The organism is Pseudomonas sp. Xaverov 83 (assembly GCF_019352905.1).
Classification (GTDB): domain Bacteria; phylum Pseudomonadota; class Gammaproteobacteria; order Pseudomonadales; family Pseudomonadaceae; genus Aquipseudomonas; species Aquipseudomonas yamanorum.
In genome coordinates, this window is the sequence record NZ_JAAAFU010000057.1 from 1 (window position 1) to 57,671 (window position 57,671).

51 protein-coding genes and 2 pseudogenes (1 of these 53 running past the window's edge) are annotated in these 57,671 nt (G+C 60.8%); 33 read left to right on the forward strand and 20 right to left on the reverse strand.

Annotated elements, in window-relative coordinates:
- Positions 1–148: 148 nt before the first annotated feature.
- The 6 genes from K0H47_RS18455 (at position 149) to moaE (ending at position 8,360) form a co-directional block, all read left to right on the forward strand.
- A complete protein-coding gene (locus K0H47_RS18455; RefSeq protein ID WP_063027267.1) occupies positions 149–1,273 on the forward strand; it encodes a polysaccharide deacetylase family protein in 1,125 nt (374 codons plus the stop codon).
- Between the two features lie 349 nt (positions 1,274–1,622).
- A complete protein-coding gene (locus K0H47_RS18460; RefSeq protein WP_010170407.1) occupies positions 1,623–3,017 on the forward strand; it encodes a PhoH family protein in 1,395 nt (464 codons plus the stop codon).
- 316 nt (positions 3,018–3,333) lie between these two features.
- Positions 3,334–7,068, forward strand: a complete 3,735-nt coding sequence (locus tag K0H47_RS18465) for an autotransporter domain-containing protein (RefSeq protein WP_219273381.1) — start codon at positions 3,334–3,336, stop codon at positions 7,066–7,068.
- Between the two features lie 127 nt (positions 7,069–7,195).
- Complete coding sequence (gene moaC, locus K0H47_RS18470) at positions 7,196–7,669, forward strand: cyclic pyranopterin monophosphate synthase MoaC (protein WP_017480021.1); 474 nt, start codon at positions 7,196–7,198, stop codon at positions 7,667–7,669.
- Complete coding sequence (gene moaD, locus K0H47_RS18475; RefSeq protein ID WP_177027062.1) at positions 7,666–7,908, forward strand: molybdopterin converting factor subunit 1; 243 nt, start codon at positions 7,666–7,668, stop codon at positions 7,906–7,908. The genes moaC and moaD overlap by 4 nt, the downstream gene beginning before the upstream one ends.
- 2 nt (positions 7,909–7,910) lie before the next feature.
- Positions 7,911–8,360: a molybdopterin synthase catalytic subunit MoaE gene (gene moaE / locus K0H47_RS18480; protein ID WP_201140089.1), complete on the forward strand. Its 450-nt coding sequence runs from the start codon at positions 7,911–7,913 to the stop codon at positions 8,358–8,360.
- Positions 8,361–8,419: 59 nt separating this feature from the next.
- Here the strand turns inward: moaE and K0H47_RS18485 are convergent, their stop codons facing one another.
- The 3 genes from K0H47_RS18485 to K0H47_RS18495 all read right to left on the reverse strand — a co-directional run bounded on the left by K0H47_RS18485 (position 8,420) and on the right by K0H47_RS18495 (position 11,972).
- Positions 8,420–9,556, reverse strand: coding sequence for an FAD-binding oxidoreductase (locus K0H47_RS18485; protein ID WP_219273382.1), 1,137 nt, complete (start codon positions 9,554–9,556; stop codon positions 8,420–8,422).
- Between the two features lie 175 nt (positions 9,557–9,731).
- Positions 9,732–11,219, reverse strand: a complete 1,488-nt coding sequence (rhlB, locus tag K0H47_RS18490) for an ATP-dependent RNA helicase RhlB (RefSeq protein ID WP_032899430.1) — start codon at positions 11,217–11,219, stop codon at positions 9,732–9,734.
- Between the two features lie 96 nt (positions 11,220–11,315).
- On the reverse strand, positions 11,316–11,972 hold the full coding sequence (locus K0H47_RS18495; protein ID WP_063027277.1) for an alpha/beta hydrolase: 657 nt from the start codon (positions 11,970–11,972) through the stop codon (positions 11,316–11,318).
- A 347-nt stretch (positions 11,973–12,319) separates the two neighbouring features.
- On the opposite strand from K0H47_RS18495, the gene K0H47_RS18500 reads away from it, so the two are divergent.
- The 4 genes from K0H47_RS18500 to K0H47_RS18515 all read left to right on the forward strand — a co-directional run bounded on the left by K0H47_RS18500 (position 12,320) and on the right by K0H47_RS18515 (position 16,488).
- Positions 12,320–13,351, forward strand: a complete 1,032-nt coding sequence (locus K0H47_RS18500; RefSeq protein WP_010170392.1) for an amino acid ABC transporter substrate-binding protein — start codon at positions 12,320–12,322, stop codon at positions 13,349–13,351.
- Positions 13,352–13,423: 72 nt separating this feature from the next.
- Complete coding sequence (locus K0H47_RS18505; protein ID WP_063027279.1) at positions 13,424–14,605, forward strand: amino acid ABC transporter permease; 1,182 nt, start codon at positions 13,424–13,426, stop codon at positions 14,603–14,605.
- 10 nt (positions 14,606–14,615) lie between these two features.
- The gene (locus K0H47_RS18510) at positions 14,616–15,713 is read left to right on the forward strand and encodes an amino acid ABC transporter permease (protein ID WP_003216325.1); all 1,098 of its coding nucleotides are present in this window, start codon (positions 14,616–14,618) and stop codon (positions 15,711–15,713) included.
- Between the two features lie 10 nt (positions 15,714–15,723).
- On the forward strand, positions 15,724–16,488 hold the full coding sequence (locus tag K0H47_RS18515) for an amino acid ABC transporter ATP-binding protein (protein ID WP_003171943.1): 765 nt from the start codon (positions 15,724–15,726) through the stop codon (positions 16,486–16,488).
- Positions 16,489–16,542: 54 nt separating this feature from the next.
- Here the strand turns inward: K0H47_RS18515 and K0H47_RS18520 are convergent, their stop codons facing one another.
- Positions 16,543–17,025 carry a type II toxin-antitoxin system MqsA family antitoxin gene (locus tag K0H47_RS18520; protein ID WP_219273383.1) on the reverse strand — a complete coding sequence of 161 codons (483 nt, stop codon included), beginning with the start codon at positions 17,023–17,025 and terminating at the stop codon, positions 16,543–16,545.
- Positions 17,022–17,331 (reverse strand): annotated as a pseudogene (locus K0H47_RS18525) (type II toxin-antitoxin system MqsR family toxin). The gene K0H47_RS18520 and the pseudogene K0H47_RS18525 overlap by 4 nt, the downstream one beginning before the upstream one ends.
- A 158-nt stretch (positions 17,332–17,489) precedes the next feature.
- On the opposite strand from K0H47_RS18525, the gene K0H47_RS18530 reads away from it, so the two are divergent.
- Complete coding sequence (locus K0H47_RS18530; RefSeq protein WP_063027283.1) at positions 17,490–18,149, forward strand: FadR/GntR family transcriptional regulator; 660 nt, start codon at positions 17,490–17,492, stop codon at positions 18,147–18,149.
- Positions 18,139–19,419 (forward strand): CynX/NimT family MFS transporter, encoded by a 1,281-nt coding sequence (locus tag K0H47_RS18535; RefSeq protein WP_063027285.1) that lies wholly within the window; start codon positions 18,139–18,141, stop codon positions 19,417–19,419. The genes K0H47_RS18530 and K0H47_RS18535 overlap by 11 nt, the downstream gene beginning before the upstream one ends.
- Here the strand turns inward: K0H47_RS18535 and K0H47_RS18540 are convergent.
- The 8 genes from K0H47_RS18540 to K0H47_RS18575 form a co-directional block, all read right to left on the reverse strand.
- Positions 19,416–20,066, reverse strand: a complete 651-nt coding sequence (locus K0H47_RS18540; protein WP_219273384.1) for a DUF1120 domain-containing protein — start codon at positions 20,064–20,066, stop codon at positions 19,416–19,418. The two genes, K0H47_RS18535 and K0H47_RS18540, sit on opposite strands and share 4 nt — an antisense overlap.
- A gap of 15 nt (positions 20,067–20,081) precedes the next feature.
- Positions 20,082–21,209 carry a DUF1120 domain-containing protein gene (locus K0H47_RS18545; protein WP_063027288.1) on the reverse strand — a complete coding sequence of 376 codons (1,128 nt, stop codon included), beginning with the start codon at positions 21,207–21,209 and terminating at the stop codon, positions 20,082–20,084.
- 11 nt (positions 21,210–21,220) lie between these two features.
- On the reverse strand, positions 21,221–23,590 hold the full coding sequence (locus K0H47_RS18550) for a fimbria/pilus outer membrane usher protein (RefSeq protein ID WP_063027290.1): 2,370 nt from the start codon (positions 23,588–23,590) through the stop codon (positions 21,221–21,223).
- A gap of 141 nt (positions 23,591–23,731) precedes the next feature.
- Positions 23,732–24,430 carry a fimbria/pilus chaperone family protein gene (locus tag K0H47_RS18555; RefSeq protein WP_063027292.1) on the reverse strand — a complete coding sequence of 233 codons (699 nt, stop codon included), beginning with the start codon at positions 24,428–24,430 and terminating at the stop codon, positions 23,732–23,734.
- A gap of 28 nt (positions 24,431–24,458) precedes the next feature.
- Positions 24,459–25,085: a DUF1120 domain-containing protein gene (locus K0H47_RS18560; protein ID WP_242488222.1), complete on the reverse strand. Its 627-nt coding sequence runs from the start codon at positions 25,083–25,085 to the stop codon at positions 24,459–24,461.
- A gap of 64 nt (positions 25,086–25,149) precedes the next feature.
- Positions 25,150–25,779: a DUF1120 domain-containing protein gene (locus K0H47_RS18565; RefSeq protein WP_219273385.1), complete on the reverse strand. Its 630-nt coding sequence runs from the start codon at positions 25,777–25,779 to the stop codon at positions 25,150–25,152.
- A 43-nt stretch (positions 25,780–25,822) separates the two neighbouring features.
- Positions 25,823–26,440, reverse strand: a complete 618-nt coding sequence (locus K0H47_RS18570; protein WP_219273386.1) for a DUF1120 domain-containing protein — start codon at positions 26,438–26,440, stop codon at positions 25,823–25,825.
- A gap of 42 nt (positions 26,441–26,482) precedes the next feature.
- Entirely contained in the window at positions 26,483–27,100 is a 618-nt protein-coding gene (locus K0H47_RS18575; protein WP_093205379.1) for a DUF1120 domain-containing protein, read from the reverse strand.
- A 417-nt stretch (positions 27,101–27,517) separates the two neighbouring features.
- Here K0H47_RS18575 and K0H47_RS18580 point away from each other — a divergent pair, with 417 nt between their 5' ends.
- The 8 genes from K0H47_RS18580 (at position 27,518) to dacB (ending at position 36,159) form a co-directional block, all read left to right on the forward strand.
- Positions 27,518–28,339, forward strand: coding sequence for a response regulator (locus K0H47_RS18580; protein WP_063027299.1), 822 nt, complete (start codon positions 27,518–27,520; stop codon positions 28,337–28,339).
- Positions 28,340–28,540: 201 nt separating this feature from the next.
- Entirely contained in the window at positions 28,541–29,176 is a 636-nt protein-coding gene (locus K0H47_RS18585; protein ID WP_063027300.1) for a response regulator transcription factor, read from the forward strand.
- A 100-nt stretch (positions 29,177–29,276) separates the two neighbouring features.
- Positions 29,277–29,747 carry a nuclear transport factor 2 family protein gene (locus K0H47_RS18590; protein ID WP_010170354.1) on the forward strand — a complete coding sequence of 157 codons (471 nt, stop codon included), beginning with the start codon at positions 29,277–29,279 and terminating at the stop codon, positions 29,745–29,747.
- A gap of 36 nt (positions 29,748–29,783) precedes the next feature.
- Complete coding sequence (locus K0H47_RS18595) at positions 29,784–30,059, forward strand: GIY-YIG nuclease family protein (RefSeq protein WP_063027301.1); 276 nt, start codon at positions 29,784–29,786, stop codon at positions 30,057–30,059.
- Positions 30,060–30,134: 75 nt separating this feature from the next.
- Positions 30,135–31,070: a glutathione S-transferase N-terminal domain-containing protein gene (locus K0H47_RS18600; RefSeq protein ID WP_219273387.1), complete on the forward strand. Its 936-nt coding sequence runs from the start codon at positions 30,135–30,137 to the stop codon at positions 31,068–31,070.
- A 109-nt stretch (positions 31,071–31,179) separates the two neighbouring features.
- On the forward strand, positions 31,180–33,606 hold the full coding sequence (locus K0H47_RS18605) for a TonB-dependent receptor (RefSeq protein WP_219273388.1): 2,427 nt from the start codon (positions 31,180–31,182) through the stop codon (positions 33,604–33,606).
- Positions 33,606–34,640, forward strand: coding sequence for a YncE family protein (locus K0H47_RS18610; protein ID WP_219273389.1), 1,035 nt, complete (start codon positions 33,606–33,608; stop codon positions 34,638–34,640). Before K0H47_RS18605 ends, K0H47_RS18610 begins: the two co-directional genes overlap by 1 nt.
- A gap of 58 nt (positions 34,641–34,698) precedes the next feature.
- Complete coding sequence (gene dacB / locus K0H47_RS18615) at positions 34,699–36,159, forward strand: D-alanyl-D-alanine carboxypeptidase/D-alanyl-D-alanine-endopeptidase (RefSeq protein ID WP_219273390.1); 1,461 nt, start codon at positions 34,699–34,701, stop codon at positions 36,157–36,159.
- A 135-nt stretch (positions 36,160–36,294) separates the two neighbouring features.
- Here dacB and K0H47_RS18620 read toward each other — a convergent pair whose 3' ends face one another.
- A complete protein-coding gene (locus K0H47_RS18620; RefSeq protein WP_201140081.1) occupies positions 36,295–37,170 on the reverse strand; it encodes a helix-turn-helix domain-containing protein in 876 nt (291 codons plus the stop codon).
- 137 nt (positions 37,171–37,307) lie between these two features.
- On the opposite strand from K0H47_RS18620, the gene K0H47_RS18625 reads away from it, so the two are divergent.
- Complete coding sequence (locus K0H47_RS18625) at positions 37,308–38,219, forward strand: DMT family transporter (RefSeq protein ID WP_219273391.1); 912 nt, start codon at positions 37,308–37,310, stop codon at positions 38,217–38,219.
- 139 nt (positions 38,220–38,358) lie between these two features.
- On the opposite strand, the gene norR is transcribed toward K0H47_RS18625, so the two are convergent.
- A complete protein-coding gene (gene norR / locus K0H47_RS18630; protein WP_219273392.1) occupies positions 38,359–39,903 on the reverse strand; it encodes a nitric oxide reductase transcriptional regulator NorR in 1,545 nt (514 codons plus the stop codon).
- A 147-nt stretch (positions 39,904–40,050) separates the two neighbouring features.
- Between norR and hmpA the strand changes: the two genes are divergently transcribed.
- From hmpA to queC, 8 genes are all read left to right on the forward strand, one after another.
- Positions 40,051–41,232, forward strand: coding sequence for an NO-inducible flavohemoprotein (hmpA, locus tag K0H47_RS18635; protein ID WP_063027315.1), 1,182 nt, complete (start codon positions 40,051–40,053; stop codon positions 41,230–41,232).
- Between the two features lie 245 nt (positions 41,233–41,477).
- Positions 41,478–41,984 carry a disulfide bond formation protein B gene (locus tag K0H47_RS18640; RefSeq protein ID WP_093205410.1) on the forward strand — a complete coding sequence of 169 codons (507 nt, stop codon included), beginning with the start codon at positions 41,478–41,480 and terminating at the stop codon, positions 41,982–41,984.
- Between the two features lie 799 nt (positions 41,985–42,783).
- On the forward strand, positions 42,784–43,725 hold the full coding sequence (gene cyoA / locus K0H47_RS18645; RefSeq protein WP_008435619.1) for a ubiquinol oxidase subunit II: 942 nt from the start codon (positions 42,784–42,786) through the stop codon (positions 43,723–43,725).
- A gap of 3 nt (positions 43,726–43,728) precedes the next feature.
- Positions 43,729–45,747 carry a cytochrome o ubiquinol oxidase subunit I gene (gene cyoB, locus K0H47_RS18650; protein ID WP_003216371.1) on the forward strand — a complete coding sequence of 673 codons (2,019 nt, stop codon included), beginning with the start codon at positions 43,729–43,731 and terminating at the stop codon, positions 45,745–45,747.
- A 3-nt stretch (positions 45,748–45,750) separates the two neighbouring features.
- Positions 45,751–46,377 carry a cytochrome o ubiquinol oxidase subunit III gene (locus K0H47_RS18655; RefSeq protein WP_008435616.1) on the forward strand — a complete coding sequence of 209 codons (627 nt, stop codon included), beginning with the start codon at positions 45,751–45,753 and terminating at the stop codon, positions 46,375–46,377.
- Positions 46,377–46,712: a cytochrome o ubiquinol oxidase subunit IV gene (cyoD, locus tag K0H47_RS18660; RefSeq protein ID WP_003216374.1), complete on the forward strand. Its 336-nt coding sequence runs from the start codon at positions 46,377–46,379 to the stop codon at positions 46,710–46,712. Before K0H47_RS18655 ends, cyoD begins: the two co-directional genes overlap by 1 nt.
- Before the next feature lie 11 nt (positions 46,713–46,723).
- A complete protein-coding gene (cyoE, locus tag K0H47_RS18665) occupies positions 46,724–47,611 on the forward strand; it encodes a heme o synthase (protein WP_017480052.1) in 888 nt (295 codons plus the stop codon).
- Between the two features lie 102 nt (positions 47,612–47,713).
- Positions 47,714–48,406, forward strand: coding sequence for a 7-cyano-7-deazaguanine synthase QueC (queC, locus tag K0H47_RS18670; RefSeq protein WP_063027319.1), 693 nt, complete (start codon positions 47,714–47,716; stop codon positions 48,404–48,406).
- Positions 48,407–48,457: 51 nt separating this feature from the next.
- Here queC and K0H47_RS18675 read toward each other — a convergent pair.
- Positions 48,458–48,808: pseudogene (locus tag K0H47_RS18675) on the reverse strand (VUT family protein); the annotation flags it as partial.
- Between the two features lie 322 nt (positions 48,809–49,130).
- Here K0H47_RS18675 and K0H47_RS18680 point away from each other — a divergent pair.
- From K0H47_RS18680 to K0H47_RS18690, 3 genes are read left to right on the forward strand one after another with little or no spacing between them, the layout of a single operon-like run.
- Positions 49,131–49,667: a sugar dehydrogenase complex small subunit gene (locus K0H47_RS18680; protein WP_201264134.1), complete on the forward strand. Its 537-nt coding sequence runs from the start codon at positions 49,131–49,133 to the stop codon at positions 49,665–49,667.
- Between the two features lie 14 nt (positions 49,668–49,681).
- Positions 49,682–51,271 (forward strand): GMC family oxidoreductase, encoded by a 1,590-nt coding sequence (locus K0H47_RS18685; RefSeq protein WP_167662841.1) that lies wholly within the window; start codon positions 49,682–49,684, stop codon positions 51,269–51,271.
- Positions 51,272–51,274: 3 nt separating this feature from the next.
- Complete coding sequence (locus K0H47_RS18690; protein WP_219273393.1) at positions 51,275–52,717, forward strand: cytochrome c; 1,443 nt, start codon at positions 51,275–51,277, stop codon at positions 52,715–52,717.
- Positions 52,718–52,890: 173 nt separating this feature from the next.
- Here the strand turns inward: K0H47_RS18690 and K0H47_RS18695 are convergent, their stop codons facing one another.
- The 4 genes from K0H47_RS18695 to K0H47_RS18710 all read right to left on the reverse strand — a co-directional run bounded on the left by K0H47_RS18695 (position 52,891) and on the right by K0H47_RS18710 (position 55,957).
- On the reverse strand, positions 52,891–53,589 hold the full coding sequence (locus K0H47_RS18695) for a hypothetical protein (RefSeq protein WP_063027330.1): 699 nt from the start codon (positions 53,587–53,589) through the stop codon (positions 52,891–52,893).
- Positions 53,590–53,662: 73 nt separating this feature from the next.
- Complete coding sequence (locus K0H47_RS18700; RefSeq protein ID WP_219273394.1) at positions 53,663–54,160, reverse strand: hypothetical protein; 498 nt, start codon at positions 54,158–54,160, stop codon at positions 53,663–53,665.
- A gap of 69 nt (positions 54,161–54,229) precedes the next feature.
- Positions 54,230–54,715 (reverse strand): N-acetyltransferase, encoded by a 486-nt coding sequence (locus K0H47_RS18705; protein ID WP_177071144.1) that lies wholly within the window; start codon positions 54,713–54,715, stop codon positions 54,230–54,232.
- A gap of 39 nt (positions 54,716–54,754) precedes the next feature.
- Positions 54,755–55,957, reverse strand: a complete 1,203-nt coding sequence (locus tag K0H47_RS18710) for a pyridoxal phosphate-dependent aminotransferase (RefSeq protein WP_219273395.1) — start codon at positions 55,955–55,957, stop codon at positions 54,755–54,757.
- 223 nt (positions 55,958–56,180) lie between these two features.
- On the opposite strand from K0H47_RS18710, the gene K0H47_RS18715 reads away from it, so the two are divergent.
- Positions 56,181–57,671 carry the 5' portion of a c-type cytochrome gene (locus K0H47_RS18715; RefSeq protein WP_219273396.1) on the forward strand. Its footprint extends 534 nt past the window's final position, so the window shows 1,491 of its 2,025 coding nt (coding positions 1–1,491); the start codon lies at positions 56,181–56,183; its stop codon lies off the right edge, out of view.

The following is a 57,671-nucleotide window of genomic DNA, read 5'->3' on the forward strand; positions in this document are numbered from 1 at the left end:
GCGTTTTGCTTACTTTTGCGCTTTTCAAAAGTGAGCCGCTGTAAGAGCGGAACCATAAGCGGCCGTTACCGCAGCAACGGATATGCACACCAACCAATCCAATGTGATCGGCTATAGTGCCCGACGACTCTGGAAAGGGAGACCCTTCGTGCGAATTGCGCTTTTACTGTCAGCCTGGCTCATCTGCCTGGGCGCCCAAGCCGCCCCTGTGGACGTCGCGACCCTGGACCGCGGCACCTGGCCCGAACGCCTCAGCAATCCCGCCCTGTTCGACGTCGCCTCACGCGCAGAAATCCTGATGTTCGCCCACACCCTGCTGGCCAGCGAAGCCCTCGACGAGCCCGCCCTCAAGCAGCGCCTGGGCCTGAAGATCATCAACCTGGCCTCCATCGACGACCTGCGCCGCCAACTGTGGCAACGGCTATTGGAAAACTACACCTTCGCCCAACAAAGCTGCGAACAGGACGCTTCCTTCTGCTACCTGGTGGAAAACATGGACGACCTGCGCGAACAAGCCGCCAAATTCGAAGTGAGCGACAACTCCTTCTATATAGGCTGGGCCGGCCCCAGCCGTGCATTCCACGAACGCTACCTGGATGAACAGTTGCGCAAGGCCGCCCTGTTCCCCCAGATCAGCAGCGAAATCGCCCGCTTCGGCGACCACGAACGCAATGGCGACGAGCTCAACGACCGGATGTTCCTGCTGACCTTTGACAGCGGCCCGTCCCCGGTCAGCGGCAATACCGACTGGCTCACCGACTACCTGCGCAAACAGAAAATGCACAGCCTCTTCTTCGTGCTGGGCAACAGCCTGCAAACTCGCGTCGAGAAAAGCTCGGCCGCCGACGTGCAGGCGCTGTACCAAGGCCAGTGCGTTGGTACCCAGGGCTGGCAATACCGCTCCCATAGCCACTGGGTCGACTGGCAGTCGTCCATCACCCGCAGCGCCTCTTTGGCCCAGAACCTGATGCCGGAAAACTACCTGCCGCTGTTCCGGCCACCCTACGGTCAGCGCCGGTCCGACAGCCAGGGCTTCTTCCAGTCACAGGGGCTGCAAGTGGCCTTGTGGGACATCGACTCGGAAGACGAACCCGGCAAGCTCAAGGCCGATGAATCGGCCAACCGGGTGCTCACGCTGATGCTGTTGTGGCGGCGCGGAGTGATCGTATTCCACGACACCCAGGACAAGGCGCGCATCGCATTACCCTGGCTTTTACACGCCACGGCAGAAAGTGGACTCGGCTGGCAGGATTGCCGCGAAGCGTTTCGCTGAAAAAGCACAAAGAGCCCGGCCCTGTTGGGGCTGAGGTTTTTTAGGGGAGAATTTGGGAGATATTTCGATACAGGCGGACTTCCGACTTTAACGGTGCAATGCCGGCTCGCCTAGTGCTATTCGTCATCCTGAAAAATAAACTTCAAAAAAGCGTCAAAGTGCTTTTTCCTGTCATGTGTTTTGCGGTATTACGAAGACAGACAGCCGAAACCTGCAACACAGGTGGCGTCTTCCAAGACACCTCTTGTGTGCACCGCACTTGACGCCCCTCAAGTGCGTTCGACGGTCGAATCGAGGCGCAGCACTGTCGTGGTATTGCGTCGACTGGCTCCCACAAAGGTGACCGAGTATGGATGATCATGGACGTAACCCTTCTTCCGACCAGCCAATCCTTTATGTGCTTGATACCAACGTACTGATTCACGATCCAAACGCACTGCTTAACTTCGAAGAACACCACGTCGCCATCCCGATGATCGTGCTTGAGGAGCTCGACAAACTCAAAAGCGGGCACCACAGCGTTGCCGCCGAATGCCGCCAGGCCATCCGCCTGATCGACAAGACCCTCGGCGAAGCCTCCCCCGACGATGTCGAGGTGGGCGTACCGATCCAGCGTGGCAAAAGCGGGCCCAAGGGCTTGCTGTCGATTCTGATGAGCAAGCGCAGCGAGCCCAACAGCCTGCTGCCGGAAAATCTGAACGACAACAAAATCATCAACCAATTGATCGACCTGCACGCACGCGACAAGGACCTGCGCCTGGTGCTAGTGACCAAAGACATCAATATGCGCCTCAAGGCACGAGCGTGTGGGATCGCTGCCGAGGACTACAGTACCGACCAACTGGTCGATGACGTGTCGATGCTGTCCCGTGGTTATCACACCATGACCGGCTCGTTCTGGGACCGCGTCAGCAAGGTCGAAACCCGTCAGGACCATGGCCGCACCTGGCACCAGGTACAGCTGATCGACAACCTGCCGGCTGTGCACATCAACGAATTCATCATCGACGAACAGGGCTTTGTGGGCTGGATCAAAGAGATTCAGGTCGACAAGCTGCTGATCCTCGACCTGCATCAGGAACCCCTGTTGCACCAGGAAGCCTGGGGCCTGAAACCGCGTGATATCTACCAGAGCCTGGCGCTGTATGCCTTGCTTGATCCGGACATCCACCTGGTCAACCTGACCGGCGCCGCAGGTTCGGGGAAAACCATCCTCGCCCTGGCTGCCGCCATCGAACAGACCATGGTGACCAAGCGTTATCGCCGCATCATTGCCACCCGCAGCGTGCAAGGCCTGGACCAGGAAATCGGTTTCCTGCCCGGCACCGAAGCGGAAAAAATGGAGCCGTGGCTGGGGGCGATCACCGACAACCTCGAAGCCTTGCACATGGATGACGAAAACACCCATGGCAGCGTCGACTACATCCTCAGCAAAGTGCCGTTGCAGTTCAAATCCCTCAACTACATTCGAGGTCGCAGCTTCCAGCAAAGCCTGATTTTGATCGATGAATGCCAGAACCTTACGCCGCACCAGATGAAAACCATCATCACCCGTGCCGGCGCCGGTTCCAAAGTGGTGTGCCTGGGTAACCTGGCACAGATCGACACCCCTTACCTGTCCGCGACCAGCTCCGGGCTGACCTACTTGACGGAACGCTTCAAGGACTTCCCGAACGGCGTGCATATCGCCCTGCAAGGTGTCCCTCGCTCGATTCTGGCTGAATACGCAGAGTCGCATCTGTAAACACAAATGTCTTAACTAGTGGCTAAATGCCACGAATCACCCCGGATTTCTCACGAAGTCCGGGGTTTTTGCTGTGCATGAAATTTGTTTTCCTTGACCTGCCTTTAGGTGCTTGTGGCGATTGTAATTATTTTGTTACATTTTTTGGCCGGCACAAAAAACAGAATAAAAACGACGCTCGGCTCCGTCGGACAACCGCCTCATCAATTCGACGACGCATTGGAGACCCTCTTACTGGTTTCAGCGTGACCCTGCCTATTACAAAAAGCCCGATACATCGCTCATTGACGACGCACTTATCTAAAGGGAAAGGAACATGGACGTAGCAGGTAATGGCTCTACTTTGCCTCAGCGCAAAGGCACGGCAGGTTTCAAATCGATACCCCTCACACCCATCGCACTCGGATTGGCGCTATGGCTGGGCCAGGGTCCCATGGCCCGGGCGGATGACAGCAACCCTTACACGGCTCAGGTGCTGGAGTCGGCCTTCAGGAACGCGGTTGCTTCGTTTGGCCCCAACACCGATGTCTACAAGAACCTGCGGTTTGCCTACGCGGACATCGTTGACCTCGCGGCCAAGGACTTTGCCGCGCAGTCCGACAAGTTCGATTCGGCCCTCAAGCAATACTACGAACTGCAGCCGGAAAACCTGACGATTGGTGCGATGCTCGGCGACACCAAACGGCCGCTGGACTATGCCTCGCGCCTGGACTATTACCGCAGCCGGTTGTTCAGCAACAGCGGCCGTTACACCACCGATATCCTGGATTTTTCCAAGGCCATCATCGCCCATCTGCCCGCCGCCAAGCCCTATGTCTATGTAGAACCGGGCGTCAGCAGCAACCTCAACGGGCAACTGAATGCCGGTCAATCCTGGGCGGGCGCTACACGTGACTGGAGCGCCAATGCGCAAACATGGAAGACCCCGGAAGCCCAGGTCAACTCCGGCCTGGACCGCACCAATGCGTATTACGCCTATGCCTTGGGCATGACCGGCAAGGGCGTGAATGTCGGTGTGCTGGACTCGGGCATCCTCACCGAGCATTTCGAGTTCCAGGGCAAGAACGCCCAGGGCCAGGATCGGGTGCAGGCGGTGACGTCCACCGGTGAGTACTACGCCACCCATCCGCGCTATCTCCACGACACCCCGGATGGCGAGTTTCAAAAGGGCGAGCACTTCAGTATTTCCGGCGAGTACGACCCGACCATCAACGACGGTCATGGCACGGAAATGTCCGGTGTATTGGGCGCCAGTCGCAACGGCACGGGCATGCATGGCATTGCCTTTGACGCGAACATCTTTGTGGCCAATACCGGCGGCACCGATGACAACCGTTTCCAGGGTTCCAATGACCTCGACTACAACGCCTTCATGGCCAGCTACAACGCCCTGGCTGCAAAGAATGTGTCGATCGTCAACCAGAGCTGGGGACAAAACTCTCGCAACGACGTAGAGAACCACTTCGGCAATGTCGGCGACAGTGCGGCGGACAACTTGCGCGACATGACCGCCGCTTATCGCCCGTTTTGGGACAAGGCCCACGCCGGGCAGAAAACCTGGATGGACGCGATGGCCGACGCAGCGCGGCAAAACACGTTTATTCAGATCATCTCGGCAGGTAACGACAGCCACGGGGCCAACCCGGACACCAACGCCAACCTGCCGTTTTTCAAGCCCGACATCGAAGCCAAATTCCTTTCGATCACCGGTTACGACGAGACCAGCGCCCAGGTGTACAACCGCTGCGGCACCTCGAAGTGGTGGTGCGTGATGGGCGTTTCGGGGATTCCATCCACTGGGCCCGAAGGTGAAATTATCCCCAATGCCAACGGCACATCCGCCGCCGCGCCGAGCGTTTCCGGTGCCCTGGCCCTGGTGATCCAACGCTTCCCCTACATGACCGCCAGCCAGGCCCGCGATGTGTTGCTCACCACCTCCAGCTTGCAGGCGCCGGACGGTCCGGACACGCCAGTGGGGGACCAGACCGGTGGCCGCACCTACGACAACCTGCAACCGGTGCACGATGCTGCGCCGGGTACGCCGCAAGTGCCCGGCGTGGTCAGCGGCTGGGGTTTGCCCAACCTGCAAAAAGCCATGCAGGGGCCGGGGCAGTTCCTCGGCTCGGTGGCGGTGGCATTGCCCACCGGTACTCGGGATATCTGGGCTAACCCGATTTCCGACGAGGCAATCCGCGCCCGTCGCTTGGAAGATTCCACCGAACAGGCGACCTGGACCGCCACCAGACAGCAAAAAGGCTGGCTCAACGGCTTGCCCGCTAATGCGTCGGCGGACGATCAGTTTCAATACGAAATCGGCAGCGCGCGGGAGCAGGCGACATTGGCACGTGGCAAGGATCTGCTCACCGGCAGCACCTACGTCGGCAGCCTGGCCAAGTCCGGAGACGGTGAACTGGTGCTGGAAGGCCAGAACACCTATTCGGGCAGCACCTGGGTACGCGGCGGCAAGCTGTCGGTGGACGGCGCGTTGACCTCGGCTGTGACGGTGGATGGCAGCGCGGTGGGCACGGTGAACGCAGATAACGGTGTGACCACCACCCAGGGCGGCACGCTGGCCGGCAACGGCACGGTGGGCGCTTTGATCGTCAACAACGGTGGCCGCGTGGCGCCGGGGCATTCGATCGGCACGCTGCACACGGGCGACGTGACCTTCAACTCGGGCTCGGTGTACGCCGTAGAAGTGGGCCCGAACGGGCGAAGCGATCAGATTCAGAGCAGCGGCGCCGCTACCCTCAATGGCGGTGTGGTCACCGTTTCTCTGGAGAACAGCCCCAATCTGCTGTCCGCCACCGAAGCCCGCAGCTTGCTGGGCCAGCAGTACAGCATCCTCAGCGCCAGCCAAGGCATCAATGGCCAGTTTGCGGCGATCTCGCCCAATTACCTGTTTATCGGCACCCAGCTGAATTATCAGCCGAACCTGCTGAGCCTTGCGGTGGAGCGCAACCAGACGACCTTTGCCAGCGTCGCGCAAACCCGCAACGAACGCGCCGTGGCCACGGCAGTGGAGACCTTGGGCAACGGCAGCCCCGTGTATGAAAGCCTGCTGGCGTCAGACTCGGCGGCCCAGGCGCGGGACGCGTTCAAGCAACTCTCGGGGCAACTGCACTCGGATGTGGCGGCGGCGCAAATGGCCGACAGTCGTTACATTCGCGAAGCCGTCAACGGCCGTCTGCAACAGGCTCAGGCACTGGATTCCAGTGCACAGATCCAGGCCAGCGACAACGGCGGCTGGGTGCAACTGCTGGGCGGTCGCGATAACGTCAGCGGTGACAACAATGCCAGTGGCTACTCCTCGTCCACCAGCGGTGTACTGCTCGGTCTGGACACCGAGGTCGGCGACGGCTGGCGTTTGGGCGCAGCGACCGGCTACACCCAGAGTCACCTCAATGGCGACGCCTCGGCATCGGCAGACAGCGATAACTATCACCTGTCGGTCTACGGCGGTAAACGCTTCGAGGCCGTCGCTCTGCGCTTGGGCGGCGCCACCACCTGGCACCGTATAGACAGCTCGCGGCGAGTGGCTTACGCCAACCAGTCGGACTACGACAAGGCCGACTACAGTGCTCGCACCGATCAGGTGTTCGGCGAAATCGGCTACACCCAATGGGCGTTTGTCGAGCCCTTTGCCAACCTGACTTACCTGAACTACCAAAGCAATTCGTTCAAAGAGAAAGGCGGCGCCGCGGCCTTGCATGCCAGCAAGCAAAGCCAGGACGCCACGCTCTCGACATTGGGGCTGCGTGCGCATACCCAATTGCCGGTCAGCTCGACCTCGGCCGTGACGTTGCGTGGTGAACTGGGCTGGGAGCATCAGTTGGGCGATACCGACCGTGAGGCCTCGCTCAAGTTTGCCGGCAGCGACACTGCGTTTGCCGTCAACAGCGTGCCGGTGGCCCGTGATGGGGCCGTCATCAAGGCCAGTGCAGAGATGGCCTTGACCAAGGACACGCTGGTGTCCTTGAGCTACAGCGGTCTGCTGTCCAACCGGGGCAATAACAACGGGATCAATGCCGGATTTACCTTCCGCTTCTGACTCCGCGTCGTTGCCTGTGAGGGGGCGCACTGAGGGATCAGTGCGCCCCTTTATTCATGGGATAAACAGCCCTGCGCAAAATTGACTCACAGGTTTACAATTGCCGCTCCTGATCAGGAGTATCCCTGTGCTGACTCATCTCGATTCCCAAGGTCGCGCCCACATGGTCGACGTCACTGAAAAAGCCGTGACGTTCCGTGAAGCCGTGGCCGAAGCGCGGGTGCGTATGCTGCCCGAGACCTTGAAAATGATTGTCGACGGCGCCCACCCCAAGGGCGACGTGTTCGCCGTGGCCCGCATCGCCGGGATCCAGGCCGCGAAAAAAACCAGTGACCTGATTCCCTTGTGCCACCCGCTGATGCTCACCGGGGTCAAGGTTGAACTCAGCGCCGATGGCCTGGACGCGGTGCACATCATCGCCCGCTGCAAACTCTCCGGCCAGACCGGCGTGGAGATGGAAGCGTTGACCGCGGCCAGCGTCGCCGCCCTGACGATCTACGACATGTGCAAGGCCGTGGACCGCGGCATGACCATCGAAACCATTCGGCTGCTGGAAAAACTCGGCGGCAAGAGCGGGCATTTCAAGGCGGACCAGGCATGAGCATCAACGTACTGTTTTTTGCGCGCTACAGCGAAGCGATTGGCCTGGACTCCCTGGAGATGGAAGGCGACTTCGCAACGGTGGACGCTGTACGCCAGGCATTGGCCGGTGACCCAGAATTCGCGGTGCTCAACGAGACTCGCCTGATGTGCGCTCGTAACCAGGAACTGTGCGACCTTGATGAGCCGCTGCAGGCTGGCGACGAAGTGGCATTCTTCCCGCCAGTGACCGGAGGCTGACCATGGCGATTCGGGTGCAGGCCGAGGCGTTTGATCCCGGTGCCGAGGTCAATGCGATGCATGCGGCCAATGCGGGCGTGGGGGCGGTGGTGAGTTTTGTCGGCTATGTGCGCGACTTCAATGATGGCCTGGATGTGGCGGGGATGTTCCTCGAACACTACCCTGGCATGACTGAAAAAGCCCTCGGCAAAATTGCCGTAGAGGCGGAGCAACGCTGGCCACTGCTCAAGCTGGAAGTGCTGCATCGCATCGGCGCCCTGGAGCCGGGTGAACCGATCGTGTTCGTGGCGGCGGCCAGTGCCCATCGTCAGGCGGCGTTCGATGCCTGCGCGTTCGTGATGGACTACCTGAAGACGCGGGCGCCGTTCTGGAAGAAGGAGAACACCAGTGAAGGGCCGCGCTGGGTGGAAGGGCGCGACAGCGATCACACTGCCGCTGATCGCTGGAAATAACGACACGTGTGGTGAGGGAGCTTGCTGTGGCGAGGGAGCAAGCTCCCTCGCCACAGGGGTTAGGTCGAGGCTTGCAGCCGGTGGGGCGACAGCATCGCTTCGCTCAACCCGAACGCCGCCAATTCATCCGGCAACGGCTTCCCGCGCACCAGCGCCGCACTGGCTTGGCCCATCGCCGGAGACGTCTGGATCCCGTAGCCGCCCTGAGCCGCAATCCAGAACAGGCCCTCCACTTGTGGATCGAACCCGCAGACCAGATCACCATCGCTGACGAAACTGCGCAACCCGGCCCAGGTCCGCGCAGGCCGGCGGATGCTCAGGGTGGTGGCTTCTTCGATGTGATAGATGCCCGTGGCAATGTCCAGCTCTTCCGGTTGCACATCGTGGGGCTCTACCGGGTCGGCATTGGCCGGTGAGCCGAGGAACATGCCGGCGTCGGGTTTCATATAGAACGAGCCGTCGAGGGCGGCCAGCTCCGGCCATGCATGGATGTTCAGCTCGGCAGGCGGGGCGAAGACGAACGCGCTGCGGCGTTTGGGTTGCAGGCCGATTTTCTGTGCACCGGCCAACTCGCCGATGTGATCGGCCCAGGCGCCGGCGGCGTTGATGATTACCGGGGTGCTGAAGTGCTGTTGCGCGGTGCGCACCTGCCACAGTCCCTGAGCGTCACGGGTCAGTTTCTGCACATCGTTGTCGGTATGGATTTCACCGCCATTGCGCCGAATGCCACGCAAGTAGCCCTGATAGAGCGCATCGGTATCGATGTCGCAGACTGTCGGGTCGTAGATCCCGCCATGGACTTTTTCCCGGCGCAGGATCGGCATCATGGCCATCGACTCCTCGACGTCGAGCAGTCGCGTTTCCGACACCAGGGCTTTGGCGCTCAGGTAGTGGCGCTGCAGCTCATCGGGATCGCCGATCAAGTCCACCAGCAATTCACCGCGAGGGGTGAGCAGCGGGTGTTCGGCAAAGCCTGCTGGCGGGTTATCGAAGAAGGCGCGGCTGCCCAGCGTCAGTGCGCGAACCTGGGGCGTGCCATAGGCGGCGATGTACAGGGCGGCGGAGCGGCCGGTGGAGTGGTAACCCGGCATCGACTCGCGTTCCAGCACGATGACGCGGGCATGGTGTGACAGCCAGTAGCCGGCGGATGCGCCAGCGATGCCACCGCCGATGATGAGGTAGTCGGCCTGGTTCATGTGTTCCTCCTGGAATTTGAAAGCGCTGAAACCAAATGTGGGAGCGGGCTTGCGTGGGAGCCGGGCTTGCCCGCGATGCAGGCACCTCGGTATGTCAGTTACACCGAGGTGATGCTATCGCAGGCAAGCCAGCTCCCAAACAGGCTCGCTCCCACATTTTTTAGCGCATTCCGGCTTAAGGGCGTTTGCGCTCTACAGGGCGCAACAAATGCGTCGGCGGCGTTTCGCAGCTGATCTTGCGGCCCAGCAAGGTTTCGATCGACGGCAACTGATACGAATCGTCTTCACCGGCAAAACTGATGGACACGCCCGCAGCGCCCGCACGGCCGGTACGGCCAATCCGGTGCACGTAGTCGTCCGGCACTTCCGGCAGGGTGAAGTTGATCACGTGGCTGATGCCGTCGATGTGAATCCCGCGCCCGGCCACGTCGGTGGCCACCAGCACGCGAATCTTGCCTTCGCGGAAACCTTCCAGGGTCTTGATGCGCTTGTGCTGCGGCACGTCGCCGGACAGTTGCGCGGCATTCACGCCATCACGTACCAGGCGTTCTTCGATGCGGCGCACTTCGTCCTTGCGGTTGGCAAACACCATGACCCGCTCCCAACCGTTGTCGTTGACCAGGTTGTAGAGCAGCTTGTATTTGTCGGCACCGGCCACGGCATAGATGTGCTGTTCGACGTTCTCGCTGGCAACGTTGAGCGCCTCGATCTCGACGATGGACGGGTCGGTGGTCCATTGCTTGGCGAGGTTCATCACGTCTTCGGTGAAGGTCGCGGAGAACAGCAGGGTCTGGCGTTCGTTTTTCGGCGGGGTCTGGCGAATGATCTGACGCACTTGTGGGATGAAACCCATGTCGAGCATGCGGTCGGCTTCGTCCAGCACCATCACTTCGACCATGTCCAGGTGCACGTCGCCCCGCTGGTTGAAGTCCAGCAAGCGGCCCGGTGTGGCCACCAGGATGTCGCAGTGGCGCGCTTCCAGGTGCTTGAGCTGCTTGTCGAAGTCCATGCCACCGACAAACGTCATCACGTTGAGGCCGGTGTATTTGGTCAGGTCGGCGGCGTCCTTGGCGATCTGTACCACCAGCTCCCGGGTCGGGGCGATGATCAGTGCGCGCGGCTCACCCATATAGCGCTCTTTCGGCGGCGGGGTTTGCAGCAACTGGGTGATGATCGAGATCAGGAAGGCGGCGGTCTTGCCGGTACCGGTCTGGGCGCGACCGATGGCGTCTTTGCCGGCGAGGGTGAAGCCCAGCACTTGCGCCTGGATCGGCGTGCAATACGGGAAACCCAGGTCCTGGATGGCGTGCATCAGTTCCGGGGCGAGCTTGAAATCATGAAAGCGGGTTTTGCCTTCCTGGGGTTCGACAGCGAAGTCTTCCAGTTTCCAGGGAATAACCACAGGTTTGGGCGCGCGTTCACGGCGCGGCTTTTCCTGGCGTGGCTCCTGGCGTGGTTGGTCGGCGGCTGGTTCTTCAGCGACGTTAACCGTGGCGGGTGTGGTCACCGGCTCTTTTTTTGGCGAGGCTACAGGTGCGGTCCGGCCAGGCTGCTGGCCGTCATTGCGGCTGCCTTGAACATGGGCGGGGGCACTGGAACCTGGCGCGAGCTGCTCAGCCTCGCTTTTACCGAACATCTTCTTGAGTGCTTTGAGCACGGTCATCTCATCAATTGGTTAAGGAATGTACGCCGGCCAGTGTAATGCAAGAATCGGGCGCGGCGTAGTGCGTTGGTCATGCGGCTACACAATGGGTGGTTTTCAGCCCAGACGGGCGGCCAACCAATCACCGATATCCTGTATCTCCTGGGGTAACACTTCGTGGCCCATTGGGTATTCCTGCCATGTGGCGGTGACACCGCGCGACTTCAAATGCTCATAGGCGCTGCGACCCATGGCGTTCTGCACCACGTCATCGTATTGGCCGTGCAGGCACAGCACCGGAATCCGTTGCTGGCTGGCCGACAATTCAAGTTCGTCGCCAAAGGTGGGAGCGTAGGTGGAGAGGGCAATTACGCCACCCAATGCGCCCTGCCATTTCAGGAAGGCGGTGTGGAACACCACGGCGCCACCCTGGGAAAAACCGGCGAGGAAAATCCGCGAGGCGTCTATCCCGCTGCTTTTTTGTTCCTTGATCAGGTCAGTGACCATTTTTGCCGAGGCTTCCAGTTCCTCAACGCTGATCGAGCGTGCCGGGCTCATGGCCTTGATGTCGTACCAGCTCGGCATCTCGTAGCCGCCATTGATGGTCACCGGACGTGTCGGCGCCTGGGGCAGGACAAAGCGCGTCGACAGGAGTTTTTCCTGCAGGGCTTCAGCCACCGGCAGGAAGTCGTAGCGATCGGCACCCAGGCCATGCAACCAGATTACGCAGGCGTCTGCGGGCTTGGCGGGCTGAAGAATCAAGGGTTCGGTCATGTCTGCTCCATATGTGTGCGTGCGCTCCGATTGAGTGCGTCGGAACGGTGCGCGACGGGTTGATCTGTTAAGAGAATGTCGCAAGGTTGAATCTTTTGCTCTTGACCATGGGCCGAAACCACTCAGCCACCAGTCTGGTACGGGGCTTGCTATGTGAAACCCGATGTCAAGGCTCACCCCAGGCGGTAACACTATCAGTGACTGACGCCCGGGGGATAGCAACTGGACTTAAAGCAAAAACCTCATGCTGTTTGACCCCAAAAAAAGCCAACACGGGTCGATGTCGCCTCATAAGGGTGCGGTGGGGTTCTAGCTCCGACACAACAAGAGCAAAACTGGAGGTTTGAATGAAGGTATTGAAATCCACCCTGGCTATCGTGACCGCGGCTGCCGTATTGGGTGTCAGTGGTTTCGCCCAGGCTGGCGCCACTCTGGATGCCGTGCAAAAGAAAGGCTTTGTGCAATGTGGCGTGAGCGACGGTCTGCCAGGCTTCTCGGTGCCGGACGCCAGCGGCAAGATCCTCGGGATCGACGCTGACGTATGCCGTGCTGTTGCCGCTGCCGTATTCGGCGACGCAACCAAGGTCAAATTCAGCCAGTTGAATGCCAAGGAGCGTTTCACCGCGCTTCAGTCTGGCGAAGTCGACATCCTGTCGCGTAACACCACCATGACCAGCTCCCGCGATGCCGGCATGGGCCTGAAATTCCCGGGTTTCATCACCTACTACGACGGTGTTGGCTTCCTGGTGAACAACAAGCTGGGCGTTAAAAGTGCCAAGGAACTGGACGGTGCAACCATCTGCATCCAGGCCGGTACCACCACTGAGCTGAACGTTTCCGACTACTTCCGCGCCAACAACCTGAAGTACACCCCGATCACGTTCGACACCTCCGATGAAAGCGCCAAGTCGCTGGAATCCGGTCGTTGCGACGTACTGACCTCCGATAAGTCCCAGCTCTACGCACAGCGCAGCAAGCTGGCTTCGCCGAAAGACTACGTGGTTCTGCCGGAAACCATTTCCAAAGAACCACTGGGCCCTGTCGTGCGTAACGGCGACGACGAGTGGCTGGCCATCGTGCGCTGGGTTGGCTACGCCATGCTCAACGCTGAAGAAGCCGGTATCACCTCCAAAAACGTCGAAGCTGAAGCCAAGTCCACCAAGAACCCGGACGTTGCCCGTCTGCTGGGTGCTGACGGCGAATACGGCAAAGACCTGAAAGTGAAGAAAGACTGGGTCGTACAGATCGTCAAGCAGGTCGGTAACTACGGCGAAGTGTTCGAGAAAAACCTCGGCAAGAGCACTCCTCTGGAAATCGATCGTGGCCTGAACGCACTGTGGACCAACGGTGGCATTCAATACGCACCACCTGTGCGCTGATCGCTGATGGTTCTATCACCCGGTGGGCCAACCGCCGGGTGATGTTCTGTTCCATTATTTCTGGGGCACTTAATGCAAAATCAAATCGGCGCACCAAAACAGAAGCTCAGCTTCAGTGATCCAAAAGTGCGTGCGTGGCTATTCCAGATCATCACGATTGTGGCGGTGGTCTCGTTGGGCTGGTACCTGTTCAACAACACGCAAACCAACCTTCAACACCGGGGCATTACCTCGGGTTTCGACTTTCTTGAGCGCAGTGCCGGCTTCGGCATCGCTCAGCACCTGATCGACTACACCGAATCGGACAGCTATGCCCGGGTCTTTGTGATCGGTCTGCTCAACACTCTGCTGGTGACCGTAATCGGTGTGGTCCTGGCGACCATCCTCGGGTTCATCATCGGTGTGGCGCGCTTGTCGCCCAACTGGATGATCAACAAGCTGGCGACCGTGTATGTGGAGGTATTCCGCAACATTCCGCCGCTGCTGCAAATCCTGTTCTGGTACTTCGCGGTATTCCTGACGATGCCGGGGCCGCGTAACAGCCACAACTTTGGCGACACCTTCTTTGTCAGCAGCCGTGGCCTGAACATGCCCGCCGCGTTGGTGGCGGACGGTTTCTGGCCGTTTGTGATCAGCGTGGTGGTGGCGATCATCGCCATTGTGTTGATGGCCCGTTGGGCCAACAAACGCTTTGAAGCCACCGGGGTTCCGTTCCACAAGTTCTGGGCCGGCCTGGCCCTGTTGGTGGTGATCCCTACGCTGTGCGCACTGGTTTTCGGCGCGCCGCTGCACTGGGAAATGCCCAAGCTGCAAGGCTTCAACTTCGTCGGCGGCTGGGTGCTGATTCCCGAGTTGCTGGCGCTGACCCTGGCCCTGACCGTGTATACCGCGGCGTTTATCGCCGAGATCGTGCGTTCAGGCATCAAGTCCGTCAGCCATGGCCAGACCGAAGCGGCGCGTTCCCTCGGGCTGCGCAACGGTCCGACCCTGCGCAAAGTGATCATCCCGCAAGCCCTGCGCGTGATCATCCCGCCGCTGACCAGCCAATACCTGAACCTGGCGAAAAACTCGTCACTGGCCGCCGGTATCGGTTACCCGGAAATGGTTTCGCTGTTTGCCGGCACGGTGCTCAACCAGACCGGCCAGGCCATCGAGGTTATTGCCATCACCATGAGCGTGTACCTGGCGATCAGCATCAGCATTTCCCTGCTGATGAACTGGTACAACAAGCGCATTGCGCTGATCGAGCGGTGAGGAAACCTGCATGAGTACGCATACTTTCAAACCTGATATGCCGCCACCGAACAAAGTGTTCGGGCCGATGGCATGGATGCGCGCCAACCTGTTTTCCAGCTGGCTCAACACCCTGCTGACATTGTTGGCGTTCTACCTGATCTACCTGGTTGTGCCGCCGATCCTGCACTGGGCGATCCTCGATGCAAACTGGGTGGGTACCACCCGCGCCGACTGCACCAAGGAGGGCGCTTGCTGGGTGTTTATCCAACAGCGCTTCGGGCAGTTCATGTACGGCTACTATCCCGGCGACCTGCGCTGGCGCGTCGACCTGACCGTGTGGCTGGCCATCGTGGGTGTGGCGCCGTTGTTCATCTCGCGCTTCACGCGCAAGGCGGTCTACGGCCTGAGCTTTTTGGTGGTGTACCCGATCGTTGCCTACTTCCTGCTGCACGGCGGGATCTTCGGCATGACCAACGTGGCCACCAGCCAATGGGGCGGCTTGATGCTGACCCTGGTGATCGCCACCGTCGGCATTGCCGGGGCCTTGCCCCTGGGCATCGTGCTGGCGCTGGGTCGGCGTTCGAACATGCCGGCGATTCGTGTGGTCTGCGTGACCTTCATCGAGTTCTGGCGCGGCGTGCCGTTGATCACGGTGCTGTTCATGTCGTCGGTAATGTTGCCGCTGTTCCTGCCGGAAGGCATGGGCATCGACAAATTGCTGCGGGCGTTGATCGGCGTGATCCTGTTCCAGTCGGCCTACGTGGCCGAAGTGGTGCGCGGTGGCTTGCAGGCGATTCCCAAGGGCCAATACGAGGCCGCGGCCGCGATGGGCCTGGGTTACTGGCGCAGCATGGGCCTGGTGATTTTGCCTCAGGCGCTGAAGATGGTGATCCCGGGCATCGTCAATACGTTTATCGCGTTGTTCAAGGACACCAGCCTTGTGATCATCATCGGCCTGTTCGACCTGCTCAACAGCGTCAAGCAAGCCGCCGCCGACCCGAAATGGTTGGGCATGGCCACTGAAGGCTACGTATTCGCAGCCCTGGTGTTCTGGATTTTCTGTTTTGGTATGTCCCGCTATTCCATTCATTTGGAACACAAGCTGGACACAGGCCACAAGCGTTAGGAGTGTTGTGATGAGTGAAGCGATCAAACAGCCTGTGAGCCCTGAAGGCATTATTCAGATGCAGGGCGTCAACAAGTGGTACGGCCAGTTCCACGTGTTGAAAGACATCAACCTGAACGTCAAGCAGGGCGAGCGTATCGTACTGTGCGGCCCGTCGGGTTCCGGCAAGTCCACCACCATCCGCTGCCTCAACCGTCTGGAAGAGCACCAGCAGGGCCGCATCGTGGTCGATGGCGTGGAACTGACCAACGACCTCAAGCAGATCGAAGCGATCCGTCGTGAAGTCGGCATGGTGTTCCAGCACTTCAACTTGTTCCCGCACCTGACCATCCTGCAGAACTGCACGTTGGCACCGATGTGGGTGCGCAAGATGCCCAAGCGCAAGGCTGAAGAAATTGCCATGCACTACCTTGAGCGCGTGCGTATTCCGGAACAGGCCCACAAGTTTCCGGGGCAGTTGTCCGGCGGCCAGCAACAGCGCGTGGCGATTGCCCGTGCGCTGTGCATGAAGCCAAAAATCATGCTGTTCGATGAACCGACGTCGGCGCTCGATCCAGAGATGGTGAAAGAGGTGCTGGACACCATGATCGGCCTGGCGGAAGACGGCATGACCATGCTCTGCGTCACCCACGAAATGGGCTTTGCACGCACCGTGGCCAACCGCGTGATCTTCATGGACAAGGGCGAGATCGTTGAACAGGCGGCGCCGAATGACTTCTTCGACAACCCGCAGAATGATCGGACCAAGCTGTTCTTGAGCCAGATTCTGCATTGATGGGTGTTTGAATAAATAAACCCGGCCTGGTGCCGGGTTTATTTTTGCCATCAATCAAGTTGTCGTCAGGATCTCGTGCTCTTTATGTACCGTATGCACGGAATTGCGAAGATCTGCGCCTTCACTCAGGATTTTTGCTTCGACCAGCAAGTGGGGGTGACGCTCAAGCAAACGCATCAGGACTACCAGGGATTTGGGGGGCAATACCTCACCGCGCTCGTAACGAGATAAGGCGTTGTGGCCGCCACCCGATAGCAGTTGTACCGTTTCTTTTTGTGAAAGGTGCAGTTTGCGGCGTATGCGCTTTATCTCGGTGCCGACCATCTGCCTGAAACTGTGAACGATTTCATCGCAGTGGTCTGAATAGCGTTCCGCGTCTTCGGGGTCCAGGATCACCTCTCCACATGCCTGGCACTCCCATCCAGACAGATAGTCTATACGGCGATGCAAACCTTTGACTTCCGATGTTTCGCTACGTCCTGAAAAGTGATGCATTCCGTCATGCCTGCCGCAGCTGAAGCATTGCTCTGTTTTCATGGATTTTTCTCCTTGAAGGAGATCACCGGAGGTTTACCATCCGTGCGGTAGGTCACCTTGATGTAGATCTCCAGATCATGTGAGTGGATGTGATACACATTGCCAAACTCGATGGTCGTCATGAGTGGTCATCGACTTGTACAACATCGTGTTTTTCAACTCGAAAATGACCGCCTGCATTTGTTCGATGCTTAAATCAAGATCCTCGCCGCAACGGCGTGCGCTTTGAGTAAATGCTTTCTTTCCAAGCCGCCTGACATCCGCCTTTATCACCGCCAGATCGTAATGAGGTGTGTACTTTTCCATAAGACACCTGAGTCCAATAATTACCCTCTGAGGGTAATTTTACCAATCGAAAATACTGCTCCTTTGCCTCATCAGAACCCTAGTGCGTTGCCTTTGTAGGCAACTCCGAATAGGCTGTAGGAAAATTCATCCTATGATTGGATGAAAGGACGAAACCCATGACAGACATCGCCCCCCTGATCAAACGCTCCCTCGTCGATCAAGCCCTGGACCAGTTGCGCCAGCGCATTACCCAAGGCGTATGGGCCATCGGCGAGCGCCTGCCCACCGAGCCCGAGTTGTCTGCCGAGCTGGGGATCAGCCGCAACACCGTGCGCGAAGCCATGCGCGTATTGGCGTTTTCCGGATTGATCGAGATCCGCCAGGGTGACGGCAGCTACCTGCGCTCCATGACCGACCCTCTGGGCGCGATGAAAGCCATGTCCCACTGCACTTTGGCCCAGGCCCAGGAGACGCGGCAGATTCTTGAAGTCGAGGCAGTCGGCTTGGCCGCGTTGCGCCGCACTGATGAAGACCTGGTCGCTTTGCGTGCGGCGCTCAAAGCCAGCGGCGACCATTACCAAGGTGATCTTGAGCACTACATCAGCTGCGACCTGGTGTTCCACAAACGCCTGGTGGACGCCGCCCACAACCCGGCCTTGAGCGAGCTGTACCAGTACTTCTCCAGCATCGTCGGCGCGCAACTGCGCCAGACCCTGAACATCCAGCCGCGCCGGCAAGCGGTGTTCGACCTGCACGGCGCCTTGCTCGATGCCGTGGAACAACAGGACCCGGAACGCGCCAAGGCCCTGTCCCGGCAGTTGATCAATGAACCTTGAACCCGAGACCACCATGCCCCGTTCAGAAAATGCCCTTGAAGAATTGCTGATCGACGCCGAAGCCGATGACGATGAGGTCCAGCACAGCCCGCCGGTGGTGAGCCGTCCGTGGCTGTTGCTGCTGGGCCTGATCCTGGTGGCGCTGAACCTGCGCCCCGCGTTGTCGAGCATGGCGCCGCTGCTCGCTGAGGTCTCCCATAGCCTGGGGCTTTCGGCCGCCAAGGCCGGGTTGCTGACGACGCTACCGGTGTTGTGCCTGGGACTGTTCGCACCGTTGGCTCCGATCCTGGCCCGGCGTTTTGGCGCCGAGCGGGTGGTGCTGGGCATTCTGCTGACCCTGGCCGGCGGCATCATCCTGCGCAGCTCATTGGGTGAGGTCGGGCTGTTCGCCGGGAGCCTGCTGGCGGGCGCGAGTATCGGCATCATCGGGGTGCTGTTGCCCGGTATCGTCAAACGCGATTTCGCCAAACAGGCCGGCACCATGACCGGCGTGTACACCATGGCCCTGTGCCTGGGTGCAGCGCTGGCGGCGGGTTCTACCGTGCCGCTGAGTCATTACTTCGGCGACAGCTGGAACATCGGCCTGGGGTTCTGGATTCTTCCGGCGTTGGTTGCGGCGTTGTTCTGGTTGCCACAAGTTGGCCAGAAACACGGCGCGCACCAGGTGGCCTATCGCGTGAAGGGCTTGTTGCGTGATCCGCTGGCCTGGCAGGTGACCTTGTACATGGGCCTGCAATCCTCTCTGGCCTACATTGTGTTTGGCTGGTTGCCGTCGATCCTGATCGGCCGTGGCCTGACCGCCACCCAGGCGGGCCTGGTGCTTTCCGGTTCGGTGATTGTGCAGTTGGCCAGTTCCCTGGCCGCGCCCTGGTTGGCCACCCGCGGCAAGGACCAGCGGCTGGCCATCGTGGTGGTGATGGTGCTGACCCTGGGCGGCCTGTTCGGTTGCCTGTATGCACCGTTGGACGGCTTGTGGGGCTGGGCGATTCTGCTGGGACTGGGCCAGGGCGGCACCTTCAGCCTGGCGCTGACCTTGATCGTGCTGCGTTCACGGGACGCCCATGTAGCCGCCAACCTGTCGAGCATGGCCCAGGGGATCGGCTACACCCTGGCGTCCATGGGGCCGTTCGCGGTCGGGCTGGTGCATGACTGGACCGGCGGCTGGAACGCCACCGGCTGGATTTTCGCGGTGATCGGCCTGGGCGCGATCATCGCGGGGTTGGGCGCCGGGCGTGCGCGGTATGTCGCCGTGACCAGCGAGAAGGTCTAGAGGTACAGCACTTCCATAGTGCTGGAACCATCGATATGCACGTCGCTGCTGAGGTCGAGATTGTTCTTGGCAGCGATCACCGTATCGACCCTGACCACGCTGCTCAGGGTCTGGAAGGCCGTCGGTCCGCTGGTGCTGCCGACGGTGTCGGTAAAGCCGAGAAAGCTGCGCGAACCGATGTCGATCGGGTTGCTGTTGGCGGTGCGCCAGGCGATCCCGCCGCTGGTGGACTCGGTGCCGTAAACCTCCGGCAGGCTGTCGATCACGGTCTGCTTGGGGTCGAAGGTTAGTGAGTACAAGCCGATCTTGTTGCCACTCGGGTCCAGCCCCAGCCCGTAATAGATTTCGCTGTTGACGTTGGCGGTGCCGTCGCGGTTGTCGCTCATGCGCAGGGCATAACGGGTCGCGGCCTCGCAGTTGATGGTGACGCTCAGGTAGCGCACCGGCAGGCGTTTGCCGCGATCAATGTTCAACTCCTGTTGGGAAATCTTGCCGTAGTCGATCAGCCCGTTGCTCGACAGCGCTGGTGTGCAGGCGCTGGGGGTGAGCAGGCCGGTGATGCCGAGTTCGACACTGGAGGCCGCCTTGGCGCCGGCGCTGAGGGTCAGCAGGGCAAGTGTTGCGAGAGAAAGCTGGCGTAGGTTCATGACCATACTCCTTGATCAGAGGTAGATGATTTCAATCGTGCCCGAACCGTCGAGCAGTACTTCCGTCCGCAGGTCCAGGCTGTTCATGGGCGACAGAACGGCGCGCACGCTGACCTGCCCGCTCAGGTTCTGGATCGCGGTGGGGCCGGCATTGCTGCCGGGTATAGCGGTAAAGCCGAGCAAACTGCTGCTGCCGATGGGAATGGGGTAGGCGCTGGAGCTGCTCCAGGCCGCGCCACCGGTGGTGGAGTCGGTGCGGTACACCTGGGGCAGGGCGTCGGCGCGCAGGTCGAAGGGGTCGAAGTAGAGAAAGTAGCGTCCGATCTTATTGCGGCTGTCATCGACGCCCAGGCCGTAGGCGGTTTCATCGGTGCCGCCGGTGGCCGAGCCTTTACGGTTGTCGTGCATGCGCAAGGCAAAGTGAGTCGGACCGTCGCAGCCGATACTCAGCAGCAGGCTGCGGGAGGCCAGGCCGGTTTCCTTGTCGGCGTTCAGGCTCTTGGCCCACATACGGCCAAAGTCGATGATGCCGCCGTTGGACAGAGTGGTTTCACAGGCCGCCGGGGCGAAACCGGCTTGCACCGACAGCTCCCGGGCGCGGCCGGTGGCGACGGCGTCGATCAACCCGGTGGCTTCCCAGGTCACCGCGTCGCGTACTTGCGTGGCGTCGGCCTGCGCCCAGGCATTGACCTGCAGTTGCGCCGAAAAGCTGCTGCCGGTGGTCGGCGCGCCGTCGCGCAACGGCACGATGGCCTGGTCGGGTCGCCAGTCGAGCGTCCTGCCCCTGGCGCTGGGCGCCTGGCCTTGCCCACCGGTCAACCCCAGTTCAACCGCCTGGCCGTCGAGTACCGCATCGCTGATGTGCACGCGGTAGCTGCCACGCTCGGTAAAGCGGTAGCGCTCGGCGGTCGCGGCCAGGGCCCGGTAGAACACGTGCATATCGGTGGGTGTCGGGCAGTTCAGGTTGAGGCTCAGGCGGCGCTCCCCCAGCACAATTTCTGCGCCGGGGTTGCGCTGCACGGCACGATTCATCACGCCGAAATCCAGGCGCGACTGGCTTAGGGTCAGTTGGCATTCATCGGCGTGCGCCCGGGCCTGGACGATGGCGCCCAGGGCCAATCCCAGCAGTAACATTCGCTTCATCACACTCTTCCTCATGGCGTCACACAACGCGCCGGGGCGGTTTCGAAATACACCTGCGGGTCGGCTTTTTCCGCGAGTTCAACGTGCAGTTCACAGCGGCTCATGCCGGGTGCCTTGACCCACAGGCGACGGGGATCCAGCACGTTCGGCAAGAACACCTGGCTGCCTTCCTGCACCAGGGTCACGAACTCGCCATCGGCGGTACTCACGGTGGCGCCACGGGGCAGTGGCGTACCGTGGTCGGTGGTCACCGTGAGCAAGGCGCGACGGGTCAGGGCCACGCCGAACTCCACGCGATCCACCGCACCGCGTCCGGCGCTGATGACGGCCAGGCCGTTGCTGATATCGGCATTGCGCGGCAGCGACTGGGTTTGTACTTCCACGGGGCTGCGCCCGTAGGCGGACACTTGCGGTACCACCGCCTGGCCCTGGAAGTCGGTCCACACCGGGCCGCTGGGCGTGGTGAGCTTGACCCCGGCCATCTCGCCGACAGACACCAGCGCAAAGGTGTCGCGCACCGGGTAAGGCGAGAAGGTCACGCCACCGCTGTGGGCCACCACCGCACCGCGCAGACCGCCCTGGTAGCTGGAGCGTTCGGCGTCCGAGCGGCTGTAGTTCATGTCCAGTTGTGCATAGCGCGGCAGATAGGACACGCCGAGGGTGGATTCCACTTGTTGGTCGCGGCTGTCGTGCTCGGCGCTGACTCGATAACTGAGTTGATCGTTGACCTGCTCGTTCACCCCCAGGCCGATGCGGTGCTCGCCACCGGAGTTGCGCACCCAGGAGCGCCCGCGGCGGTTCTCGCCCAGTGGCACGCTCAGGTTCAGATACACAGCGTTTTCGTTATTCTGCCGGCCGCTGACCTGCCATTCGGCACTGGCCGACAGCGACACACCGCGCACGCTGGTGCCCCATGAGGCCAGGGCGCGGCTGCTGTTTTCGCCGTTGAACGTGGTGGTGCGCGACAGGCCGGCATTGAAGGCGCCCAGCCACGGATGGGCCCAGCCCAGGGCCAGGCTCTGCTGGTCGCGATAGCGGGTGCGTCGGCCTTCGTCGTCCCGTGAATCGTAGTAGGCGGCGTCTTCCAGCTCCCGGTAGCCCATGGTGCGGTGGGAGGCGCCGGCGGTGATCGACCATTGCAGGCCCAGGCGCTGGGACAGGCTCAGGTCGGTCTGTACGCCACGTTCGCCCAAGCGTTGGGCATCGGCTATCTGAGTCGACAGTTGTACCTGGCCGTCTGTCCATGGCAACAGGCCGAGGCTGGCACCCGTGGCACGGTAGTCTTCGGCGGCAAGCACGCCGGCCCCCAGGCTCAGGCGCGGGTTCAAGGCGCCGCTCCAGCCGCCGCTGATCACCCATGGGTCGTCGCCCCGTGTATCGCCGATATTGCGCACCCGGCCTGTCCCCAACGAGTAACCCGGCGCTGGCAGGCCGATGCCGAGCATCGCCGCCGGTACGGTGAAGCGCCGTTCTTCGCCGGTGCTTTCCTTGACCGTCACTTCAACGTCTGAGCGCGTGTTCAGGCGCCGTACATCCGTGAGGGAAAACGGCCCGGCCGGCACCACCGTGGAGTGAATCAGCGCGCCGTTCTGGCGCACCTCCACCTGGGCCGGGCTGTTGGCGATGCCGCTGATGGTCGAGCCCTGTTCCTGGTCCTGCAGGGCTTGTTCGGTAAACAGCTGCATGCCGGTGATCTGTGCGGATGACAGCACCGGGTTGTAGAGGTTGATCTGCCCGGCCTGCAACACCGCCTGCTGCTCGGCGAAGGTGCGCTGGGCATAGGCTTCCAGGTGGGTACTGCGGGACCGGGCGTCTTGCCAGGTCTGTACCTGGCGGCTGCGCACGATCCAGTCGCCCGCGTTGAACCCCACTTCGGTATTGGCCGAGCCGAAGCGACTGGCGTCGTCGCCATAGCGGTTGTACAAACCGGTGAGGTCGTAGTTGAGCAAGCCGGCGAATCCTCCGGTTTCATAACCGGACAGCTCACGTTGGCGTGGGCGCAGGGCATCGGTGGGCACCATCAGGCTCACGCTCAGGCTGGCGGGGTCTTGCTCCACCACGGTTTGCGGGTATTCGCCAAGGAAGTCATGGCAGGTGCTGTCGCCCAGCGGCGCCGGTATCACCAGGTCGGCGGCATCCAGCAACGGGCGGTCAAAGCACAGCGCGCCCTGGCTGTCGAACCGCACATCAAGGCGGCCACGGCGCTGGCCGTTCACCGTCAGGCTCACGGCGTGGCGGCCGCTGGTATAGCGCGGTGCGTCCAACAACAGGTAGGCCAGTTCCGGGTCGATACCGCGCTGGTGCAGGGTTTGCGCGTCGAAGGCATCGGCCCAGGCATCGGCCGACAGCAACGCCATGGTCAGTGGCAGCGCGGCCCGCATCCGGGCGGTGCGTAAAGGACAGTCGGGCACGGCTTCGCCAGCCGGGTCAGTGGTTACTGTGTTCACGTAAAGGCACTCAGGTTATGGAAGCCGGCAACGGTTGGCGGGCTCCCCGGTGACAGTCACAGGGCTGTCACTTCGTTATTCAGCGTTTGCGGCGGTTATCGGTGCTTCATAGGCGGCGACGGCGAAGCCGTAGACGGTGGCCGGTTGCAGGCGTACCCCCGTGGCGGTGTGGGGCGTGCTGAGCCGCAGGGTTTCGCCGGGCAACACATAAGTGCGCGGCAGCACCAGGCTCTGCTTGCCGGGCAGCAGTTGCAGCTCCTGGGCCAGGCGCACCACGTAAGGCGTGGGGTTGGCGACGTTCAGGTGGCCAGCGTTCAGCGACCAGGTCAGTCCGGTCCAGGGTGTGCGATTCGGCGCCAGGCCTTTGGGATGAATGATCACCGGCAGGTTCTGGCGCACGGTCACGCCCACCCGCGCATGGCCTGCCTGGGCGGCATCACGGTCCTTGGGCATGCCTTCGAAGATCACCCGTTTCAGGCGTTGGGTTGTCAGGGGCGTGGGGTTGCGCAGGATAAAGCGCACCAGCTGGCTTTTGTCGGCCTCGACACGGGACAGGGGCGGGGTGACGAACAGCAACGATTCGGTGTCTTCCGGAATGTCTTCGAGGGTGACGTGCAGCAGGGCCAGTTTGCCGTCGGTATTGGTCACCGACACCGAGGCTTCGCCGTCGGCTTCATTGACGATCACCACTGAGGTGTCGGGCACCATGCCGTCGGCGAACACCGGGGTGCTCAGCAGCCAGCCGAGGGCCAGCAAGGTTGGATAGGTCTTCATGACGCACTTCCTAAAATGATCACAGGGCTTAGAGGTAACGCAGATCCAGAACCAATGAGCCATCGAGGGGAACGTCTTGCCTGAGGGTCAGACGGTTCGCCGGGTGGATGGTGGTCTGTGCGCGGATCCGGGTGGTCAGGGTGACGATGGGTTCCGGAAACGGTCGGCCGGGACGGGCAAACCCCATCAGGGACTTGGGGTGGATCGCGGGTTGGGGGGACCAGAGACCGCCCTGGGGATTTGACACAAGTGACTGCATGACCTGGCCGTCCCCTTGCGCCGCTTCGAACGCCAGGTCGACATAACCCAATTGCTCCGCGGGCGCGTTGGGGTTTCTCCCCAGGCCGTAGGTAGTGTCCGGTGCGGCGGACGAATCTTCGCGGCTGTCCAGGCCAATCAGGCCAAACAACAAGGGGCCGTTGCAGTGGATCTCGACCTCCAGCCATTGGCTGTCCAAGGGGGTGGGTTCGTCCTGGTTCAGGGTATAGGCAGGGATGGTGCCGTGGTCGATGATGCCGCTGCCGGAGAGCGCGATGGTGCAGGAACTGGGAGTGACCAGGCCTGAGAGGGTCATCTCGGTGGCGGTGCTGGCAAACACGCTAGAGCCGGTGTTGAGCAATAACAGCGCCGCGCACAGGCGTAGGGTTCTGTTCATCATTCGGTCTTCAATGTGTTCGGTGCAAGTAAGGCGCCTCGCCGCGAACGGCGAGGCCGCGGGTTTACAGGTACTTCACTTCCAGCGTGGCCGAGCCGTCGATCGGGTGCTCATCGCTCAGGTCCAGGCTGTCGGCCCGGGCGATTTGCCCGTAGATCACCACATCGGAGATGACTTGCTGGATCGGCACCGGCAACCAGGCTCCCGAGGTTTTACTGCCGAAAGCCGCCAACGCGCTGGGTGGCAGGATTGCGTCCGCCGAGTCGGTCCAGGTCGTGCCGTTATCCATCGATTCCAGTACGGTGACGGCTGCGCTGTCGGCGACCGCGTTATTCAGCATCAGGTCGTAGGCGCCCAGCTTCTGCGTACCGTTGATCAACCCCAGGCCATAGTTGCCGCCGCTGGAGTTGGAGCCGGCGCGGTTATCGGTGCCCTTGACGGCGAACAGGGTGCCGCCATCGCAGGTGATGGTCAGTTGCAGGGTGGTGCGTGGCAGTTGTTTGGGGGCCGTGAGGTTCAGGTCTTTGGCGGAGATCTTGCCGTAGTCCACCACCCCTCCGCCGGACAGGCCAGGGGTGCAGGCATTGGGGGTAATCACCCCTTTGACGGTCAGGTCGACGGTGGACGCCGCCAGGGCAGAAGCGCTGGTGCTGATCAGCAGCGCGGTGGCCAGGGCATTGAGCGTAAATTTCATGGGGCACACGTTTCCTTTTGAGTGGGGCCAGTTGAATAAAGGGTTACAGGTACTTCAGTTGTACGGTGGCGTGGCCGTCCAGCGGCACTTCATCGCGCACGGTCAAGCGGTCGGTGCCGTCGACCATGGTGTACACGCGCAGGTCAGCGCTGAATTGCCGTATCGCAATCGGGGTATTTGCACCGCCGTTGGTGGCAACAGAGGTCTGGGTGTAGTGGCCCAGGTAAATCGACGGATGCCAGGTTGCGCCGCCATCGATCGAGTTGATGGTCTTGACGGTGACGCCGTCCGCGACCGGGTTGAACAGGGCGAACGCGGTGGCGCCAAGTTTTTCGCCACTGTCCGTCAGGCCCAGGCCATGCCAGTAGTCGTTAATGGCCGAAGTACCTGCGCGGTTATCGATCGTGCTCAGCGCGAGAAACGTTGGCGCTTCACACAGGACTTCCATTTGCATGGTCTCTGGCAGCAGTGAGGTCGGGCTGTCGGTGTTGAGTTCCTTGGCCGGCATTTTTCCGTAATCCACCACGCCTCCGCCGGAGAGCATGGGTTCACAGGCATTCGGCGTGATGGTGCCCGTGACAGCGAAGTCGGCACTGCTGGCGGCCAGCACGGTGGCGGCCAGCAGCAAAGTGGCGAGAAAGACAGCGGGTGAGGAATTCATGGGCGAGCGGCACCTTTGGTTGCAGGGTCGATGGCGTAGGGGTTAGAGGTACGTCACTTCAATGGTGGCCGAGCCGTCGAGATTGACTTCGTTGCTCAGGTCCAGGCCGTCGGTGCGGTTGATGTAGCCGCTGTAGCTGATATCCGTCACCAGTTCCTGGGTCGGGCGAGGCGTGCTGACGTCTGCCAGGGTGGCCACGGAGAGCATCAGGCCGTTTTCAAAGGAGCTGTATTTCTCCCAGGTGGTGCCGTTGTCGAAGGAGGCGATGCTTTGCACGACTTCGCCGTCGGCCAGGGGGGCGCTCATGGTCAAGCTGTACGAGCCCAGCTTTTGGGTCCCGTTGATCCGCCCCAGCCCGAAACCGCTGGCATTTCCCGAGCCCGCACGGTTATCGGTCGCCTTCAGGGCGAAGACCACGGGCGCATCGCAGGTCACGGTCATTTGCAAATTGACCTTCGGCAGCGGGGTGATCTGGGTGGCGTTCAAGTCCTTGGCCGACATCTTGCCGTGGTCGATGACCCCGCCACTGGACAGGCTCGGCGTGCAGGCATTCGGGGTGATGATGCCCTTGACGGTCAGGTCCACGGTGCTGGCGGCGAAGGCGGGGGCGGTGCCGGTGATCAGCAGGGCGCTGGCGACGGCGATCAGGTGCTTGTTCATGGTTGTGTTGTCTCAGTGTTGGGTCAACGGACGGGTACACGTCACCGCAGCGCAGAAAGAGGCGCGGTTGGGCGTCGGGTCAGTTCGGATAGTTGGCCGCCAGGTGAAGTGGCGGGCTGCCCTCTTGGGGTGGGGCGCAATTTAGCGCCGGGGGGTGGAGGGGGAAATACAAGAATTACGACAATCCGCTATCGCTCTAGCTCGCCTGCGTCAAGTCGGAATAGGTGGGCGGAGCTGTAGGAAAAACTGTCTTTTCGTAGTTCTTGTATCGCAAGAGTGGTATTCATGTGGATAGCTTGATTCGGTAATGGGTGCCAGAAGGATGGGTTAAGGATCACCGTCGAGCGCACCCTCACCTGACGATAGGCCAGGGCCGCCCGACGGCCCTGGCAGGTCGGCACCGATATCGAGGTGGCCATGACGCCAAGCGTGTTTGCTGACGACGGTCCCAAGCAGCAAACGGTGCCATGGCGCAGTCCTCCTGCTCACTGGAAGCACCTGAGCGTACTGATCGTCGAAGACCATCAGGCCTATCGCGCCTTGATGGGCTGGTTCCTGCAAAAATTCGAAATCGATCACGAGTTGGTGTGCAACGGGCAGGCCGCGTTGACCGCCATCGCCCTGCGGCATTTCGACCTGGTGATCAGCGATTGCCGCATGCCGGTGCTGGATGGCTACAGCATGGCTCGTGAGATCAGGCGGCGAGAGGCCGTACACAGCCGCCCGCGTGTACCGATCATTGCCTTGACCGCCAAACTTTCCCCGGATGATGCCCGCCGCTGCCTTGAGGCCGGCATGGATGCCTGGCTGCTCAAGCCGCTGACCCTGGAACAATTGCGTACGGTGCTTGAGCAGTGGTTGCCACAGCCGCCGGGCGCGAATGCGTACCCGCCTGCTACAGCTTTGCCCAGGGCGAACTGGCCAACCCGCGCCGAGCTGGTCAAGACCTTTGGCGATGAGCAGGTGGTGAACCAAATGTTGCGCACCCTGGTGCTGGAGGCCGAGGCTGATTACGCAGGACTGGTAGAGGCCTGCCGCATCGTCGACCGGCACGGGTTGGTCGACTGCCTGCATCGCCTGGCGGGAAGTCTCGCGTTTTTTGGTGAGACCGACCTGGATCGCTGCGCGGGGGAGTTGATCGAGCAGGTGCGCGAGCACGGCATTCGGTGCAACTCGCGGGCATTGCAGCAGTTTGACCAGGACTTGGTGATGTATCTGCGCTATTTGACCGATTTATGACACTTCCAGCGATTTTTGTAGGGGGTATTACCTCTGTCTGTGGGCATGGTTTGTAGGGTGTTTCCTTTTTTGTTGTAGGTAAAAAATCACCCACTTAAGAACACGGGACGCCATTGGAAACCGTGCCTGAGTGGGCGGTTGTTGCTGGGGTCGGACAGGGTTATTTTGCGCAAATCAATTTGCCATCATTCATGGATTTCTATGCTTCGCGTAATTATTGCTGACGATCATCCCATTGTTCGGATCGGGCAGAAGGTGGTGATCGAGGCCAATGGCAGGTGCAAGGTGGTCGGTGAGGCCAATGGCCCGGATGAGCTGCTGCGGGTGCTGGGCAGCACCCCGTGTGATGTGCTGGTGACGGACTTCGCCATGCCGGGCGGGCAGCAGGCTGACGGCTATGTGTTGTTGGGCTTGTTGCAACGCCAATACCCCGGGGTGCCGGTGATCCTGGTGACGATGTTCGCCAATATCGCCACCCTGCGTGCCTCGTTCGCCGAGGGCGCCCGAGGCATTGTCGCCAAGAGTGCGTCGGCCAAGGAGTTGCCCACGGCCATCAAGGAAGTCTGCGAGGGCAAGACCTTCGTCAGCGAGTCCCTGCGGACCCAGTTGGTGCAGGCGGGCACGGGCGATCAATCACAACCCCCGCAACTGTCCGGCAAGGAGCGCGAAGTGGTGCGCATGCTGGCCAGCGGCATGACCGTCAGCCAGATTGCCGCGCGGGTTAATCGCAGCATCTCCACCATCAGCAAACAGAAAAGCACCGCCATGAACCGGCTGTGTATCTCCACCGATGTGGATTTGTTCGCCTATGCTCGCAGCAGCGGAATGGTGCCCTGAAGGGATGGGATGAGGTATTCCTGGCGTTGATGCCAGTAGTGTTCCCGGGCCTTGGGGATTATCGTACCGACCATCCAAACCCCTTTTGCGGAAACTGCCCATGAGCGACGCCCATAACGCCCTGATCACCGAGTTCTACAGCGCCTTCCAGCGCCTGGATGCCGAGGCCATGAGCGCCTGCTACACCGACGACGTGGTGTTCAGCGACCCTGCGTTCGGTGAACTGCGTGGCCGTGATGCCGGCGACATGTGGCGCATGCTGACCACCCGGGCCAAGGATTTTTCCCTGACCTTCGACAGCGTGCGCAGCGATGAAATCACCGGCAGCGCCCATTGGGTGGCGACCTACCTGTTCAGCGCCACGGGCAACACTGTGGTCAACGACATCCGGGCGCGCTTTGTGTTTCGCGACGGCAAGATCTGCGAGCACCACGACCACTTCGACCTGTGGCGCTGGTCGCGCCAGGCATTGGGCACCAAAGGGCTGTTGCTGGGCTGGACGCCGCTGGTGAAAAACGCCGTGCGGGCCCAGGCCCTGAAAGGGTTGAAGGCGTTCCAGGCCAGTCGTTGATAAGATTGGCGCTCCTTTGGTTTACCGAATTGATCCGTGACGACTCCTTCTGAAGCCAAGCCGTGGTTTGTCTACCTGGTGCGCGCCGCCAATGGCTCGCTCTACTGCGGCATCAGCAATGACCCGGTGCGCCGTTTTGCCATGCACCAGAGCGGCAAGGGCGCGCGGTTCTTTCTCTCAAGCCCTGCCGTGGCGCTGGTGTACACCGAGGCATGCATCAGCAAGGCCGAGGCGTTGCGCCAGGAACGGCTGATCAAGAAACTCAAGAAAAGCGCCAAGGAGTGCCTGGCGGCGATCGGCCCATCAATTTGACTGATAGGTTCCCATGCGCGCCTTTGCCGGGTTTGCAGGCTAAGCTGGACGCTCACTCATAGAGCGGAGCCTGGCATGACTGAGTTGATCCTGCACCACTACCCGCAATCCCCGTTTGCCGAAAAAGCCCGCCTGTTGCTGGGCTTCAAAGGGCTGTCCTGGCGTTCGGTGCACATCTCGCCGGTGATGCCCAAGCCAGACTTGACCGCCCTCACCGGTGGCTATCGCAAGACCCCGGTGTTGCAGGTGGGTGCCGATATCTACTGCGACACCGCGCTGATCGCGCGCCGCCTGGAGCAGGAAAAGTCCGCGCCGGCACTGTTTCCCCAAGGCCTGGAACTGGTCAGCCAAAGCTTCGCCGCCTGGGCTGATTCGACGGTGTTTTCCCATGCCGTGAGCCTGGTGTTCCAACCGGAGTCCCTGGCGGTCAAGTTCGCCAAAGTACCGCCGGAAATGCTCCAGGTGCTGGTGGCCGACCGCAGCAAATTGTTCAGCGGCGGCACGGCCATCCGTGTGCAGCTGGATCAGGCCAAGCATCAATGGCCGGTGATCATCGGTCGTATCAATCAGCAGTTGCAGCACCAGCAGGGCGACTTCCTGTTTGGCGAGCCGTCGATTGCCGACTTCGCCCTGGCGCACCCGTTGTGGTTCCTCATGGGATCGCCGGTGACCTCGCCGCTGGTGGAAACCTATCCTGCCGTGGCCGCCTGGCTGGCCCGGGTGTTGGGTTTCGGTCATGGCACGTCGAGCCAGATGAGCGCCGAGCAAGCCCTGGAAGTCGCGCGCAATGCCACGCCCGCCAACCTGCCGGAAGAAATTTTCGAAGACCCGAATGGCTTCAAGCCTGGCCAGCAGGTGACCGTCAGCGCCACCGATTACGGCACCGATCCGGTGGCTGGCGAGTTGCTGTTTGCCGGCCGCGAAGCGCTGATTCTGCGGCGCACCGATGAACGCGCCGGCACTGTGCATGTGCACGTTCCGCGCTTCGGATTTCGGATCCAACCGGCGTGACTGAAATTATTTTCAAATCAGTGTGAGGTAAACCTGTCGGCCATCCGTGTAGTGCTTGAAACTGCGATTAATTCGCATTAACAGCGTTTTTACACACGGGTTCTCAAGCATGAAGTCCAGGGCAACGTCGGCGGGTTCGGTTAAACATTGGCTGGGAGCCTCGGTATTGGCGGTTTCGGGGCTGGCGCTGCTGCCCCTGGGCGTAGCGCAGGCGGCTGAGGCGCAGCAGCAGAGCACGCTGTTCAACTTTGCCTTGGCCGCCAAGCCGCTGCCCCAGGCCTTGAGCGACTTCACCCGGGTGACCGGCATCAGCGTGGTCTACACCGACGAAGCGCCCTACGCCATCAAGGCCCCGGCCATCACCGGGCAGATGAGCGCGGCCCAGGCCATGCAACGGCTGCTGGGCAACTCCGGCTTCACTTTCCGCCAGATCGACGCCCGCACCCTTGCCCTTGAGCCACTGCCGACCGACGGCGCGCTGAACCTCGGCGCCACTACCATCAGCGGTGCCGCCCTGGCCTCGGATACCACCAGCTATCAGCCGCCGCCTACCAGTTCGGTGATGCGTTCCCACGGCCTGCTGCTGGAAACCCCACAAACCGTCAACGTCGTGCCGGCCCAGGTGATTCGCGATCAACAGCCGCGCAACCTCGACGACGCCCTGGCTAACGTCAGCGGTATTACCCAGGCCAACACGTTGGGCAGCACCCAGGACGCGGTGATGTTGCGTGGTTTTGGTGACAACCGAAACGGTTCGATCATGCAGGACGGCATGCCGCTGGTGCAGGGCCGCGCGATGAACTCCACCGCCGAGCGCGTCGAAGTGCTCAAGGGCCCGTCGTCGTTGCTGTATGGCATCCAGGATCCGGGTGGCGTGGTCAACATCGTCAGCAAGAAACCCGAGCTGACTCAATCCACTTCGCTGACGGTGCGTGGCTCGACTTTTGGTGACGGCAAGAACGGTAGCGGCGGCAACCTGGATACCACGGGGCCGATCGGTGACAGCGGGTTGGCGTATCGCTTGATCGTCGATCATGAAGACGAAGATTACTGGCGCAACTACGGCACACACCGCGAGAGCCTGATCGCACCGTCGCTGGCCTGGTACGGCGAAAAGACCAAGCTGTTGTTTGCCTATGAGCACCGGGAGTTTCTCTCGCCGTTTGATCGGGGGACTGCGATTGATCCCAAGACCAACCACCCGCTGGATATTCCGTCCACTCGCCGCCTGGACGAGCCCTTCAATAACATGGAAGGCCGCTCCGACCTGTACCGCTTCGAGGCCGACCATGACCTGAATGACGACTGGAAAGCCCACTTCGGCTACAGCTGGAACCGCGAGACCTACGATGCCAGCCAGGTGCGTGTGGTGAAGGTCAACACCAACGGCACCCTGACCCGCAGCATGGACGGCACCCAGGGCGCATTGACCACGGATCGCTTCGCCACCGCCAGCCTTGAAGGCAAGGTCAACGTCGCCGGCATGCAGCACGACCTGACCTTCGGCCTGGATGACGAGTACCGCAAGATCTACCGGGCCGACCTGATCCGCCAGTCGCCCCGTGGCACGTTCAACTACAACGATCCGGTCTATGGCAATGAAGTAGTGGGCACCACCGTCAGCGCGCCGGACAGCAACCAGATGGACCTGCTGCGTAGCGACTCGTTGTTCCTGCAGGATGCGATCCACCTCACCGACCAGTGGATTCTGGTAGGCGGCGCGCGTTATCAGATGTACGACCAATACGCCGGCAAGGGCGTCCCGTTCACCGCCAACACCGACGGCAATGGCCAGAAATGGGTGCCACGCGTCGGCCTGGTGTACCGCTACACCGACGAGCTGTCGTTCTATGGCAGCTACACCGAGTCGTTCAAACCCAACTCCACGATCGCGCCGCTGGCCAATAAAACGAGACTGGATGGCAGCCTTGAGCCGGAGCAATCGAAGTCCTGGGAATTGGGGACCAAACTCGATATATCGGGCCGCATCACCGCCAGCGCCGCCCTGTTCAACATCGAAAAACGCAACGTGCTGGTGCAGGTGGGCGATGGCCTGACTTCGGTGTACAGCGTCGCCGGCAAGGTGCGCTCCCGTGGTCTGGAACTGGATGCCAGCGGCCAACTGACCGACAAGTGGAGCGTGATCGGCAGCTATGCCTACACCGATGCCGAGGTTACTGAGGACCCCGAATACAAAGGTAATCGCCTGCAAAACGTTGCGAAGAACACTGGCTCGCTGTCGGCGGTGTATGACTTCGGCAGCCTCTTGGGCGGCGACCAACTGCGGGTCGGCGCCGGTGCACGGTATGTCGGCGAGCGTTCGGGCGATGCGGCCAACAGTTTCGACTTGCCGGGTTACACAGTGGCCGACGCCTTCGCCACCTACGACACCAAGGTCGACGGTCAGAAGGTCAAGTTCCAGCTCAACGTGAAGAACCTGTTTGACCGTACCTATTACACCTCGGCCGTGAACACCCAGTTTGTCTCCATCGGCGACGCCCGTCAGGTGTCCGTCTCCAGCACCCTGGAGTTCTGATGAAACACTGGTTACTGGCAGCACTGCTGATCAGCGGCGCGGCATCGGCTGATGACTCGACCTACCATCGCGAACACCGGGTGACATTGCCCGGCTCCGGCCACAGTTGGGGTTTTGTCGGGCTGGACCCGACCCGGCCGTATCTGTTCCTGGCTCGCCGGGAAAACGGCCTGAGCGTGTTTGATGTGAAACAGCAGCGCCTGGTCGAGACGGTGGCGCAGTCCGAAGGCGCCAACGGCGTGGTGTTCGTGCCTGAGGTAGACCGGGTATTCGTGCTCAACACCGACGGCAGTCTGAGTGTGGTGCAGTTATCCACACTCACATTCCTGAAGCGCATCCCGGTGGCGCAAAGCAACCTCAACAGTGCAGTGTACGAGCCATCGACGGGCAAGGTGATTATCATCAGTGGGCGTCGGGCGGATCGTTCGACGCTGTTTGAATTCGACCCGAAACAGGAACGAATCACCGGCGCCCATGAACTGGCGGTGAAGAAAATCGACCCGCTGCTGATCAAGGGCGACGGCAGCTTCTTCCTGCCGATGCGCGATGAAGGCAAGGTCGCCCGTTATTCGGCGAGCACCTTTGCGTTGCTCGACACCTGGCAGTTTGCCGATTGCCCCAAGCCCAGCGCATTGGCCCAGGACGTGGTGCGCCAGCGACTGTTTGTGGCGTGTCGCGGTGAAGTGCCGGTGTTGATCGTTGCCGACCGGAAAACCGGTGAAGTAAAGGCGAAGCTGCCGATCACCCGCGACGTCAACGCCCTGGCCTACGACGAGCAGCACCGGCGCTTGCTGATCCCCAGTGGCGTCGATGCCAACCTGACGCTGGTGGATCAAACGGATGCCGACCACTACGCCGTACGCGCCAGCGTCAGCACCTTGCCGATGGCCTACAACATGGCGTTCGACCCGGCGAGCCAGCGGGTATTCCTGCCGGCCATGGACTTTACCCAGCCGGCGCCGAGCAAGGCCGAGCCCAAACCGGACCCGCTGTTTCATGCCAATACGTTTTCCGTAACGACCTACGGGCCTTGATTGACCGGGAGGAATTCCACAAGCTGCGCACTCTCGAAATTCAAGGACTACCAGGTTTATGCGGTTGGGACGATGGACACACGCCGGCGGGCTGCTGCTGGGCTTGAGCTTGTTGCTGGGCGGTTGCGCCACGGCACCGAAAACTTCCACCAGCGCCACCCTCGACCAGTTGCTGGCCGACCCGGCGTTGCACGGTGCCAGTGTGTCGCTGATGGTGCGCGACGCCCGCAGCGGCAGCACGCTCTACCAACACAACCCACGCACACGGCTGACGCCGGCCTCCAGTCTCAAGTTGCTGACCACCGCAGCGGCGATGGATGTGCTGGGGCCGCAGTATCGGTTTTCCACGCAACTGTTGAGCGACGGCATCCGCCAGGGCGCGGTGCTTAACGGCAATCTCTACTTGCGCGGCCTGGGCGACCCGACGATCCAGTGGGCGGATTACCAGGCACTGGCCGCCAGCCTGGCGCAGCAGGGCATCCGGCAAGTGCAGGGTGACCTGGTGTTCGATGACACGTTCTTCGACGCCGAGCGTCTGGGCACCGATTGGTCCCAGGACGATGAAAGCACCTACTACGGCGCGCAGATTTCGGCGCTGACGGTGTCGCCCAATGACGACTTCGATGCGGGCTCCCTGCTGGTCACAGCCAAGGCGCCGGTCGTGGCGGGGCGCCCGGTGACGGTGGATATCAGCCCGGCGACCGACTACGTGCAGATCGGCAACCGTGCCGTCAGCGGCCCGGGCAACAGCTATGGGATCAATCGCCAGCACGGCACCAACCTGCTGCGCCTCAGTGGCGCATTGGCCCCGGGCAAGCAGAGTCGGCAATTGGTCAGTGTCTGGGAGCCGACGCAACTGGTGGCCAATCTGTTTGGGCAGGCGTTGGCGCAGCAGGGGATTGTCGTGCAGGGGCGTCGGATGATCGGGGGTGTGACGCCGACCACGGCGACAGTGCTCGCGATGCATGAGTCGGCGCCGCTGCAGGACTTGATCACGCCGTTGCTCAAGCTTTCCAACAACAACATGTCCGAGGCATTGCTCAAGAGCATGGGGCGCAAGACCGTGAATGCCGGTACGGCGCCTGCCGGTGTAGCGACGGTGGCTGGGTTCCTGAAGCGTCAAGGGATTGATACGGCAACGTTGAATCAGGTGGACGGTTCGGGGTTGTCCCGACGTAACCTGGTGTCGTCGCAGAACCTGACGGACGTGCTGCTGGCCGCCAGCAAACAGCCTTGGTTCAACGCCTGGTACAACGCGTTGCCGGTTGCCGGTAACCCGGACCGCCTGGTGGGCGGGAGCTTGCGCTATCGCCTGCGAGGCACAGCGGCGGAAAACAACCTGCACGGCAAGACCGGCTCCATGAGCGGCGTGTCGTCGTTGACCGGGTATGTCACCGATGCCAAGGGGCGCAAGTTGGTGTTTTCGATGGTGACCAACAATTACGTGGTCGCAGGCGCGCGGGTCAAGGCGCTGGAAAACCGTCTGGCCACGGCACTGGCCAACAGCACGGACTATTGAACACCGAAGATCAAATGTGGGAGCGGGCTTGCTCGCGAATGCGGTGGATCAGTCAGTACATGTGTTGACTGCCACACCGCCTTCGCGAGCAAGCCCGCTCCCACATTGGACCTGTGCAGTCAGGCGGATTGCATTTCAAGGCAGGAATGCCTGCCGGTATTCCCCGGGCGTCGCACCCATCGCCTGGCGGAACCGGTTGGTAAAGTGGCTGGCGCTGGAAAACCCGCACGCCAGCGCAATCTCGCCCAAGGGCAATGCCCCGCCACGCAACAACTCCCGGGCGCGGGCCAGGCGCCGCGCCAGCAGGTACTGGTGGGGCGGCAGGCCAAAGCTCTCGCGAAACATCCGCGCGAAGTGGTACTCCGACAAGGCGCACAACCCTGCCAACTGCCCCAGGCTGATCGGCTCGGCCAGTTGCTGGTCGATGTGCTCCACCAGTTGCCGACGCTGGTGGGCGGCCAGCCCGCCTTTCAAACGCAAACCCTCACGCATCCCCACCTGACTGAGCAAGGTATGGCTGAGCATTTCATGGGCCAGGCTACTGGTCAGCAGGCGCTCGCCGGGCTCTTTCCAGTTCAGGCTGATCAACTGGTGAAAGCGCCGGGCCTGCTGCGCGTCGTCGAGGAAGGTGCTCTCACGCAACTGCAACTCGCGGGGCTCACGGTCCAGCAAGGTCACGCAGCCCAAGGCGAATTGCTCCGGGCTGAAATACACGTGGGCCAGGCGGATTTCGCCGTTGATCACCCAGGCCGACTGATGCTCCGCCGGCAGGATGCACAGCTTGTCCGGGCCGCCCTTGGTGCCGGGCTGGTCGCGGCGAAAGGTGCCGGTGCCGCCGCCGATGTAGCAGGACAGGGTGTGATGGTCGGGGGCTTCGTAATCCTGGGCGTCGTGATGGTTGCTCCACAAGGCTGCAGACAAGCCGTCACCGAGCTCGGCGCACAGCTCGAGGCGAGCGTTGGGCGAGCGGTTGAGGGATTGAAAGACTTGCAGGGTTTCCAGTGGCGGCATATTCGTACTCTCTGACAGCTTGCATCCTACTCCCAGCGGCGATTCCTGTGATCCCGGCAGCCGACAAAAGCGCAAGAATGTGCAAGAGGCTGGGTGCCGCCCGGGGTGAAACTGTGGCTCAACCCTCGGAGCCCGCCATGAACCTTTTCCTGTATTTACTCACCGTACTGATCTGGGGCACCACGTGGATTGCCCTGAAATGGCAGCTGGGCGTGGTAGCGATTCCGGTGTCCATCGTCTATCGCTTCGGCCTGGCGGCGCTGGCGCTGTTCGTGATGCTGCTGCTCAGCCGCAAGCTGCAGGTGATGAACCGCCGTGGGCATTTGATCTGCCTGGCCCAGGGGCTGTGCCTGTTTTGCGTCAACTTCATGTGCTTTCTCACCGCCAGCCAGTGGATTCCCAGCGGGCTGGTGGCGGTGGTGTTCTCCACCGCGACCTTGTGGAACGCACTGAACGCCCGGGTGTTTTTCGGCCAGAAAGTCGCACGCAATGTGTTGATGGGCGGCGGCCTCGGGTTGCTGGGCCTGGGGCTGTTGTTCTGGCCGGAACTGGTGGGGCACACCGCCAGCCCGCAAACCTTGCTCGGCCTGGGTTTGGCGCTGCTCGGCACGATGTGTTTCTCGGCGGGCAACATGCTGTCGAGCCTGCAACAGAAGGCCGGCCTCAAGCCGCTGACCACCAATGCCTGGGGCATGGCCTATGGTGCGTCGATGCTGGCGATGTACTGCGCGGTGCAGGGTATTCCGTTCGACATGGAATGGAACAGCCGCTACATCGGTTCGTTGTTGTACCTGGTGATCCCGGGTTCGGTGATCGGTTTTACTGCCTACCTGACCCTGGTCGGGCGCATGGGGCCGGAGCGGGCGGCGTATTGCACCGTGCTCTTCCCGGTGGTGGCGTTGAACGTCTCGGCGTTTGCCGAAGGCTATCAGTGGACAGCGCCCGCGTTGGCGGGGCTGGTACTGGTGATGCTGGGGAATGTGTTGGTGTTTCGTAAGCCCAAGGCCAGCGCGCCGATCAATTCAATCTACAAGGCGAAGCAGGTCTAGTGTGGAAGCTGTGGAGCCCAGGCAAGGCTGCGATGCAGGCGCTGCGGTTTTGCAGGTGCATTGCGGTGATGCCATCGCAGCCTCGCTAAAGCTCGACAGATCCCACATTTAATCTCCTTTACCTGAGAATCACCGTTCGCTACTTCAGGCCCAGGCGCTTGGCCATCCGTCCCAGGTTGGCCCGGTCCAGGCCCAGCTCACGGGCGGCGCTGGCCCAGTTGTGCTGGTGGCGTTCCAGGCAGGCACTGATGACCTGGCGCTGGTAGTTCTCGGTGGCCAGGCGCAGGTCGCCGGTGACGTTCGGCGCTGGCTCGGGCTGCGCTTCGAGCGGTGGCGCGGTGGCATTCGGCAAGTCCAGGTCTGCTGCGCTGAGGCTGAGAATCTTCGGCCGTTCCCGGCAGTTGCCCAGGGCTTTCAGGGCGCTGCGGCCGATCAAGTGTTCCAGTTCGCGCACATTCCCCGGCCACGTATAAGCCAGCAGTGCCGCCTGGGCATCGCTGGTCAGGCGCAGGCTGCCCAGGCCCATGCGTGAGCGGTTCTGTTCAAGGAAAAAACCCGCCAGTAACAGCACATCGCGGCCGCGCTCCCGCAGCGCCGGGACTTGCAGCGGGTACACACTCAAGCGGTGATAGAAGTCGGCACGATAGCGGCCGCTGCGTACTTCTTCGGCCAAATCCCGGTTAGTGGCAGCGATCAGGCGCACATCCACCTGATGCTCCTTGTCAGACCCCAGGCGCTGCAACTGACCACTTTGCAGCACCCGCAGCAGCTTGGCCTGCACGGTGAGGGATAATTCGCCCACTTCATCCAGGAACAGCGTGCCGCCATTCGCCAGCTCGAACTTGCCCCGGCGTTCGTTCAGCGCACCGGTAAACGCCCCGCGCACATGGCCGAACAGCTCGCTTTCCACCAGGGTTTCCGGCAGGGCGGCGCAGTTGAGGCTGATCAGCGGTTTCTCGGCGCGGGATGAGGCGGCGTGGATCGCCTGGGCCACCAGCTCTTTGCCGACGCCGGTCTCGCCGGTGATCAGTACGGTTAAATCGCTGCCGCCCACCAGGTTGATTTCTTCCACCAGGCGTTTGTGGGTCTTGCTCTGGCCGATCATCTCCTTGTGCTGCTGGCCGCTGGCCTGGCGGTAGATTTCGGCCCGCTGGTGTTCGTCTTCGGCCCGCAGGGCCAGGCGTTCGATGCGTTCGGCAACATTCACCGTTGCGGCAGCAAGGCTGGCGAAGGCTTGCAGGGCGTCCAGCTCCACCCGTTCGAAGCGCTCGGTGTCCAGGGCGTCGAGGGTCAGCAGGCCCCAGGGCTGGTCGTCTACGAACAGCGGGCAGCCCATGCAGTCATGAACTTCAAGGTGTCCATGCAGGCCATCCACCAAACCGTCATAGGGGTCGGGCAGTTCGCTGTCGCTGTCAAAGCGGGTGGGGCCGGGGCTGCTGAGCAGCACACCAAAGCGCGGATGCTCGCTGACCTTGAAGCGCCGGCCGAGGGTGTCGGTGCTCAAACCATCCACCGCCAGCGGCACCAGCCATTCGCCGTCGAGGCGCAGCAGGGCGGCGGCGTCGCAGGGCAGCAGGGCGCGCATGGCCTGGAGCAGGCGCCGGTAGCGCTCGCCTTCGGGCAGTTCGCGGGACAGGTCGGCGACCAGGGGCAGCAGGGTGGTGAGCAGCGGCTTCGCAGTCATAATGACTCCTTGTAGTCATAGTGACTATAAAGTGTAGGAGGTCATACTGACTACATCTAATTCAAGCTTCTGATTTATAAGGTTTTATTAGTTGGCATGAATACTGAGTAACAAAGGGTAATCAGTAAGAAGACTCAGGAGTCTGCCATGCTTAGTGCCCAAGACCGTGCCATCGTCAAATCCACCGTGCCCCTGCTGGAAAGTGGCGGCGAAGCCCTGATCACCCATTTCTACCGGATGATGCTGTCCGAGTACCCCGAAGTTCGCCCGCTGTTCAACCAGGCCCACCAGGCCAGCGGCGACCAGCCCCGGGCGTTGGCCAACGGCGTGCTGATGTACGCCCGCCACATCGACCAGTTGGACCAGTTGGGCGACCTGGTGGCGAAGATCATCAACAAGCACGTGGCCCTGCAGATCCTGCCGGAGCATTACCCAATTGTCGGTACCTGCCTGCTGCGAGCGATTTCCGAAGTGCTGGGCAGTGAAATCGCCACCCCTGAAGTGATGAGCGCCTGGGGCGCTGCCTATGGCCAATTGGCCGACATCCTGATCGGTGCCGAAGCGGCTATCTATAAAGAGAAGGAAGAAGCGCCGGGCGGCTGGCGTGGTGCGCGGCCTTTCACCTTGGTCAAGCGGGTGGAGGAGAGCGCGGAAATCATCTCGTTCTACTTCGCGCCTGTGGATAAAGGCCCGATCCTGGCGGCTGAGCCCGGGCAATACATTGGCATGAAGCTGGTGCTGGAGGGCGAGGAAGTGCGCCGCAACTATTCCCTGTCGGCGCGTGGCGACTCGGGCCAGTACCGCATCAGCGTCAAGCGCGAAGCCGGTGGCCGGGTGTCGAACTACCTGCATGACCAGTTCCAGGTGGGCGCAACCATCGATCTGTTTCCGCCATCGGGGGAGTTCACGTTGGCGGCCAGCGACAAGCCCCTGGTGCTGATCAGTGGCGGTGTCGGCATCACGCCAACCCTGCCGATGCTGGAAGCGGCCCTGGCCACCGAGCGCCCGATCCACTTTATCCACTGCGCGCGTAACGGCGGGGTGCATGCGTTCCGTGAGTGGGTGGATGGCCTGGCCGCGCAGCATCCGCAGCTCAAGCGTTTTTATTGCTACGCCGAAGATGATGGCGTGAGCCCGGCGGCGGACAAGGTTGGCATGCTGAGCCAGGAGCAACTGGCGGCGTGGTTGCCCCAGGAGCGGGACGTGGATGCGTATTTCCTGGGGCCTAAAGGCTTCATGGCGGCGGTCAAGCGTCACTTGAAGGCCTTGGGCGTGCCGGAGAAGCAGAGCCGGTATGAGTTCTTTGGGCCGGCGTCGGCCTTGGAATAACTTACTCGGTCAAAAATGTGGGAGCGGGCTTGCTCGCGAAGGCGGTGTATCAGAAGCACATTCAGTGACTGACACTCCACCTTCGCGAGCAAGCCCGCTCCCACATTTTGATCTCCATTTTCCCTGATTAATCTCCTGTTAATGCCTCCTGTTTAAACCTCCTCACGCCAACAGCTCAACTTTCACCGTCCACGTGTAAACTTGCGGCCATTGGCACAACCAACATTGGCTAAAGGGAAACGGGGATGATCGACGAATTGCGTTTGGGCAGGGAGCGACGCTTTCTGGTACTGCTGGGCATTATTTGCCTGGCGCTGATCGGCGGGGCGCTGTACATGCAGGTGGTGCTGGGCGAGGCGCCGTGCCCGCTGTGCATCCTGCAACGTTATGCCTTGCTGCTGATCGCGATCTTCGCCTTCATCGGTGCCGCCATGCGCACCCCCCGCAGCGTCACGGTGTTTGAAGCACTGGTGACACTCAGCGCCCTCGGGGGTGTCGCTGCCGCCGGCTATCACGTGTACATCCAGTTCTTTCCGAAGGTCAGCTGCGGCATCGATGTGCTGCAACCGATTGTCGATGGCTTGCCGCTGGCATCAGTGTTTCCCCTCGGCTTCCAGGTCGACGGTTTCTGCGAGACGCCTTACCCGCCCGTTCTCGGCCTGTCCCTGGCCCAATGGGCGCTGGTGGCCTTTGTGCTGACGGTGATCCTGGTGCCACTGGGCATTTACCGTAATCGCCAGAGCAAAGCCTGATCCGTAGATGATCAAACGCCCCGGCCTTCCTATAAGAAGGCCGGGGCGTTTTTGTTTGTAGGCATTTTGTGAAGGGACCGTGACGCGGGGCAAGTTTGGGTGCGCGCAGCATGCGACATGTTGTCACACGGAAGCTGTCGCAGGACGTTTCTCACGCCCGTAAACGCGGCATAAATTTGCATGGAACGGCGTTTTGTGGCTGTCAGTTCGTCGTCTGGCCGGTGCCGCGAGCGGCTTGAGCTCCGTGACATTGCCTGATGTCTGAATGCCTTGTTTTTAGGGCACTTGGATGCATTTTCGATGCCCCTACAGCTTGTGGGGGATGTGGCGAAATGCCCAATAACACGGCATTTTTTGTGGTTTTTGTCGAGAATCAAACGCGATACGATCGCGGACCTTTGCAATAATGGTGAAGGATTATTGCTGGAAACGATAAAAATTATTTCTGGATAAGACATGGTTTATACATCGCTAGCTAACTACAATCGCCCGCATTGAATGTCCGGTGCTGCTCACCCCTGAGCAAACTAGGGCGGTCGAGAAGCGGATGTAACGTTTCGTGCGATCCCAGGTGCCGGCAGCCTTTCAACTATCCGCACCAAATGGAATTGGTCTGTAACAAGGCCTTTGACCAACGAATTCGAATAAGAACTCACCGCTAGCCCGGGACGTGTCGATTCGCGCAAGGCGCGACGGGCAGGCCCTTATTCAATCGAAGAGAAATGCCAACCCTTGGCAGGGTGAAGTGTTGGCGATCAAAACCCAACTGCATTGCGCAAGCTGCTTTAGAGGTCGTGAGATGAGTAAAAACAGGTACCCCCGATTACTAGGCTTTTTGCCGCTGCTTGGCATGATGTTAATGCTGGGAGGCTGCAAGTGGACCTTGCTCGACCCTAAAGGTCAGGTCGGTCTGGATCAACGCAACCTGATCATCACCGCCACCCTGCTGATGCTGTTGGTCGTGGTGCCCGTGATCATCATGACGTTCGCGTTCGCCTGGAAATACCGCGCGTCGAACACCAGCGCCACCTACGCGCCGAAGTGGTCGCACTCCACCAAGATTGAAATCGCGGTGTGGCTGGTGCCGATCCTCATCATCATCGCCCTGGGTTACATCACCTATAAGTCGACCCATGAGCTGGACCCGTACCGTCCGCTGGACTCCGACGTCAAGCCGATCAACATCGAAGTGGTCGCGCTGGACTGGAAGTGGCTGTTCATCTACCCGGACCTGGGTATCGCCACGGTGAACCAGATCCGGTTCCCGGAGAACACCCCGCTTAATTTCCGGATCACCTCCGACGCCGTGATGAACTCGTTCTTCATCCCTGCACTGGGTGGCCAGATCTACGCGATGGCAGGCATGCAGACCCGTCTGCACCTGATCGCGAACGAGAAAGCTGAAATGGAAGGCATCTCCGCCAACTACAGCGGTGCTGGCTTCACCGGCATGAAATTCAAAGCGATCTCGACGAGCCAGGAAGATTTCAACGCCTGGGTAGCCGAAGTCAAGGCCGCACCTAAACAGCTTGATCAAGCTGAATACGACGCCCTTGCCAAACCAAGCCAGAACAACCCAGTCGCCCTGTACTCCACGTACGAGCCGGACCTGTTTCAGAAAATCGTCGACAAGTACGAAGGTATGAAGCCAGGCAAGCCGATCGAGCACGAGAAGAAAGAAGTGGCCGCGGTTGAAGGTTCTGACACGGGCTCGCATTCAACTGCTGGGGCAGAGGAGTAAACGATGTTTGGTAAATTAAGTTGGGATGCGGTCCCGTTCCACGAGCCGATCGTGATGGTGACCATCGCCATGATCGCGCTGGGTGGTCTGGCACTGTTTGCAGGTATCACTTACTTCAAGAAGTGGACCTACCTGTGGACCGAGTGGCTGACTTCGGTCGACCACAAGAAAATCGGCGTCATGTACGTCATCGTTGCCATGGTCATGCTGCTGCGTGGTTTTGCCGACGCCATCATGATGCGTACCCAGTTGGCCATGGCCACCGAGGGTTCGCCTGGCTACCTGCCTCCTGAACACTATGACCAGATCTTCACCGCCCACGGTGTGATCATGATCATCTTCATGGCGATGCCTTTCTTCACCGGCCTGATGAACCTTGCCTTGCCGCTGCAGATCGGTGCGCGTGACGTTGCGTTCCCGTTCCTGAACTCCCTGAGCTTCTGGCTGCTGGTGTCCGGCGTGGTACTGATCAACCTGTCCCTGGGCGTCGGCGAATTCGCCAAGACCGGTTGGGTTGCGTATCCGCCATTGTCGGGCCTGGCCTACAGTCCGGGCGTGGGTGTGGATTACTACATCTGGGCGCTACAGTTATCAGGACTCGGGACGACACTGACGGGGGTCAACTTCCTGGCCACCGTCTTGAAAATGCGCGCCCCGGGCATGAAGCTGATGGACATGCCGATCTTCACCTGGACCTGCACCTGGGCCAACGTTCTGATCGTTGCATCGTTCCCGATCCTGGCTGCAACCATGGCGTTGCTGTCGCTTGACCGTTACCTGGATTTCCACATTTTCACCAATGAACTTGGTGGCAATCCGATGATGTACGTGAACCTGTTCTGGGCATGGGGTCACCCTGAGGTGTACATCCTGATCCTGCCAGCGTTCGGTATCTTCTCTGAAGTGATCTCGACCTTCTCGGGCAAGCGCCTGTTCGGTCACCACTCGATGATCTATGCCTCGGGCGCGATCTCGGTACTGGGCTTCATGGTTTGGCTGCACCACTTCTTCACCATGGGTTCGGGGGCCAGCGTCAACGCGTTCTTCGGACTGGCGACGATGCTGATTTCTATCCCGACGGGGGTGAAGCTATTTAACTGGCTGTTCACCATCTATCACGGTCGTCTGCGTATCACCAGCCAGGTTCTTTGGACCCTGGGCTTCATGGTGACCTTCGCGATCGGCGGCATGACCGGCGTACTGCTGGCCATCCCGGGTGCTGACTTCGTACTGCACAACAGCCTGTTCGTAATTGCTCACTTCCACAACGTGATCATCGGCGGCGCAGTATTCGGCTACATCGCAGGTTTCAGCTTCTACTTCCCGAAAGCGTTCGGCTTCAAGCTGCACGAAGGCTGGGGCAAGGCTGCATTCTGGTTCTGGATCTCGGGCTTCTTCGTCGCGTTCATGCCGCTCTATGCACTGGGCTTCATGGGCATGACCCGTCGTCTGAACGCCACCACCAACCCTGAGTGGGTACCGTACCTGTACGTTGCCATGGTCGGTGCACTGATGATCGCTGTCGGTATCGCCTGCCAGTTGATTCAGCTGTATGTCAGCGTGCGTGATCGCAAGCAGAACATGTGCGAATCCGGCGACCCATGGAATGCACACACCCTGGAATGGTCGACTTCGTCGCCACCGCCGTTCTACAACTTTGCCGTACTGCCGAAGGCCGACAGCATCGATCCGTTCACCGAAGCCAAGGAAGACGGTACTGCGTACCAGAAGCCAGCACGTTATGAACCGATCCACATGCCTAACAACACCGCTACCGGCGTTGTGATGGGCGCGCTGTTGACCGTGTTCGGTTTCGCGATGATCTGGCACATCTGGTGGCTGGCCATCGTCAGCCTGGTGGGTACCATCGGCTACTTCATCGTTCACGCTGCCCGTGATGACCAAGGCTACATGGTGCCGGTCGACGTGATCGAACGCATCGAAGCCGAGCAACACGCTCGCCTGGTTGCCGAGAAGAAGATCCCGGCCAACCGTGTTGAAACCTCGTTGGAACAGGCTTAAACCATGTCGAACTTAGTGACCAATGCTGGACACGCCCATGTCGATGACCATGGGCACGATGACCATCACCACGACTCGGGGCCAATGACCGTATTCGGTTTCTGGCTCTACCTGATGACCGACTGCATCTTGTTTGCGTCGATCTTCGCGGTGTACGCGGTACTGGTAAACAACGTAGCGGGTGGCCCGTCGGGCCACGACATCTTCGAACTGCCTTACGTGCTCGGCGAAACCGCCTTGCTGTTGTTCAGCTCGATCACCTACGGCTTCGCCATGCTGGCCTTCTACAAGGGCAGCAAGAAAGGCGTCCTGAGCTGGTTGGCACTGACCTTCCTTTTCGGCCTGGGCTTCATCGGCATGGAGGTCAACGAGTTCCACCTGCTGATCTCCGAAGGTTACGGCCCGCACCGTAGCGGCTTCCTGTCGGCGTTCTTCACGCTGGTAGGGACCCACGGTCTGCACGTGACTGCCGGTCTGATCTGGATGGCGACCATGATGTATCAGGTCAACAAGCATGGCCTGACCAACACCAACAAGACGCGCCTGAGCTGCCTGAGCCTGTTCTGGCACTTCCTGGACGTGGTCTGGATCTGCGTCTTCACCGTTGTCTACCTGATGGGGACTCTGTAATGGCTAATGCACATTCCCATGACAGCCACGATGACAGCCACGGCAGCGTCAAGTCGTACGCCATTGGCTTCATCCTGTCGGTCATCCTGACGCTCATCCCGTTCGGCCTGGTGATGTACCCGACCTTGCCGAAATCGATCACCTTGATGATCGTCCTGGCGTTCGCGGTGATTCAGGTTCTGGTTCACCTGGTGTACTTCCTGCACCTGGACCGCTCGAAGGCTCAGCGCGATAACGTGATTGCGTTCGTGTTCGCAGGCTTGGTGATCCTCCTGCTGGTTGGCCTGTCGGTATGGATCATGTTCAGCATCCATACGTTCATGATGGCGAAGTGAGGTAAGACCCGATGTCGCTTAAGCACTTTATCCAAATCACCAAACCGGGGATCATTTTCGGTAACGTGCTTTCTGTGGCAGGCGGTTTCTTCCTGGCCTCCAAGGGGCATGTCGATCTGGCCATTTTCCTGGCAGCGATGATCGGCACGTCCCTGGTGGTAGCTTCCGGTTGTGTATTCAACAACTGCATCGACCGCGATATCGACATCAAGATGGAACGCACCAAGAATCGTGTGCTGGTCCAGGGCCTTATCTCCCTGAAGCTGGCACTGATCTTCGCGACCGTTTTGGGTATCGCCGGCGTGGTGTTGTTGTACAAGGTGGCCAACCCGCTGGCGGCGCTGTTTGCCGTGATCGGCTTTGTCATCTACGTCGGCTTCTACAGCCTGTACCTCAAGCGCAAGTCGGTTCACGGCACGCTGGTGGGCAGTCTGTCGGGGGCGATGCCGCCGGTGATTGGTTATGTGGCTGTGACCAATAGCTTCGACATGGCCGCGCTGGTGCTACTGGTGATGTTCAGCCTGTGGCAGATGCCGCACTCCTATGCCATCGCGATCTTCCGCTTCAACGACTACCTGGCTGCCTCGATTCCGGTTCTGCCGGTCAAGCGTGGCATCAAGGTAGCCAAGAAACACATCCTGCTCTACATCCTGGCCTTCCTCGTGGCGACCTTGATGTTGACCTTCAGTGGCTACGCCGGCATGAGCTACCTCGCCGTTGCCGCCGCCATGGGCATGTACTGGTTGTACATGGCCTGGACCGGCTACAAGGCGGTGGATGACACCGTCTGGGCACGCAAGCTGTTCGTCTTCTCGATCTTCACCATCACCGCCTTGAGCGTGATGATGTCCCTGGATTTCCAGGTGCCGAAAGAGTTGCTGCTGACGTACGCTCACTGAGTGATCAAGCAGTAAAAAACCCCGCCTTCGAAAGAAGCGCGGGGTTTTTTATTGAGGGGCCTTTAAACTATGCCAAATCTTACAAATGCAGGAAGCAGCGTGATGAGTAAAAAAGCCGTTATCGTATTCAGTGGTGGGCAGGACTCGACAACCTGTCTGATCCAGGCACTGCCGCTGTATGACGAAGTGCACTGCATAACGTTTGATTATGGCCAGCGTCATGTGGCGGAAATCGAAGTCGCGCAAAAACTCTCCAAGCAACTGGGTGCCACCGTTCACAAGGTGATGGACGTGTCCCTGTTGAACGAACTGGCCATCAGCAGCCTGACCCGCGACAACATTCCGGTACCCACGGTGAACAGCTCAGGCGAGAGTTTGCCGAGCACCTTTGTGCCGGGCAGGAACATTTTGTTTTTGACCCTGGCGGCGATCTACGCCTATCAGGTCAAGGCGCAAACCGTGATCACCGGCGTGTGTGAAACCGACTTCTCCGGCTATCCCGATTGCCGGGACGAGTTCGTCAAGGCGCTGAATAAAGCGCTTCAGTTGGGCATGGAATACGACGTGCGCCTGGAAACGCCGTTGATGTGGCTGAACAAGGCCGAGACCTGGGCCCTGGCGGACTATCACCACCAGCTGGACTTGATCCGCAACCAGACCCTGACCTGCTACAACGGCATTATCGGCACGGGCTGCGGCAACTGTGATGCGTGCAACCTTCGCGCGCGGGGCCTGAACGACTACCTGGAAAACAAGGCCGCCGTCATGCAGAGCCTGAAAAGCAAGCTGGCGTGATGTCGATCGTTCCCACGCTCCGCGTGGGAATGCATCCCGTGACGCTCCGCGTCACAAAGGCGGACGCGGAGCGTCCAAAGCGGCATTCCCACGCAGAGCGTGGGAACGAGCATCAGTTGGCGTATCGCCCGTGATGTAGCGCTTGAACAGCGAGCGGGCGCCATAGGCCGGCAGGATATTGAAGAAGGCAAAGCAGACCTTGATCGCAATCTGCACGTAGATCATGTTCAGGATGTCGCTGGTCTGCATGGCGCAGTAGAACGCGATGAAGCAGAACAGGAAACTGTCGATGATCACCGCGAAGAACGTACTCAGGAAAATCCGCAGGAATAAATACCTGGAGTTGGTCAGCTCTTTGATCTTGCACAGCAGGTACGAGTTGATGTTCTCCGACACCAGGAATCCCTGCGTTTGCAGGCCCAAACCTTGTGCGCGAGGTATCCCCTCGCGGATTACCTGCACAACTGAGCAAATATCCAAATGGATGTTTCATATTAGTGCGGGATGAATTGCTGTACGGTGTTTAAGCGGCTGTTATAGACGGTCGCGTTATTGCTCATATCCATAATTAACAAGCTGCATGACAGCTTGGCGTTCTCCTGGCAGTTATAAAAAGGGCTCTTAAAGTCCGTTCAACCTCCGTGAACGAAGTACTCAGCCTTTTGCAGTGAAGTCGAACTTGGCCCGTGCGCCGATAGTGGTTCGACTCATGAGGAGATATCCCGTGATAACCCGAAGAAAACTCCTGTACTCAGGCGCAGCCTTGACCGGTGCTGGCCTGTTTGCCCCGCTGTGGGCCGGTGTTGCGTTGGCGCAGGAAGTCAGCAGCGCCGCCAGCGACGACATCGAATCCTTCCGCCAATTGTCGATGTTCCTCCTCGAACGCCCGAGCCTGGATGCCACCTTGTCCTTGCGCATCCTGGCCCAGTGCACCCAGAACGACCCCGAGTTCCCGCAGAAGATGAAAGCCTTGTGGAGCAAGGTTGGCCAGCATCACTTGCGTAGCGTCGGCCAGTTGTCCGGCAGCCCGTTCTACGCCGACCCGGTGATCAAGGACACGACGCAGAAAATCGTCTCCGCCTGGTACCTGGGCTACACCGGCACGCCGGTGTCCCTGCGCGCTACCGACGGTACGCGGCTGGTGACCTTCACCGGCGCGCTGGCCTACCAGCCGACCGCGGACGCCACGGTGATCCCGACGTACTCCCGGGGAAAAACCAATTACTGGGTCAATCCTCCGGCCACGCTGGCCAACGACTAAGACAAGGCACTTTTATGAATCAGGATTTTGACGCCGATGTCATCGTGGTTGGCTCCGGCGCATTAGGCAGTAACGCAGCCTTTGAATTGGCCAAACTCGGCAAGTCAGTGATTATTCTGGAAGCGGGTGAACATATTCCCCGCTGGAAGATAGTCGAGAACTTCCGTAATTCTTCGAACAAGGGCAATTACAACTCACCCTATCCCAATGAGCCGTGGGCCCATCATTCTTATGATGAGCAGTACATCGAGAACACCGGTTCTTTCGAGTTCCGCCCCGGTATGTTGAAACTGGTGGGCGGCACCACCTGGCACTGGGCGGCGGCGTGCTGGCGTTATTTGCCCAACGATATGAAGCTCAAGACACTCTACGGAGTAGGTCGCGACTGGCCCCTGGAATACAGCGAGCTGGAACCCTATTACGTGCGCGCAGAAATTGCCCTGGGCGTGTGCGGCAGTGACACCCAGGACCAGAGCGGGCAGGGCGGCGGCGCTTTCCCGCCGCGCTCAAGCCCTTATCCAATGGCGCCGGAAGGCGATACCTACCTGTTCCAGCGCCTGCGCGAACGCATGGCCCCGGCCGGTTATCACTTTATCCATGAGCCCAATGGCCGTGCCACCGAACCCTACGACGGGCGCCCGGCGTGCAGCGGCAACAACAACTGCATGCCGGTCTGCCCCATAGGCGCGATGTACAGCGGCGATGTGCACGCCCGCCATGCGGAACAGGCCGGCGCCAAGCTGATCACCGACGCCACTGCCTACAAGCTGGAAAAAGGCGCGGACGACAAGATCGTCGCCATCCATTACCGCAGCTCCACCGGCGCTGATGTGCGGCTCACTGCCAAGTACTTCATCGTTGCCGCCCACGGCCTGGAAACCCCCAAGCTGCTGCTGATTTCCGAGGTGGCCAACTCCTCCGACCAGGTCGGTCGCAACCTGATGGACCACACTGGCCAAGGCCTGCAGTTTATCGCCGACGAGCCGTTGTGGCCGGGACGCGGCGCGGTGCAGCAGGGCGGGATTTTCAACCGCCGCGACGGCGAGTTCCGCAAGGAGCGGGCGTCGGTCAAACACTCGATCTCCAACAACGTGCCGAACATCGCCGTGGCCAAGCGGCTGATCGCCCAGGGCGTGTACGGCAAGGAGCTGGACGAACGCATCCGCCACGACGCGGCGCGTTGGGTCGACGTCTCTACCGTGTATGAAACCCTGCCGCTTTCGACCAACACCGTGCGCCCGAGCCGCACCCGCAAGGACGCCCTGGGCATCCCGATGCTGGTGGTCAACTACGAGGTGGGCGACTACGTGAAGGCGGCCAAGGCCGGCGTCACTGAAGACTATGCGCACTTCGTGCAACTGATGGGCGGCACGGTGGTGGAAGACAACACCGGCTACCAGAACCGCGACCACCTGATGGGCACCGTGATCATGGGCGCCAACCCCAAGGATTCGGTGGTCAACCACGAGTGCCGCACCCACGACCACGCCAACCTGTTTCTCGCCACCACCGGGGTGATACCGGCCTCCGGCACCATCAACCCGACCCTGGCCGGCGTGGCGCTGAGTATCCGTATGGCCGACATCATTGCGCGGGAGGTCTAGGTCATGGGATTGCTTAAATTTCCGTTGCTGGCCTTGCTGCTCACCGCGTTGCCGGTGTTTGCCGCTGAAGACACCGATGCGCTGATCGAGAAGGGCGCCTATGTCGCCCGTGCCGGCGATTGCGAAGCCTGTCACCGCACCGCCGAGAATGGGGGCGCGCCGCTGGCCGGCGGGTATGTGATCGACTCGCCCATGGGCAAGATCATCTCCAGCAACATCACTCCGTCCAAGGCCTACGGCATCGGTGACTACACCGAGCAGCAACTGGCGGACGCCTTGCGCAAAGGCATCAACGCCAAGGGCCAGCACCTGTACCCGGCGATGCCTTACACCTCCTATCAGGGCATGAGCGACGACGATATCCACGCCTTGTACGTGTACCTGCAACAGGGCGTCAAAGCCGTGGACCAGCCGGTGCCGGAAACGCACCTGGCGTTCCCGTTCAACATCCGCCAACTGATGTTCGGCTGGAACCTGGTGTTCCTCGACAGCCAGGGTTTTGTGCCGAAGCCCGGCGCCACCGAACAGACCAGCCGTGGCCAGTACCTGGTGGACAACCTCGCCCACTGCGGCGCCTGCCACACCCCACGTAATGCCCTGATGGCCGAGGACAACAGCCAGTACCTGGCTGGCGCCAAACTGGGTGGCTGGGTCGCGCCCAACATCACCTCCGACAAGGTCAGTGGCCTCGGCGACTGGAGCGAGGACGACCTGGTCAACTTCCTGAAAAACGGTCACCTCGCCGACAAGGCCCAAGCAGCGGGCGGTATGGCCGAAGCAGTGGAAAACAGCTTCCGCTTCCTCAGCGACAGCGACCTGCACGCCATGGCCGCCTACCTGCACAGCGTGCCGCCGATCCGCGATCCCGGGCAGACCGAGCGGGTGGTGCGCGACGTCAAGCCTGTGGACATGAGCACCCTGGAAACCGGCCAAGGCGATCAAGCGTCATTGGCTGACGCGACCGGCCTGGATGGCGCACGCCTCTACAACTCGGCCTGCTCCAGCTGCCACGGCCGCGATGGCCAGGGCTCGGCGGACAAGTTCTACCCGTCCCTGAGCCTCAACACCGCGCTCAACGGCAACCAGGCCAACAACCTGGTGATGGCGATCATCGCCGGCATCGACCGTAAAGGTGCCGACGGCGCAGTGAACATGCCGGCCTTGGGTGGCGACCTGAACGACGCGCAAATCGCCGCCATCGCCAACTACAGCCTGCAGACCTTCGGCAACCCGGCGCTGAGCGTCAGTTCCGAAGAGGTGACCAGCCTGCGTCGCGGTGGGGATACGCCGTTATTGATCACGGCGATGCCGTATCTGCTGTGGGGCGGTGGACTGTTGGCGCTGGTGCTGGTCATCGTGCTGGTGCTGTGGCGGCGTCACCACCAACACCTGCGGGCAGTGGAGGCCAAGCGGATTGCGTTGAACCGCCGTTTTCATTCCAACTAGCCAGAAACGCAAAAGCCCCGCCTTCGGTATGAAGTGCGGGGCTTTTTAATGCCTCAACGCTGGCGTAGCAGCTGTCGAGCTTAAGCGAGGCTGCGTCAGGCGCGACGCGATGCCTGTGTCTGGCGCGATTGCTATGTTGCTGCCATCGCAGCCTCGCTGACGCTCGACAGCTCCTAGGCGATGCTGTAGCCATCAAATGCGGTTTGCTGCTGCAATGCGGTGATGATGCTTTTACGCGTCAGTGGCTGCTCGGCGCCCGAGTTATCCACAAAGGTTTCAACCTCAAGTTCCGCCTCATCACCTTCACCGACAAAGGTAAAGCCGAGGAATTCAAACGCCTCACGGTCCACGTTCGGCTTGGAACGCGGCGAACGCAGCGGCAGGTTGACGCTGATGCCGTCCTTGCTGATGGCGAACACTTCCATTTCCTTCTTCGGGCGGGAAGCCTTGCCTTTGCCGGCGCTCGGGTTGCTGATGGCCTGGTGGGTCTGGTTCAGCACCTTGAGGGCCAGGCCGTAGACCAGTTCCTGAAACTCCGGATCGTCCTTGAAGCTGGACAGGATGCGGCTGATGGAGAACTTGGTATTCAGGTCTTCCAGGGCGGCGTTGTCGGCGGCTTCGGCGTCCTTGAGCTGCTTGAGCTCGCCCATCAGGTCGTAGGCCTTGTCGTCGTCGAAGGCGTCGTGGGCCTGGCGGATGGCCACGCGCAGCTCGCGGATCTGGTCGCTTTCCTTGGAGGTGTGGAACGCGTCCAGCACCATTTCACTGATGGTCTTGGCCGCCGGCACGTGCTGTGAAAGATTGATGGCGTTTTCGTATTCAGCTTTGGACTGCAAGGCGACTACGGATTCTTCGGTACGGGAATCAGACATTGAAATTTCACTACTTCAGTAAACGGGGAGACGGGAAAAGCGTCGCGCATTTTCAGCGGGGAGGGGGATCAGGTCAAGGCAGCACAATGCCCTCATCGCGGTTGAATGACGCCAACGCCCGCTGCAGCTTGATCGCCCGTCCGCAAAACAGCCCAACGGTAAAACCCGAAGCCCCGCCCGCCAGGGCCAGCATTGGCGCGGTGCTCGACAGCAACGGATGCACGGCGTGCTGGTAACCGAGGTAATACTTCACGGCGAAGAACAGTTGGGAGATCAGCAGGATTTTCCAGGTGCCGGGCAGCACCAGCGTGTGGCCATCGAGGCTTGCACCCTTGGCGGTGAACATCGCCATCGTCAACAGGCTGCCCACCGCCGCACCGCCCAGCCAGCAGCCGATCGACAGCGTTGAATGTTCAATGGACATCAGCGACCAGATCACCAGCACCACCGGCAGGATAACCAGCGACCGGTGGTTTTCGCGGCTGCCGCGGGTGGCTTTGATCCCGTACCAGCAGATCCACAGATAAACGGCGTACACCCAAAGGGGCGTGCCCTGAAGAATGTCGAGCATGGTCAGCGTCCGTGCCTGATGAAGTTGGGCGTCGATATTCGCCGGGCTGCGCGTGGTCTGTCCATCGATTTAACCGAGGCGCTTGCCCATTTCGAAGGCGCGTTTTTCGTAGCCCAATTCCTCGTACAGCCGCTGCGCCGGTTCGTTGAAGGCCCAGACGGTCAGGCGCAGATCACCGGCGCCCTGGCGGATGGCCCAACGCTCCGCGAGCGCCATCAGCTCACGGCCAATGCCCTGGCCGCGATGTGCCTCCAGCACGCAGATCGAGCCGATCCTGGCAACACGCAGCGGCTGCAACAACGGGCTGGCGGTCTCGATGATTTGCGCGGTGATAAATCCAATACCAACGCCGTGCTGCTCGGCAAGAAACACCGCCTGAACCCGACTGGTGAGGCAGGGCCGCCAATGGGACTGGTCGCGCTCCACCTGGTCGGTGGCATCACGATAGATATCGGGCCGTTCCTGGTGGTGCAGGCGGTTCAGCGGCTGGCCCAGTACGCATAGGGTGTGCAGGTCATCCAGGTGCGCCTGGCGATAGGTCAATCCTTGAGACATGGCAGTCCTTCGAACGGGGCAAAAGGCGTTTTATGCCCGTTATCGGCGATCACGTAAAGGCGCGGCGTTGGCCCCAAGCCCTTCGACGAAGCCGGCAATGCGTCGGCAAGCCTCCCTGAGGGTGTCATCGGCAACGGTAAACGAAACCCGCACAAACCCTTCGGCGCTGGGGCCAAAGGCTTGGGCATCAAGCACCGATACGCCGGTCTGGCGATACAGTTGCCAGGCGAATTCCCGGCCCGTGAGCACGGTGCGGCGTACGTCCACCAGCATGAACATGCCCGCCTGGGGGACTCGGCAGTCCAGCTCGCTGATCGCACTCAGCTCATTCACCACCAGGTCACGCCGGCGCCGATACACCGCACGGGCATCGCTGACCACGGCCTCATCCAGTTCCAGTGCCTTGAGCGCCGCCGCCTGGATAAACCCTGGCAGGCCATAAATCATGCACAGCAGCAAGTTCTCCAGATGGCTGATCAACGTGGGCGGGCCGGCCACCCAACCTACCCGCCAGCCAGTCATGGCGTGGCTTTTCGACAGGCTGTTGAGCACCACCGTACGCTCGGCCATGCCGGGTAACGCGCTGATGCTCAGGTGTTGATCGTCATAGATGAGCTGCCCATACACTTCATCGCAAATTACCCACAGGTCGTGGGCGCGTGCCACTTCGGCGACAGCTTCCAGCTCTTCGCGGCAGTAGACGTTGCCGGTGGGGTTGCACGGTGTAGCGAGGGCGATGCCCCGGGTCTTGTCGGTAATCGCGGCCTTCAGCGCGGTACGGGTCAGGCGAAAGCCGTTGGCGGCCGGTTGTTCGACGGTTTTAATGCGTGCCCCCGAGGCTTGGACACAGGCCTCGTAGGTCAGGTACATCGGCTCCGGCACCAGCACTTCATCGCCGTGGCTGAACAGGCACAAGCAGGCCGCGAACAGGCCATTCTGCGCGCCGGCGACCAGGGCTATATTGTCGGCGTGCACCGCAATCCCTTGCAGCAGGCTCTGCCGTGCGGCGATGGCCTCCCGCAGTTTCGGGCGGCCGAGCACATGGGTGTAGTGGGTGTCGCCAGCGCGCAGGGCGTCCACGGCGGTTTCACAGATCGCGCTGTGTGTGGCGAAATCCGGATCGCCGACACTGAGCACAATCACGTCTTCGCCACGCAGTTGAGCTTCGGCGGCGGCGTAGTGAATATCCCAGGCACTGACGGATTCGCCGCCAATGCGCCCCACAAAGGGTGAATAACGCATCCTTGCTCTCCTCGCCGACATCGATGCCCGCGTCAATTAGTCAATTTCAGTTCCACTGTAGAACATGGCGCCTGATCCACATCAAGGGCCGCGCGCAAAAAATCCGCTACAACGAAGCTGGGGCTGACCATGCTCCGGTTATCTGCCTGATGACCCAATAAAAACGATTGCAGACCTGCGCCGAGGGGACCGCCCCAGGCCGGGTTATTAAAGGAATAGTGCGATGATTTTTCCCCTGTCACGTCTGGGCCTTGTGGGGGTGGTGCTGTGCCTGTCCCTTCCCCTGCACGCCAACGAAGCCGACCCCACGCTGATCGAACAGGGCAAATACGTTGCCCAACTGGGTGACTGCATCGCCTGCCACACCGCCAAGCAAGGCGCGCAAATGGCCGGCGGGCTTGAACTGAGCACGCCAATGGGCACGATCTATTCGAGCAACATCACCCCGGACCGCGACACCGGCATCGGTCAGTACACCTTTGAGCAGTTCGACCGGGTGATGCGAGAAGGTGTGACGCCCGCGGGGCAGAACCTGTACCCGGCGATGCCGTACCCGTCCTACGCGAAGATGAGCGAGGGCGACATGCGCGCGTTGTTCGCCTATCTGATGCAGGGCGTGAAAGCGGTGAACAAGCCGAACCTGGACGCTGAGATGGGCTTCCCGTTCAACCAGCGCTGGGGCCTGGCGTTGTGGAATTTTGCGTTCCTCGACAAGCAGCCGTTCGTGCCTGACCCGGCGAAGGATGAAGTGCTTAACCGTGGCGCCTACCTGGTCCAGGGCCTGGGCCACTGCGGCTCTTGCCACACCCCGCGGGGTATCGCCTTCCAGGAGAAAGCCATGAGTGATGCCGGCCGCAGCGGCCGGCATTACCTGGCCGGGGAGACCGTCGAACATTGGCGCGCCTTGAGCCTGCGCAACCTGTGGACGGTGGACGACACCGTGCAATTGCTCAAGACCGGGCAGAACCGCTTTGCCACGGTCTCGGGGAACATGGCTGATGTGATTCATCACAGTACCCAGCATTTCACTGACGCTGACTTGACGGCCATCGCGACTTATTTGAAATCCTTGCCACCGGGCAAGGATGATCTGCCGATGCCCGCCGTGGCACACGAACCTGCTGCACCGCCCAAGGACCTGTTCACCAGCCGTGGCGGCCTGGGTTACATGCAGTTTTGCAGTGATTGCCACCGCAGCGACGGCGGCGGGGTGAAAGGGCTGTTTCCGCAGTTGGCCGGCAACCCGGGCGTTGCCTCGAACAACCCGACTTCATTGCTGCATATCACGCTGACGGGGTGGGAAACGGCTGAGACCGCAACCCATCCACGGGTCTACACCATGCCCGGGTTTGCCCGGTTGGCGGATCAGGAAATCGCTGAAATCCTCAGTTTCGTACGCAGCAGTTGGGGCAACGAAGGCACGCCCATCAGCGCTGCCCAAGTGAAGAAAATGCGTGGTCAGCTCAACCCGGTCACCACCGATTCGTCAGCGTTCGAAACCCCGCGCCTGGCTGAGTTGCTGACGGCACCGAATGCCGATCAAGTGGTGCGCGGCATGCGCCTGCACCTGCAAACCAAGGAACTGCTGCCGAACAATGTGGGTAATGCCTTGAACTGCACCAGTTGCCATCTCAACGCCGGTACCGTGGCGGACGGTTCGCCGTTTGTGGGTGTCTCGGCGTTCTTCCCGAGCTATGCGCCGCGGGCAGGCAAG

Coding starts and splice junctions, on each gene's coding strand:
- K0H47_RS18520 (WP_219273383.1), bottom strand. CDS start 17,025: ATGAAAACAGAGCAATGCTTCAGCTGCGGCAGGCATGACGGAATGCAT.
- K0H47_RS18510 (WP_003216325.1), top strand. CDS start 14,616: ATGAGTACGCATACTTTCAAACCTGATATGCCGCCACCGAACAAAGTG.
- hmpA (WP_063027315.1), top strand. CDS start 40,051: ATGCTTAGTGCCCAAGACCGTGCCATCGTCAAATCCACCGTGCCCCTG.
- cyoB (WP_003216371.1), top strand. CDS start 43,729: ATGTTTGGTAAATTAAGTTGGGATGCGGTCCCGTTCCACGAGCCGATC.
- K0H47_RS18500 (WP_010170392.1), top strand. CDS start 12,320: ATGAAGGTATTGAAATCCACCCTGGCTATCGTGACCGCGGCTGCCGTA.
- K0H47_RS18565 (WP_219273385.1), bottom strand. CDS start 25,779: ATGAAATTTACGCTCAATGCCCTGGCCACCGCGCTGCTGATCAGCACC.
- K0H47_RS18465 (WP_219273381.1), top strand. CDS start 3,334: ATGGACGTAGCAGGTAATGGCTCTACTTTGCCTCAGCGCAAAGGCACG.
- K0H47_RS18585 (WP_063027300.1), top strand. CDS start 28,541: ATGCTTCGCGTAATTATTGCTGACGATCATCCCATTGTTCGGATCGGG.
- norR (WP_219273392.1), bottom strand. CDS start 39,903: ATGACTGCGAAGCCGCTGCTCACCACCCTGCTGCCCCTGGTCGCCGAC.
- K0H47_RS18705 (WP_177071144.1), bottom strand. CDS start 54,715: ATGTCTCAAGGATTGACCTATCGCCAGGCGCACCTGGATGACCTGCAC.
- K0H47_RS18545 (WP_063027288.1), bottom strand. CDS start 21,209: ATGAAGCGAATGTTACTGCTGGGATTGGCCCTGGGCGCCATCGTCCAG.
- moaE (WP_201140089.1), top strand. CDS start 7,911: ATGGCGATTCGGGTGCAGGCCGAGGCGTTTGATCCCGGTGCCGAGGTC.
- K0H47_RS18550 (WP_063027290.1), bottom strand. CDS start 23,590: ATGCGGGCCGCGCTGCCACTGACCATGGCGTTGCTGTCGGCCGATGCC.
- K0H47_RS18575 (WP_093205379.1), bottom strand. CDS start 27,100: ATGAACAAGCACCTGATCGCCGTCGCCAGCGCCCTGCTGATCACCGGC.
- rhlB (WP_032899430.1), bottom strand. CDS start 11,219: ATGACCGTGCTCAAAGCACTCAAGAAGATGTTCGGTAAAAGCGAGGCT.
- K0H47_RS18620 (WP_201140081.1), bottom strand. CDS start 37,170: ATGCCGCCACTGGAAACCCTGCAAGTCTTTCAATCCCTCAACCGCTCG.
- K0H47_RS18580 (WP_063027299.1), top strand. CDS start 27,518: ATGACGCCAAGCGTGTTTGCTGACGACGGTCCCAAGCAGCAAACGGTG.
- K0H47_RS18610 (WP_219273389.1), top strand. CDS start 33,606: ATGAAACACTGGTTACTGGCAGCACTGCTGATCAGCGGCGCGGCATCG.
- K0H47_RS18640 (WP_093205410.1), top strand. CDS start 41,478: ATGATCGACGAATTGCGTTTGGGCAGGGAGCGACGCTTTCTGGTACTG.
- K0H47_RS18535 (WP_063027285.1), top strand. CDS start 18,139: ATGAACCTTGAACCCGAGACCACCATGCCCCGTTCAGAAAATGCCCTT.
- cyoA (WP_008435619.1), top strand. CDS start 42,784: ATGAGTAAAAACAGGTACCCCCGATTACTAGGCTTTTTGCCGCTGCTT.
- K0H47_RS18505 (WP_063027279.1), top strand. CDS start 13,424: ATGCAAAATCAAATCGGCGCACCAAAACAGAAGCTCAGCTTCAGTGAT.
- K0H47_RS18530 (WP_063027283.1), top strand. CDS start 17,490: ATGACAGACATCGCCCCCCTGATCAAACGCTCCCTCGTCGATCAAGCC.
- K0H47_RS18695 (WP_063027330.1), bottom strand. CDS start 53,589: ATGTCTGATTCCCGTACCGAAGAATCCGTAGTCGCCTTGCAGTCCAAA.
- K0H47_RS18515 (WP_003171943.1), top strand. CDS start 15,724: ATGAGTGAAGCGATCAAACAGCCTGTGAGCCCTGAAGGCATTATTCAG.
- K0H47_RS18485 (WP_219273382.1), bottom strand. CDS start 9,556: ATGAACCAGGCCGACTACCTCATCATCGGCGGTGGCATCGCTGGCGCA.
- K0H47_RS18555 (WP_063027292.1), bottom strand. CDS start 24,430: ATGAAGACCTATCCAACCTTGCTGGCCCTCGGCTGGCTGCTGAGCACC.
- cyoD (WP_003216374.1), top strand. CDS start 46,377: ATGGCTAATGCACATTCCCATGACAGCCACGATGACAGCCACGGCAGC.
- K0H47_RS18690 (WP_219273393.1), top strand. CDS start 51,275: ATGGGATTGCTTAAATTTCCGTTGCTGGCCTTGCTGCTCACCGCGTTG.
- K0H47_RS18560 (WP_242488222.1), bottom strand. CDS start 25,085: ATGAACAGAACCCTACGCCTGTGCGCGGCGCTGTTATTGCTCAACACC.
- K0H47_RS18625 (WP_219273391.1), top strand. CDS start 37,308: ATGAACCTTTTCCTGTATTTACTCACCGTACTGATCTGGGGCACCACG.
- moaD (WP_177027062.1), top strand. CDS start 7,666: ATGAGCATCAACGTACTGTTTTTTGCGCGCTACAGCGAAGCGATTGGC.
- K0H47_RS18590 (WP_010170354.1), top strand. CDS start 29,277: ATGAGCGACGCCCATAACGCCCTGATCACCGAGTTCTACAGCGCCTTC.
- K0H47_RS18495 (WP_063027277.1), bottom strand. CDS start 11,972: ATGACCGAACCCTTGATTCTTCAGCCCGCCAAGCCCGCAGACGCCTGC.
- queC (WP_063027319.1), top strand. CDS start 47,714: ATGAGTAAAAAAGCCGTTATCGTATTCAGTGGTGGGCAGGACTCGACA.
- K0H47_RS18700 (WP_219273394.1), bottom strand. CDS start 54,160: ATGCTCGACATTCTTCAGGGCACGCCCCTTTGGGTGTACGCCGTTTAT.
- K0H47_RS18710 (WP_219273395.1), bottom strand. CDS start 55,957: ATGCGTTATTCACCCTTTGTGGGGCGCATTGGCGGCGAATCCGTCAGT.
- K0H47_RS18655 (WP_008435616.1), top strand. CDS start 45,751: ATGTCGAACTTAGTGACCAATGCTGGACACGCCCATGTCGATGACCAT.
- K0H47_RS18600 (WP_219273387.1), top strand. CDS start 30,135: ATGACTGAGTTGATCCTGCACCACTACCCGCAATCCCCGTTTGCCGAA.
- K0H47_RS18460 (WP_010170407.1), top strand. CDS start 1,623: ATGGATGATCATGGACGTAACCCTTCTTCCGACCAGCCAATCCTTTAT.
- K0H47_RS18605 (WP_219273388.1), top strand. CDS start 31,180: ATGAAGTCCAGGGCAACGTCGGCGGGTTCGGTTAAACATTGGCTGGGA.
- cyoE (WP_017480052.1), top strand. CDS start 46,724: ATGTCGCTTAAGCACTTTATCCAAATCACCAAACCGGGGATCATTTTC.
- K0H47_RS18685 (WP_167662841.1), top strand. CDS start 49,682: ATGAATCAGGATTTTGACGCCGATGTCATCGTGGTTGGCTCCGGCGCA.
- K0H47_RS18570 (WP_219273386.1), bottom strand. CDS start 26,440: ATGAATTCCTCACCCGCTGTCTTTCTCGCCACTTTGCTGCTGGCCGCC.
- K0H47_RS18540 (WP_219273384.1), bottom strand. CDS start 20,066: ATGAACCTACGCCAGCTTTCTCTCGCAACACTTGCCCTGCTGACCCTC.
- dacB (WP_219273390.1), top strand. CDS start 34,699: ATGCGGTTGGGACGATGGACACACGCCGGCGGGCTGCTGCTGGGCTTG.